This is a genomic window from Streptomyces sp. NPDC037401 (genome assembly GCF_055602345.1).
Genome location: NZ_JBVJWO010000009.1, coordinates 135,764 through 191,542, shown reverse-complemented (window position 1 = coordinate 191,542; position 55,779 = coordinate 135,764). Strand labels below are relative to the sequence as shown.

Below are 55,779 nucleotides of genomic sequence, written 5' to 3'. Positions count from 1 at the left end.
GACCGGGAGGGCGTTGACGAACGCGACCTTGGCGTCGATGGCGCACTGCGCGTAGAACTTCGCAGCTTCCTCGGAACCGACGGGCAGGTAGCAGACGAGGACGTCGACCTCGCGGTCCTTGAGGACCTGGACGATGTCGACGGGAGCCTCGGCGGACTCCTCGATGGTCATGCGGTAGTACTTGCCGAGACCGTCGAGGGTGTGACCACGCTGGACCGTGACACCCGCGCTCGGGACGTCGCAGATCTTGATGGTGTTGTTCTCGCTGGCACCGATGGCGTCCGAGAGGTCGAGGCCGACCTTCTTCGCGTCGACGTCGAACGCGGCAACGAACTCGACGTCACCGACGTGGTAGTCGCCGAACTGGACGTGCATCAGCCCCGGGACCTTGGCGGCCGGGTCGGCGTCCTTGTAGTACTCGACGCCCTGCACCAGCGAGGCGGCGCAGTTGCCCACGCCGACGATGGCTACGCGAACCGAACCCATTCCGGTTGCTCCCTGTCAGTTTTCAGTGTTCCGGTTGAGCACCTGCTTGCGCAGGTGCTCACTTTGCAGTGTCGTCGGACGGTCCGGATCGTCGCCGATCCCGACCCGCCCGCTCGCTCTCGATGAGCTCGTTCAGCCAGCGCACTTCGCGCTCCACGGACTCCATTCCGTGCCGCTGCAGCTCAAGCGTGTAGTCGTCGAGGCGCTCCCGGGTGCGGGCCAGTGAGGCCCGCATCTTCTCCAGGCGTTCCTCGAGCCGGCTCCGGCGGCCTTCGAGCACTCGCATCCGCACGTCGCGTTCGGTCTGGCCGAAGAAGGCGAAGCGGGCGGCGAAGGACTCGTCTTCCCAGGTGTCGGGACCGGTGTGGGACAGGAGCTCTTCGAAGTGCTCCTTGCCTGCTTCCGTCAACCGGTAGACGATCTTGGCACGGCGCCCCGCGAGTGATGCGGCGAGGGCGTCCTCCGGGGCGTTTCCCGGTTCCTCGATCAACCAGCCGTTGGCCACGAGCGTCTTGAGGCAGGGGTAGAGGGTTCCGTAGCTGAACGCCCGGAACACCCCCAGCGAGGTGTTGAGGCGTTTCCGCAGCTCATAGCCGTGCATGGGGGATTCGCGAAGCAGGCCGAGGACGGCGAACTCGAGGATGCCGGAGCGTCTGCTCATTTCCGCCTCCTCTTCCGCCCTGGTCCCGTATGCCGAGCTGATGTATCGACTCGATACATCCAGACGATAGAACGGGCAGGTTCCCGCGACAAGGGCAGACATGGTGACCGGCGTCACATCACCAATTCGTAGGAGGTAAGTTGCCTGATTTGGGGTGAACTTCGGCACTGCGAGGGTTTTGACCGTGCGTAGTCTGTGCGCCAGGACACCGGGGGGACCGGAATTCAACTGCCGCTTCAGGCGAACTCGCCTGCCCGAGGAGTAGTCGTTCGATGAGCGAGCACCGTCGTAAACCGCCGCAGTCGCAGGGTGGTGGACGCGCTGCGGCCCGCCGGGCTGCCCAGCAGCGTCCCGGTCGCAGAGAAGCGGCCGGACGGGATGTCCCCACCGGGTCGCCCTCTGCCCCGTACGGCCAGCCCTACGGGCAGGACCCGTACGGCCAGCAGCCGCACGGCCAGGATCCCTACGGCCGTGACGCCTACGGCCAGGAAACCGTCCACGGCAGCCGTGCCGAGGCCCGCAGGGCCGCGCAGCGCGGCGCGGGCGGCCGCAGGCGCGGTGCCGAGCCGCAGGCCCGGGGCGCCCAGGACAAGCGGATGATCAACTATCCGCGTTCGGACAAGCACGGCTGGAAGCGCTTCGTGCCCAGCTGGAAGCTGGTCGGAGGCACCTCGCTGGGCTTCCTCGCCGTCGTCACCGCGGGCGCCGGCATCGCCCTGGCCATGGTCGGGACCCCGAGCGAGAACGAGGCCGCGTACGCCCAGAACAACGTCTTCTACTGGGCGAACGGTGAGCAGATGGCCGCGGTGGGCGGCGAGCGCAACCGGCAGATCGTCCCCATCGACAAGATCCCGCTGTCCCTCCAGAACGCCGTGATCGCCGCGGAGAACGCCTCGTTCGACACGGACAAGGGCGTCGACCCGATGGGCATCGGCCGTGCCGTCTTCAACATGGCGACCGGCGGGGAGACCCAGGGCGGCTCCACGATCACCCAGCAGTTCGTGAAGAACACCTATCTGGACTCCGACCAGACCCTCAAGCGCAAGGTCACCGAGCTCTTCATCTCGATAAAGGTCGGGGCGACCAAGAAGAAGCCCGAGATCATGCAGGGGTACCTGAACACTGCATATTTCGGCCGCAACGCGTACGGCTGCCAGGCAGCCTCGCAGGCGTACTTCAAGAAGGACTGCCAGGAGCTGGACCCCTCGCAGAGCGCCTTCCTGGCCCAGCTGCTCAAGGGCCCCAACCTCTACAACCCGGACGGCGGCATCGGCTCCGCGGCCACCCCCGAGGCGAACACCGACCGTGCCAAGAAGCGCTGGAAGTGGGTGCTCGACCGCGAGGTCGAGGTCGGCCGCATGACCCAGGCGGAGCGGGACAAGTTCCAGATCTTCCCGACGCTCCAGCCGTCCGCGCAGGCCCTCTCGCTCGCCGGCCAGACCGGCTACCTGGTCGAGACGGCCAAGCAGTACGTGATGAAGAAACTGGATCTGAGCGTCGAGGAGCTCGACCGCGGCGGCTACCAGATCTACACCACGTTCCAGAAGCCGAAGGTCGACGCCCTCGCCAAGGCCGTGGACAAGACCCGCAAGGAGTTCCTGGACGAGAAGGCCCGGCCCAAGACGGACAAGTTCGTCCAGTTCGGCGCCGCGTCCGTGGACCCGGCCAACGGCCAGATCGTCGCCCTGTACGGCGGCGCGGGCTTCGACAAGAACCACTTCTCCAACAACGCCAACACCACCGGTGTCCCGGTCGGCTCGACCTGGAAGCCGTACGTGCTGGCCGCCGCGATGGAGTACGGCACCCACAACTCCGACGGCGTGGGCCTGTCCGTCGACAGCAAGTACAACGGCAACGACCTCACCGTCATCAGGAACCGCGACGGAGAGCCGCTGCGCTACGCCGACGGCAGGCCCTTCCGGCAGAAGAACGAGAGCCCCAAGCGCTACGGCTACGTGGACCTCAACGAGGCGATGGAGAAGTCCATCAACACGCCGTTCGCCCAGCTCGTCTTCGACGTCGGCCACCAGAAGGTGCGCGACGTGGCCAAGGCCACCGGCATCCTCGAGGAGTCGATGAACCCGAACAACGACGCGTCGTTCGCCCTCGGCACCTCGACCCCCAGCGCCATCCGCATGGCCGACTCCTACGCCACCTTCGCGGCCTCCGGCACGCACTACGAGCCGTACTCCGTCACCAAGGTGCTCAAGGACGGAAACCCGCAGCCCGGCTTCGAGGCCCCCGCGGCCGAGAAGGCGATGGACAACTCCATCGCGGACAACATCACCAAGGTGCTGCAGAACGTCGTCAAGAACGGCACCGGCAAGAAGGTCAAGGAACTCGGCCGCCCGGCCGCCGGCAAGACCGGCACCACCGACAAGAACAAGTCGGCCTGGTTCGTCGGCTACACCCCGCAGCTCTCCACCGCCGTGACGCTCTTCCGCACCGACCCCACGTCGGAGAAGAAGGAACTCATCTCCATGAACGGCACGGGCGACGTCCCGTCCATCCACGGTGGTGACATCCCGGCCGAGATCTGGCTCGACTACATGCGCGAGGCGGTCAAGGGCACCCCGGAGAAGGACTTCCCCGAGCCCGAGGAAATCGGCGTCAAGGCCGACGCCGACGGCGCCCCCACGCCCAAGCCCACGCCCACGGCGACCAAGACCAAGGACCCGACGCAGGAGCCGACCCCCACGCCGACCCCGACCCCCACGCCGACCAAGGGCGGCAAGCCCACCTGCAAGCCCTGGCAGCGGGACTGCGACAACACCGACGCCGGTACCACCACGGGCGCCGACGGCGGCGGTACGACCGACGGCGGCACGGACGGCGGACTGATCGGCGGGACCACGCCGACACCCACGCCGACCAGCACCGGCAGGCCCGGCGGCGGCCGCGGGGGCAGCACCAACAGCGGGCTGCTCGGCGGAACCGGCGACGACGGTTCCTGATTCCGGCCCCCACCCCGGGCCCGCTCGCCACGAGGGCCGCCGCACTCCGGTGCGGCGGCCTTCGCCGCGTCCGGCGCCCCGTACGGCAGGATGAGCGCATGACGAAGGTGCACGAGGACCACCCCGTACTGCCCACGCAGCAGGACGAGGTCGCCGCCGCGGGCAGCGCACTGCTCGGCGGTCCGATGGGCAGGCGCGCACGGCTCGGCGGCCACCGACTCACCCCGGTGCGCGTCGTGGTGCTCGTTGCCCTCGGCATGTTCGCGCTGGGCATGGTGCAGAAGCTGCCCTGCTACGACTGGGCGTGGTTCCGCGGCGCCGGATCGCAGTACACCCACGCCTGCTACTCCGACATCCCGCACCTGTACGTCGGACGCGGCTTCGCGGAAGGCCTCACCCCGTACTTCGACCGGCTTCCCGGTGACATGCAGTACCTCGAGTACCCCGTACTCACCGGGCTGTTCATGGAGCTCGCCTCCTGGGTCACCCCGCAGGGCGGCAGCCTCCAGCACCGCGAACAGATCTACTGGATGGTCAACGCGGGCATGCTGATGGTCTGCGCCGCCGTCATCGCCGTCTGCGTGGCCCGCACCCACCGCCGCCGCCCCTGGGACGCCCTGCTCGTCGCCCTGGCGCCCGCCTTCGCCCTCACCGCGACCATCAACTGGGACCTGCTCGCCGTCGCCCTCACCGCGGCCGCCCTGCTCATGTGGTCCCGCGGCCGCGCCCTGGCCTTCGGCATCCTCATCGGCCTGGCCACCGCAGCGAAGCTCTACCCCGTACTGATCCTCGGACCGCTGCTCGTCCTGTGCTGGCGCGCCGGGAAGTGGCGGGCGTACGGCACCGCCCTCGGCGGCGCCGCGGCGGCCTGGCTCGCGGTCAACGTGCCGGTCATGCTGCGCGCACCGGAAGGGTGGAAGAAGTTCTACACCTTCAGCCAGGAGCGCCCGGTCGACTTCGGATCCTTCTGGCTGATCATCTCCCAGCGCTCCGGGAACCCCCTGGATAACGCCAATCTCTACGCGACCGCACTCACCCTGCTGCTGTGCGCCGGCATCGGCCTGCTCGCCCTCACCGCACCGCGCCGCCCCCGCCTGGCCCAGCTGGCCTTCCTCGTCGTGGCCGTCTTCATCCTGACCAACAAGGTCTACTCGCCGCAGTACGTGCTCTGGCTGATCCCGCTGGCCGCCCTCGCCCGGCCGCGCTGGCGCGACTTCCTGATCTGGCAGGCCGGCGAGTTCGTGTACTTCGTCGGCATCTGGATGCACCTCGCCTACACGACCAGCGGCGACAAGCACCAGGGGCTGCCCGTCGAGGGCTACCAGCTCGCCATCGCCGCCCACCTGCTGGCGACCCTGTACCTGTGCGCGATGGTCGTCCGGGACGTCCTGCAGCCCCACCACGACCCGGTACGCCGCGACGGCTCGGACGACCCCTCAGGCGGCGTGCTCGACGGTGCCCCCGACGTGTTCGTCCTCGGAGACGCGGCGAGGGCGCCGCAGGACGCGGCGCCCTCGGGCGTACAACGGGTCGGCTGGGGCCGCTAGGCCCCCTCGTACGGCCTAGCGCTCCACGACGCGGTCGAACTGCGTCGTGGTGTGGCGCAGGTGCGCCACCAGCTCGTCGCCGACCGTCGGCTCCGTGGCGTCCGACGGCACGAACAGGATCGACACCTGCATGTGCGGGGGCTCCGCGAACCAGCGCTGCTTGCCCGCCCACACGAACGGCGACAGGTTGCGGTTGACCGTGGCCAGCCCTGCCCGCGCCACGCCCTTGGCCCGCGGCATCACGCCGTGCAGCGCCTTCGGCGCCTCCAGGCCCACACCGTGCGACGTGCCGCCCGCGACCACGACCAGCCAGCCGTCCGAAGCGGCCTTCTGCTGGCGGTAGCCGAACCGGTCGCCCTTCGCCACCCGCGTGACGTCCAGCACCGAACCCCGGTACTCCGTCGCATCGTGGTCGCCCAGCCACAGCCGGGTGCCGATCCGCGCCCGGAACCGGGTCTGCGGGAACTGCTGCTGGAGCCGGACCTGCTCCTCCGCCCGCAGGTGGCTGACGAACATCGTGTGCAGCGGCAGCCGCGCCGCGCGCAGCCGGTCCATCCAGCCGATGACCTCCTCCACGGCGTCGGAGCCGTCCGGGCGGTCCAGCGGCAGGTGCAGGGCGAAGCCTTCCAGCCGCACGTCCTCGATGGCACCGGCCAGCAGTCCGAGGTCCTGCTCGGAGACGCCGTGCCGCTTCATCGAGCTCATGCACTCGACGACGACCCGCGCGCCGACCAGGGCGCGGACCCCGTCGACGGAGGACACCGAGCGGATCACCCGGTCCGGCAGCGGCACGGGCTCCTCGCCCCGCCGGAACGGCGTGAGGACCAGCAGGTCCCCGCTGAACATGTCCTTGATCCGCGCGGCCTCGTACGTGGTGCCGACGGCCAGGACGTCGGCACCGAGCCGGGTGGCCTCGTCGGCCAGCCGGTCGTGGCCGAAGCCGTAGCCGTTGCCCTTGCAGACCGGGATCATCCCCGGGAACTGGTCCAGCACCTGCTTCTGGTGCGCACGCCAGCGCGCGGTGTCGACGTAGAGCGTGAGCGCCATGACCGGTACGGAACCTTTCTCGAAAACGGTGGGGGTAGGGGTGACGCCGGGCGTCAGCGGCGCGACATGTAGATGTCGAGCGCCTTGTGCAGCAGCTTGTTGAGCGGGAAGTCCCACTCGCCGACGTACTCGACGGCCTCGCCACCGGTACCGACCTTGAACTGGATCAGGCCGAACAGGTGGTCGTTCTCGTCCAGGGTGTCACTGATACCGCGCAGGTCGTACACGCTCGCGCCCAGCGCGTACGCGTCGCGCAGCATGCGCCACTGCATCGCGTTCGACGGGCGGACCTCGCGCTTGTGGTTCGCGGAGGCGCCGTACGAGTACCAGACGTGCTGGCCCACGGTCAGCATCGTGGCGGCCGCCAGCGGTTCGCCCTCGTGCTTCGCGATGTACAGGCGCATCCGGTTGGGGTCCTCGGAGTTGAGGGCCGTCCACTGGCGCTGGAAGTAGCTGAGCGGGCGCGGGCGGAACTTGTCGCGCTCGGCCGTGATCTCGTACAGGTGCTGCCAGGTCGGCAGGTCCTCGTAGCCGCCCTGGACGACCTCGACGCCGGCCTTCTCGGCCTTTTTGATGTTGCGGCGCCACAGCTGGTTGAAGCCCTTGAGGACGTCGTCCAGGGAGCGGTTGGCCAGCGGCACCTGGAAGACGTAGCGCGGCTGCACGTCGCCGAAACCTGCGCCGCCGTCCTCGCCCTGCTGCCAGCCCATCCGGCGCAGCTTGTCGGACACCTCGAAGGCGCGCGGCTCGATGTGCGACGCCTCGACGTCACGCAGGCGCTTGACCTCGGGATCCTGGATGCCGGCCTTGATGGCGGCGGAGTTCCAGCGGCGGATGACCACCGGCGGACCCATCTTCACGGTGAACGCGCCCTGCTGCTTGAGGTGCGCCAGCATCGGCTGGAGCCACTCGTCGAGATTGGGGGCGTACCAGTTGATGGTGGGGCCCTCGGGCAGGTACGCGAGGTACCGCTTGACCTTGGGCAGCTGGCGGTACAACACGAGTGCGGCGCCGACGAGTTCGCCGGACTTGTCGAACCATCCGAGGTTCTCGGAACGCCACTCGTTCTTCACGTCGGCCCACGCCGGGACCTGGCAGTGGCTCGCCGAGGACAGGCTCTGGATATAGGCCAGATGCTGTTCTCGGCTGATGGTCCTCAGGGACAGGCTCATGCGGGGCGTCTCCTCCGGCGGCTTCGCTGGTATGGCGCGAAGCCTACTGCGGCAAGGGCGCCACCCATCCGGGGGACGGGCCGCGCGAGGAATCGCAGCCCGTCCGGCGCCCTGCTGCAGAGGTGCCCCGGTCAGCCCAGAACGCCGCCGAAGAGGCCGCCGTGCGCCATCCCGAGGAAGAAGCCGATGGCCGAGGCACCGAGCCCGATGATCAGTGCGAAGCGCTCGCGTGTCGTCTCGGAGATGAACTGCCCGTACGCCCCGGTCAGGATTCCGATCAGGCCGGTCCAGGAGCTGAGCAGGTGCAGGTGGTGGAAGAACGCCGTGACGAACGCCACGGCGCCGAGCACCAGGGTCACGGCGAGCAGGGTGTCCTGGAGGGGGTGGGGCTTGCCGTCGGTGGACAGCAGCGAGATCGACGGCTGGGGTCGCATTGCCTGTGCCATGGGGGGCACCTCCCGGCGATGGAGCGTCGTGCCGTGGAGCCGTCCGGCCAGCTGCGCCGGGCATAGCACCACGCACACCCGATGTGTACAGATTGTGGCCCTTCGCTGCCGGATTTCAACCGGAAGGACGTGAGCAGGTACTCTGTACGGTCTGCGCGGTGTCTGCTCTGAGCACTCCGCGCAGCACGCATCACGACCCTCCTGCCACGGAACGACCGTGGCCGCTGAGTCCAAAGGAGGTGGGTTCCACATGCGTCACTACGAAGTGATGGTCATCCTCGACCCCGATCTCGAGGAGCGCGCTGTCTCCCCGCTGATCGAGAACTTCCTCTCCGTCGTCCGTGAGGGCAACGGAAAGGTCGAGAAGGTCGACACCTGGGGCCGTCGTCGTCTCGCTTACGAGATCAAGAAGAAGCCCGAGGGCATCTACTCGGTCATCGACCTTCAGGCCGAGCCTGCGGTCGTCAAGGAGCTTGACCGACAGATGAACCTGAACGAGTCGGTTCTCCGGACCAAGGTCCTTCGCCCCGAGACCCACTGAACTTCGGTTCAGCGGTAATCGGGACCGAGTAGCACAGCAGCCCAGCAGCAATCCCCGCCGAGAGGTTCATCCATGGCAGGCGAGACCGTCATCACGGTCGTCGGCAATCTCGTCGACGACCCCGAGCTGCGCTTCACCCCCTCGGGTGCGGCGGTCGCGAAGTTCCGTGTCGCGTCCACCCCCCGCACCTTCGACCGTCAGACCAATGAGTGGAAGGACGGCGAGAGCCTGTTCCTGACCTGCTCGGTGTGGCGGCAGGCGGCTGAGAACGTCGCCGAGTCCCTCCAGCGGGGCATGCGCGTCATCGTGCAGGGCCGGCTGAGGCAGCGGTCGTACGAGGACCGTGAGGGTGTCAAGCGCACGGTCTACGAGCTGGACGTCGAGGAAGTCGGCCCCAGCCTGAAGAACGCCACGGCCAAGGTCGCCAAGACCACCGGCCGCGGTGGCCAGGGTGGATACGGCGGCGGTCAGCAGCAGGGCGGCGGCGGCAACTGGGGCGGAGCCCCCAGCGGCGGCGCCCCGCAGGGCGGCGGAGCTCCCTCCGACGACCCGTGGGCGTCCAGCGCGCCGGCCGGTGGCCAGCAGCAGGGCGGCGGCGGGGGCGGCTGGGGCGGAAGCTCCGGCGGCTCCGGCGGTGGCTACTCGGACGAGCCGCCCTTCTAGGGCAGCTCCACCCACACTTCTTGATCACACAGGAGAGACACAATGGCGAAGCCGCCTGTGCGCAAGCCTAAGAAGAAGGTCTGCGCATTCTGCAAGGACAAGACCGCGTACGTGGACTACAAGGACACGAACATGCTGCGGAAGTTCATTTCCGACCGCGGCAAGATCCGTGCCCGCCGCGTGACCGGCAACTGCACGCAGCACCAGCGTGACGTCGCCACGGCCGTGAAGAACAGCCGTGAGATGGCGCTGCTGCCCTACACGTCCACCGCGCGATAAGGGAAGGGTGACCGAAAAATGAAGATCATCCTGACCCACGAGGTCTCTGGCCTCGGCACTGCCGGCGACGTCGTTGACGTCAAGGACGGCTACGCTCGCAACTACCTGGTCCCGCGTGGTTTCGCGATCCGCTGGACCAAGGGTGGCGAGAAGGACGTGGCGCAGATCCGCCGCGCCCGCAAGATCCACGAGATCGCCACCATCGAGCAGGCCAACGAGTTCAAGGCCAAGCTCGAGGGTCTGAAGGTTCGCCTGGCCACCCGCTCGGGTGACGCCGGCCGTCTCTTCGGTTCCGTGACCCCGGCCGACATCGCCACGGCGATCGAGGCTTCGGGTGGCCCGAAGGTCGACAAGCGTCGCGTCGAGCTGGGCTCGCCGATCAAGACCCTGGGTTCGCACCAGGTCTCCGTGCGTCTGCACGCCGAGGTCGTTGCGAAGCTCGGTGTCGAGGTCGTCGCCGCCTAAGTGCTGCGCACGAAGGGCCGCACCCCCGAGGGGGTGCGGCCCTTCGTCATGTTTCACGTGAAACAGCGCGTGTGTTTCACGTGAAACATGCCACTGCTGTTTCACGTGAAACACCAGCCGGGCGGGTCCGCTCAGCGGGTGGCGCCCGTGACCAGCCAGCGCCCGGAGCGGGCCCTGAGCTGCAGCGTCACCATGCGGACCAGCATCATCAGGGCCATGGCCCACCAGAGCGTCGTCAGCCCGCCGCCCACGACGGGCACGAGCAGCGCGGCCGGGGTGAACACGACCAGGGTCACGAGCATGGCCCGGGCCAGGTACGGGCCGTCGCCGGCGCCCATCAGGACGCCGTCCAGGATGAACACGATGCCCGAGACCGGCTGGGTGAGCGCGACCACCAGGAGGGCGGGCAGCAGTGCGTCCTGCACCGTCGGGTCGCTGGTGAAGAGCGGGATGAACAGCGGCCGCATGAGGATCACGAGGAGCCCCAGCACGACGCCGGAGGCGATCCCCCACTGCACCATGCGGCGGCAGACCGCGCGCGCTCCCTCGCTGTCCCCCGCGCCCAGGTAGCGGCCGATGATCGCCTGGCCGGCGATCGCGAGGGCGTCCAGGGCGAAGGAGAGCAGGTTCCACAGGGACAGCAGGATCTGATGGGCGGCGATGTCGACGTCGCCGAGCCGGGCCGCGACGGCGGTGGCGATCATCAGCACGGCCCGCAGGGACAGAGTGCGGACCAGCAGGGGAGCGCCTGCCTGCACGCTCGCCCGGATTCCCGCCGCGTCGGGCCGCAGCGGGACCGCGTGGCGTCGGGCGCCCCGGACGACCACGGTCAGGTAGACGGCGGCCATCGCGCACTGGGCGATCACCGTGCCCCAGGCGGACCCGGCGATGCCGAGGCCGACTCCGTAGACCAGTACGACGTTCAGCACGGCATTGGCGGCGAAGCCGCCCACGGCGACGTAGAGCGGCGTACGGGTGTCCTGGAGGCCGCGGAGCACGCCTGTGGCGGCCAGGACCACCAGCATCGCGGGGATCCCCAGGGAGGCGATCCGGAGGTAGGTGACCGCGTAGGGGGCGGCGGTATCGGAGGCGCCGAACAGGGAGACGAGGGCGGGGGCCGCGGGCAGCACCACGCCGATCACGAGGACGCCGAGCAGCAGGGCGAGCCAGATGCCGTCCATGCCCTGCCGGATGGCGGACGGGAGGTCGCCCGCTCCGACCCGGCGGGCGACGCCCGCTGTGGTCGCGTAGGCCAGGAAGACGAAGACGCTGACGAAGGTCGTGAGCAGGGCGGCCGCGATGCCGAGACCGGCCAGCTGGGGGGTGCCGAGGTGGCCGACGACGGCGCTGTCGACCATCACGAAGAGCGGTTCGGCGACGAGCGCGCCGAACGCCGGAACGGCCAATGCGACGATCTCGCGGTCGTGCTGCCGGGGGTCGGCCTTCGGTGGGGTGGTCGCCTGTCTCATGTGCTCAATCTAACCGTCCACAGGTAATAGGTCTACATGCCCTGTGGCTATTACTTCTGAGGTGATGTGCAGCTCTTTTGAGCGCCGTTCGCGATGATCTTGCGGTGTGGGGTCATTTTTTTCTCCCCCACAGGTCGTGGATGAGAAAACACCAGCTCAGATAGGGTCTGGTGGGGGTCCGTGAGATTTTGTCCACAGTGCCGTCCCCCGCTCCGTACACAGGTCTGCATGACTTACCCACAGCATTGAGGGCTTCATCCACACGCCCTGTGGATAACCAGATTGGCTGAAGGTGCCCGCAGGCCTACCGTGGACCGGCGCCCCGACGCGCCGAGAGCGGATTCGGGCGCCCCAATTGTCAGAGCCGTGTCGTAGAAAGAGTGACACGGCGAGGTCCGCGCTGCGGACGGGAGGAGGCGGCCCGGTGAGCATTCCCGAGCCCATGGACGACCCCTGGGCCGACAGCGGTCCCAGTGACCGTCTGCCCGTCTCCCGGCCCCGCCGAGCCGAGGGCGGCGGCCGCCGCGGCGAGGACAACCGCGACGGCGACGGAGGCGGCGGATCCTGGGACGGCGGCTTCGAGCGCGTCCCGCCGCAGGACCTGGACGCCGAGCAATCGGTGCTGGGCGGCATGCTGCTGTCCAAGGACGCCATCGCCGACGTCGTGGAGGTCCTCAAGGGCCCCGACTTCTACCGGCCCTCCCACGAAACGATCTACCAGGCCATCCTCGACCTGTACGCGAAGGGCGAGCCGGCCGACCCGATCACGGTGGCGGCCGAGCTGACCAAGCGCGGCGAGATCACCAAGATCGGCGGGGCGGCGTACCTGCACACGCTGGTGCAGTCCGTGCCGACGGCGGCCAACGCCGAGTACTACGCCGAGATCGTCCACGAGCGTGCAGTGCTGCGGCGCCTGGTGGCCGCCGGCACCAAGATCACGCAGATGGGCTATGCGGGCGACGGGGACGTCGACGAGATCGTCAACAGCGCCCAGGCGGAGATCTACGCCGTCACCGAGCAGCGGACGTCGGAGGACTACCTCCCGCTCGGCGACATCATGGAGGGCGCCCTCGACGAGATCGAGGCGATCGGCTCGCGCAGCGGGCAGATGTCGGGCGTGCCCACCGGGTTCACGGACCTGGACTCGCTGACCAACGGCCTGCACCCGGGCCAGATGATCGTGATCGCGGCCCGTCCCGCCATGGGTAAGTCCACGCTGGCCCTCGACTTCGCGCGGGCCTGCTCGATCAAGAGCAACCTGCCGAGCGTGATCTTCTCCCTGGAAATGGGCCGGAACGAGATCGCGATGCGTCTGCTGTCGGCGGAGGCGCGGGTCGCGCTGCACCACATGCGATCGGGGACGATGACCGACGACGACTGGACGCGCCTGGCGCGCCGCATGCCTGACGTATCGGCCGCGCCGCTGTACATCGACGACTCGCCGAACCTGTCGATGATGGAGATCCGCGCCAAGTGCCGCCGGCTCAAGCAGCGCAACGACCTCTCGCTCGTGGTGATCGACTATCTCCAGCTGATGCAGTCGGGTGGTGCCCGCCGCCCGGAGAGCCGTCAGCAAGAGGTCTCGGACATGTCCCGTAACCTCAAGCTCCTCGCAAAGGAGCTCGAGGTGCCGGTGATCGCGCTGTCGCAGCTGAACCGTGGTCCGGAGCAGCGTACGGACAAGAAACCGATGGTCTCCGACCTGCGTGAGTCGGGGTCGATCGAGCAGGACGCCGACATGGTGATCCTCCTGCACCGCGAGGACGCCTACGAGAAGGAGTCCCCGCGTGCGGGCGAGGCGGACCTGATCGTGGCGAAGCACCGTAACGGCCCCACGGCGACGATCACCGTGGCGTTCCAGGGCCACTACTCGCGTTTCGTGGACATGGCCAATACCTAGCGGGTGCGGGGCAGAGTGCGGGCGGCGCGGCCGATCGCGATGCCCGGGGCGGCGGGCTTCGTGCTGAGGCACACGCCGCCGCCGGAGAGCGTGGCCTCGGTACGGCGGGTGGCGGGCGAGCCGGTGCGTGAGCGCGATGGCGGTTGCGGTCGGGGAGGGCAAGTCGAACGCGGAGATCGCGGCGGAGTTGTTCATGAGCGTTCCGACGGTGAAGACGAACGTGTCGCGGATCCTGGCGAAGCTGGGTCTGAACATCCGGGTGCAGATTGCGCTGCTGGTGAACGATGCCGGGATTCCCGGGAGTTCTGCGGACGGTGCGTGATCTTGGCGGGGGTGGGTGCGAGGCTGCGGGTATGACGTCCATTTCCGAAGAGTTGTTGCCCGCGACGCGGCGGGCGCTGTTGCACCGGATCGCCGTTGCCCAGGCGGAGGGCCGGGCGCCGTCGCTGGTGGCTGCCGTGGTGCGGGGCGGCCGTACGGTCTGGGAGGGGTCTCGGACGTCGGTCGAGGGGCACGGTCCGGACGGTGGGGTGCAGTACCGGGTCGGGTCGATCACGAAGACGTTCACGGCGGTGCTGGTGCTCCGGCTCCGGGACGAGGGGCTGTTGAGCCTGGGTGATCCGCTGGAGAAGCACCTGCCGGGGACGGGTGCGGGGGAGGTGACCCTTGCCCAGTTGCTGTGTCACAGCGGTGGTCTGGCGGCGGAGACTCCGGGGCAGTGGTGGGAGCGTACGCCGGGTGTGATGCGGCCGGGGCTTTCGGACGTGCTGGGTGAGGAGCCGTTCCGGCACGAGCCGGGTCGGCGCCATCACTACTCCAATCCCGGTTACACGCTGCTGGGTTCGCTGGTGGAGGCGGTCCGGGGGCGGCCGTGGGCGGAGGTGCTGCGGAGCGAGGTGCTGGAGCCTCTGGGGCTGAGCCGTACGTCGGTGGAGCCGCAGGCGCCGTATGCGGGCGGCTGGGCGGTGCATCCGTGGGCGGACGTGATGATGCCGGAGCCGATGGAGGATCTCGGGCTGATGGCTCCGGCGGGGCAGTTGTGGTCGACGACTGCAGATCTGGCGCGGTTCGCGGTGTTCCTGGCGCGGGGTGACGACCGGGTGCTCAGTGCGGGGAGCGTGGCGGAGATGCGGACGGCGGCTTCGCCTCCGGAGCCGGGGTTGGCCGAGGCGGGGTACGGCCTGGGGTTGCAGCTGCAGACGGTGGGGGGCCGGCGGCTGGCCGGGCACAGCGGTTCGCTGCCGGGGTTCGTGGCGGGGCTGTGGCTGAGCGAGGCGGACGACGTGGCGGCGGTGGTGCTGGCGAACTGCACGTCGGGGCTGCCGGCGTCGACCGTGGCCGCGGATCTGGTGGGGATCGTGGCGGAAGCCGAGCCGCGGATTCCGCAGCCGTGGCGGCCGCTGTCCGAGGCGGAGGCGGATCCGGCGGTCGTGGCGCTGACGGGTTCCTGGTACTGGGGGGCCGCCGCGCAGGTGCTGCGGCTGCTGCCCGGTGGGGAGTTGGAGCTCGGTCCGGTCGGGTCCGCGGGGCGGGCGGCGCGGTTCCGGCCGGTTCCGGGTGGGGGTTGGCGGGGGGTGTCGGGGTACTACGCGGGTGAGCTGCTCCAGGTGGTGCGGCGCGAGGACGGTGTGGTGAGCCATCTGGATCTCGGCTCGTTCGTGTTCACACGGGAGCCGTACGAGGCCGGGGCTCCGGTTCCGGGCGGGGTGGATCCTGCGGGGTGGCGCGGGCTGGGCTGACGGCCCGCGCACCCTGCGCGGGGTCAGGCGGTGAGTTCGCGCTCCAGCGGGGTGCGGAAGCGCGGGGTGACGCGGGCTTCGCCGATCCACTGGCTCAGGCGGGCGGCCTCGGCCTCGACGGCGGTGGCGGCCTCGTGGCCGGGGTCGGCGAGCAGCCGCCAGACGATGGTGCCGTCGGCGCGCTGGGCCCAGCCGCCGATGATCTCGCCGTTCCACCAGACGGTGGGGCCGATGTTTCCGGCGTAGTCGAAGAGGGCGGGCCGGTGGCCGGGGGCGAGGTGGAAGCTGCGGTCGGCCCAGCCCATGGCGCTGGGGTCGAGTGCGGGGAGCAGGGCGGCCCAGGGTTCGGGGGCGGTGACGGGGGCCGCGTCGCCGGGGGCGACCAGGGCCGTGCTGCCGTCGTCGAGGCGCACGTCTTCGGGGCCGATGGCGGCGAGGGCTTTGCGGACGTCGGTGAGGGTCCAGCCGGTCCACCATTTGAGGTCGGCTTCGGTGGCCGGACCGTAGGCCTGGAGCCAGCGGTGGGCGAGTTCGGCGCGTGCCTGGGCGGGTGGGATCGCGGGCCAGGGGTCGGTGTGGGTCCAGCGGAACTGGCTGGACGTCCAGGTGCCGCGGGGGCGGTCGCGGCGGATCCGGCCGTCGGCGGCGAGGAGGCGGATGACGCGGGTGGCGACGCCGGTGACCGTCTCGTACTTCTTGCCGTGGCCGATGGTGATCTTCTGCCGGAGGAGGGGGACTGCGGCGGAGATCTGGGTGCCGGTGGAGGGGCCGTGGGCGTCGAGGGCGTCGAGGGTGGCCTGTTCTGCTTCGGCCAGCCAGCGTTCGTCGAGGCCCTGTCCGTCTTCGGCGAGGTGTTTGAGCAGGGTGCGCCGTTCTTTGGCGGCGATGGCGCGGGCAGTGGAGGAGTCGACGCAGGGCGCGAGGCCGGCGGACACCGCGAAGAGTGTGTTGCGCATGCTGAGCAGGCGGACGACAGCTCCCTGCTCGTAGAACGCGTCCTCGATGGCTGAGACGTCCGCGCCGTCGGTCCGGGCGCGGGCGGAGAGGTAGACGGTTGCGGCGTCGGTGGCGTGCAGGGCGACCACGGCGTCCGCCGCCTCGGTCACGCTTGCGGCGTGGGCCGAGGGAGCCAGGCGGTGGCGGATGCCGAGCCGGTTGCGGCGGTCGGCCGTGCTGATCCGGGGATGGCTGCTGCTCATGTCCGGATCGTAGGGCGGACCCCGGACGGTGGCGGGGAGAGCGGTGGGATCAGCCTGCGGCCAGGGTCAGCGGGGCGAAGCGGCGGGCCGGGTCGCCGGGGAGGTCCGGGATGCCGTGGACCATCACGGCGTTGAACGCGACGGTCTCCAGGCCGCGTTCCTTGAGCCAGCCGATCATGTCCTCGTGGCGGACGTCGATGTCGGTGCGCAGTGGACGGTCGGTGCGTGTGGCGAGTGCGGTCACCAGGGCCTGGGCGGTGGCGGTGTCCTTGGCGATCAGCGGGCCGATGACGTGGGTGTCCATATTGGGCCAGGCGGCGGTGTAGCCGGTGAGCTCGCCCTGTGCGTCGTGGGCGACGAGCAGGTGGTCGGCGAAGGAGGGCAGCCGTGTGATGACGTGGGTGCGGTCCTCGCCGAATACGTCGTGGTCCAGACGCAGGATGGCCGGCAGGTCGTCGGCGACGGCGGGGCGTACGGGGGTGGTGCTGTCGCCGGGGCGGGGGGTGAAGCGGCCGCGGAGCATTTCGGCCCGCCCGGTGTGCGTGAAGCCGAGTTCTTCGTAGAGCGGCTGGCCGTTCGGGGTGGCGTACAGGGTGAGGGGTGCCGGGGCGAGGGTCTGGCAGATGTGCGTCATGAGGCGGCGGCCGAGGCCCTGGCGTGCGTAGCGTTCGGCGACCAGGACCATGCCGATGGCGGCGAGTGCGGGCTTGTCGGCGGATGAGCCGTAGGTGGTGACGACGCAGCACGCGGCGAGGCCCTGTCCGTCGGGGGCGTCGATGCCGTAGCCGGTGCCTGAGCTGAGCAGATATCCCCACCGGTGTTCTTCGCGTTGCCAGCCGCGGTCCTCGGCGAGGTCGGTGCAGTGGCCGAGGTCCTGCGGGGTCAGGCGGCGGATGCTCAGGGTGGCGAGGTGTGAGGTGGGCACGGGCTCAGAGTGGATCAGTGGCCGGTGTGCCGTCCACCGATTTCCCACACAGGGGTCGATGTTTCACGTGAAACACGGTCGCCACTCCGGGCACTGTCGGGGCGCCGATGTTTCACGTGAAACATCGGCACGGAACGTCGGCTCGACCCACTAGCCTCGTCTGTCATGACGGCACTGCACCTCTTCGATCTCGACGGGACCCTGATGCACGGGACGGCCGCTCCGGTCGAGATCTCCCGACAGCTGGGTCTGGAGGCGGAGATCGCGGTGCTGGAGAGGGAGTTCAGTGCCCGCAGGATCGGCCCGCCCGAGTTCGCCGTGCGGCTGCACGCCCTGTGGACGGAGCTGACCGAGGCGCATGTCCGGGCGGCTTTCGACGGGGCGCCGTGGCTGGCGGGCATCCGGGAGGTTTGGCAGGAGATCCGTGAGCGCGGGGAATACTGCGCGGTGATCTCGCTGTCGCCGTCGTTCTTCGTGGAGCTGCTCCTGGAGTGGGGGGCCCACGCCGCGCACGGTTCGGTGTTCCCGCGGGTGCCGTTCACGCAGCCCCTCGATGTCGCCGGGATCCTCACTCCGGCGGCGAAGGTCGTGGTGGCCGACCGGCTGTGTGCACAGTTCGGCGTGACGCGGCGGGACTGTGTGGCCTACGGCGATTCGATGACCGATGCGGTGCTCTTCGAGGCGGTGCCCGTGTCCGTCGCGGTCAATGCGCGCCCGGCGCTGGCCGCTGCCGCGACGCATGTGTACGAGGGCCGCGACCTGCGCCAGGCGTATGCGCTGGCCCGGGCTTCGCGGTAGGCCGTACGGATCCGGCGGCGGGGAATCTTAACGGGAGAGTCGGTTCGAAACGCGGAATTCTCGCTATTCGCCCGGCCTCGCACCACCGAGTGCCATGCTGCGAAAACCCGGAACCACGGATTCGAGGCCGTGGCGGGCGCCGACCGACCGAGATGCTCGAAGCGAGGCACCGCATGGACGCTCCGCCCACCGAACCGGCCAGACGTCTGGCACAGATACGCCCGGTGGGCCCCGGAGCCGGCAAGTCCACCGTCCCGGCCAGTACTCCGCCCAAGCCGACCGGCACCCTGCCGAAGCCGACCCCTCCCGCGGAGGCTTCGCCCGACGCGCTGCTCGTCCGCCGGACGCTGACCGAGATCGCGCCGATAGCCGACAAGGTCACCTCGTACTTCTACGCCCTGGTCTTCACGGGCCATCCCGATCTGCGGGCCCTGTTCCCCGCGGCCATGGACGCCCAGCGTGACCGCCTCCTCAAGGCGCTGCTCACGGCTGCGGAGCACATCGACAATCCCGAGGTCCTCGCCCCGTACCTGCGGCGGCTGGGCGGCGGGCACCGCAAGTACGGCACCCGGCCCGAGCACTACCCGGCCGTCGGCGAGGCCCTGATCGGGGCTCTGGCGCGGTTCGCCACGCTGACCTGGGGGCCCGAGGCGGAGGCTGCCTGGGTGCGGGCGTACACCGCCATCTCCCAGATCATGATCGATGCGGCCGCGGAACAGGAGCCGCTGACACCGGCCTGGTGGCAGGCCGAGGTGGTCTCGCACGACCTGCGCACCCCCGACATCGCGGTGGTGACCGTCCGGCCCGACCAGCCGTACCCGTTCATCGCGGGCCAGTACACGAGTCTGGAGACGCCGTGGTGGCCGCGGGTGTGGCGGCACTACTCCTTCGCCTCGGCGCCGCGCGCCGACGGGCTGCTGTCCTTCCACGTGAAGGCCGTTCCGGCGGGCTGGGTCTCCAATGCCCTGGTACGGCACGCCCGGCCCGGTGACGTGCTGCGCCTGGGGCCTCCGGCCGGATCGATGGTCGTGGACCACAGCACGGAGAACGGCATGCTGTGCCTGGGCGGCGGAACCGGCATCGCGCCGATCAAGGCGCTGATCGAGGACGTTGCCGAGCACGGTGAGCGGCGTCCGGTGGAGGTGTTCTACGGGGCGCGCAGTGACGTGGACCTGTACGACATCGACACCCTGCTGGGGCTCCAGAAGTCGCATGCGTGGCTGTCGGTGCGGCCGGTGGTGTCGGACGGTCTGACCGGGCAGCTGCCGGAGGCCATCGGCGAGCACGGCCCGTGGAACACCTACGACGCCTATATCTCCGGCCCGCCCGCGATGATCCGCAGCGGGGTGGACGCGCTGAAGCGCATCGGGATCCCGGGCGAGCGGATCCGCCACGACGCCCTGGAGGAGCTCGTGGGGGCGACGGGCTGAACCCAGCCCGCGCTGTACGGCCTGCGGTACCGGCCTGCGGTACCGGCCCGCGGCACTGCCCGCGCCCCCGTGGAGCGGTCAGCCCAGGTCGGGGGCGTGCATGGCGCGTACGCCCTCGATGTTGCCGTCGAGGTAGTGCCGCAGGGACAGCGGTACGAGGTGGACGGCGGCGATCCCGACCCGGCTGAAGGGCACCCGGACGATCTCGTACTCGCCCGTCGGTTCGTCGATCTCGGGGCCGTGCCGCAGCGCCGGGTCCATCGACTCGAGCCGGCAGACGAAGAAGTGCTGCACCTTCACGCCCGTCACACCGCCCTCGGCGATGTGCTCGACCGTGTCGACGAAGCAGGGCACCACGCCGGTGATCTTCGCGCCGAGTTCCTCGTACACCTCGCGGTGCAGGGCGTCGACGACCGTGGCGTCTTCCGGCTCCACTCCCCCGCCGGGGGTGAGCCAGTACGGATCGACGCCTGGCTTGGTCCGTTTGATCAGGATGAGGTCTTCACCGTCGAGCAGGATGGCGCGGGCGGTGCGCTTGACCACGGGACGTTCGGTCATGGGAGAAGAGTGGCCCAGGACCGGGCTTCTGAAACGTTCACCACGCTTCCCTGCCCTGCCGGGTGCTTCACCAGGACGCGGCAGCCCGAAGCAGCAGCTCGTGGGCGCGCGCCAGATGGGGCAGGGCGAGCGTCCCGGCCCGCACCGCCAGGACGTAGGTGCGCAGCGGCGGCACCGGAGGGTCCAGCAGGGCGGCCACCCGTCCCTGCAGCAGTGCTTCCTCGCACAGGTAGCGGGGCAGCACGGCCATTCCGCCGCCTGCGGCCACGCATTCCAGGGCCGCCCGGAGGTCGGGTGTGACCGCGGAGGCGGTGACCGTCGGCGGGGTTTCGAAGACCTGGGCCCAGTAGCGGGTCAGCAGCGGCAGGGATTCGTGGACCTCGACGACCGGTACGCCGTCCAGCGCGGCGGGTCCTTTGTCGTGCAGCTCCCGGGTGTCGACGAGGGCCGCCCAGCTCGGTGCCGCGATCAGGACGTGCTCCTCGTCGCAGAGGGTGGTGGCGGAGAACAGCCCGCCGCGCGGCCGGGCGGTGGTGACGACGAGGTCGTGGTGGCCGGCGGCCAGCCCCTCGAGGGCCTCGTCGGGGTCCGCGGTCAGTGAGGTGCGCAGCATCCGGCCCTGCCCGATCAGCGGGGTGAGGGCGGGCAGGACCCGCAGGGTGAGGAATTCGGGGGGGCCGGCCAGGTGGAGGGTGCGCAGGCCCGTGCCGGAGTCGCGGCCCGATTCGGTGATGGCCAGGAGTGCGTCGAGGTGGGGTGCGGCCTTGTGGGCGAGCTCGTCGCCGACGGCGGTGGGTGTCACCCCGCGGGCGCGGCGCAGGAACAGCGGGCGGCCCAGCTGGCGTTCGAGCGTGCGGATCTGCGAGGTGACGGCGGGCTGGGAGAGGCCGAGGAGGGCGGCGGCGCGGGTGAAGGAGCCGGCGCGGTGCACGGCGACGAAGGTGCGGAGCAGGGCCAGGTCCACGGCTGCCCCTCTCGGCACGGACGGTGGGTCGGGTCTCGACCGGGCCCCCACTATAAATATGTCGATAGGTCTCTGTCGTTACCGTGATTGGACTCTGACGCAGAGTCAACTAGCCTTGTCCGCGTGGTTCTTCGCGCGCGGAACCCGGGACGGTCCGAGCCATGAGGGGGGAGGCTCGGACCGTCCGTTGCGCGTAGCCGGTCTACGCAGTGCTGCTACGCCCGCTACGACTGCGGGGACGCGGCCAGGTCGAGGGCCCGCAGTACGTCGGCGACGAGGTCGTCGGTGTCCTCCGCGCCCGCGGAGAAGCGGATGAACCCCTCGGGCACGGCGTCGCCGCCCCACCTGCCGCGCCGCTCCGCGGTGGACCGTACGCTGCCGAAGCTGGTGGCGTCCTCGACGAGCCGCAGGGCCGTCAGGAAGCGCTCGGCGTGGCCGCGATCGGGGAGCGCGAAGGAGACGACGCCGCCGAACGCCCGCATCTGGCGGGCGGCGACGTTGTGGGCGGGGTCGGTGGCCAGCCCCGGGTAGCGCAGGCCGGTCACCTCGCTGCGGCCGGTCAGCGCCTCGGCGACGGCGAGGGCGTTGGCGCACTGCCGCTGGGTGCGCAGCTGGATCGTGGCGAGGGAGCGGTGGGCGAGCCAGGCCTCCATGGGGCCGGGGATCGCGCCGACGACCTTGCGCCACTGCCGGACCCGGGCGGCGAGTTCGGGCGTGCGGCAGACCACGTAGCCGAGCAGCAGGTCGCCGTGTCCGGTCAGGCCCTTGGTGCCGCTGGCCACGGCGAAGTCCGCGCCCAGTTCCAGGGGCCGCTGGCCGAGCGGGGTGGCGAGGGTGTTGTCGACGGCGACGAGGGTGCCGCCGGCGCGGGCCGCCCCGGCGAGCCGGCGTACGTCGCAGACGTCGAGCCCGGGGTTGGACGGGGTCTCGATCCACAGCAGCCGGGCGCCTTCGAGGACGGTGAGCTGGGCGTCGTCCCCGGTCGGGGCGGTGCGGACGGTGACGCCGTAGGCCTCCAGCTGGGTGCGTACGAGCGGCAGGGCCTGGTAGCCGTCGTCGGGCAGGACGACCGTGTCGCCGGTGCGGGCGTGGGAGAGGAGCACCGCCGTGACCGCGGCCATGCCGGAGGCGAAGACGACGGCCTCGGCGCCGTCGAGGCCGGGGGCTTCCAGTTCGCCGATGGCCCGTTCCAGCAGGGTCCAGGTGGGGTTGGTGTCGCGGCCGTAGGTGTAAGGCCCCTCGACGTCGCCGGGCAGGTGGAAGTGTGCGGCGAAGACCGGTCCGGGCAGGGTCGGTTCGTTCTTGACCGGCTCGGGCAGTCCGGCGCGTACGGCACGGGTCCCGTCGCCCAGCCGCTCCCCGGACGCGTCGTGTGCGTCGTACTCGCTCATCGGGTCCCCTCGCGTATCGCTGCGCGGACGGCGGCCAGCAGGCCCGGCCCGGCCGCCTCCACCATGTCCAGTACTTCCTCGAAGCCGTCGAGGCCGCCGTAGTACGGGTCGGGTACGTCCTGGCCGTCGGCCGCGGGGTCGTACGAGCGCAGCAGCCGCACCTTCGCGGCGGCCTGCGGGTCCGGTGCCAGCCGCCGCAGGTCGCGCAGGTGACCGGCGTCGAGGGCGATGACCAGGTCGAGGCGGTCGAACCAGTCGGGCCGGAACTGGCGGGCCCGGTGGTCCTGCGGGTATCCGGCCCTTTCGAGTACGGAGACGGTCCGGGGGTCGGCGCCGTCCCCTTCGTGCCAGCCGCCGGTGCCGGCGCTGTCGACCGCTATGAGGCCGTCGAGGCCGGCGTCCGCGACCTGCGCGCGGAACACGGCCTCGGCCATCGGGGAGCGGCAGATGTTTCCCGTACAGACGAAGCACACGCGGTACATGGGGCCGCCGTTCAGTGCTTGTCCGGCAGGACCAGGTTCACGGCCCAGGACACGATGCTGATGATGAGGCCGCCGAGTACGGCGGTCCAGAAGCCCTCGACGTGGAAGTTCAGGTCGAGCTTCTCGGAGATCCACGAGGTCAGCAGCAGCATCAGCGCGTTGACGACCAGGGTGAAAAGACCCAGCGTGATGATGAACAGGGGCAGGGACAGCAGCTGCACCAGCGGCTTGACGAGGAAGTTGACCACCCCGAAGACCAGGGCGACCAGAACCAGGCTGAGGGCGCGCCGGCCGAAGCCGCCGTCTTCGTCGAGGGTGATGTCCCCGACCAGCCAGATCGCCACGGCGAGGGCCGCGGCGTTGGCGAGCGTCTTGACTACGAAATTCGTCATGTGTCTGATCGTGGCAGAGAAGATCCGTGAGTGGCATCGGCAGAACAGCGGAACCGGCAGTACGAGAGAACGCAAGGGGCTACAGCAGCGATGAAGGCATTCCGGCTGGACGAACTGGAGGCGGAGCGGGCCGCCAATGACGGCGCCTATCTCCAGTTCCTGAGGGAGCGGAACATGTCCGTCGGCCTCTATGCGCTCGACGCGGGGCAGACGGATCCGCAGCAGCCGCACCGCCAGGACGAGGTGTATTTCGTGGTGAGCGGCCGGGCCGCGATCACCGTCGGGGAGGAGACGACCACCGTGGCGCGCGGCAGCGTCGTGTACGTGCCGGCCGGGGTGCCGCACAAGTTCCACCACATCTCGGAGGACCTCAAGGTCATGGTGGTGTTCTCGCCTCCGGAGGCCTGAGCCGGTCGGTCCCTTAGGGGGCGGATCAGGGGACTCCAAGGGCTCGCAGCGGCCCATCCGGCTTCTTGAACTCCTAGCATCGAAGGCAGGAAGTAAGAGAAGAGGAAGAGGTAGAGGAAATGGACGGCATCCGGGAGACTTTCGCAGGCATGCCCTGGTGGGTGAAGTGGGTCGGCATTCCGCTGATCGCGCTCTTCGTCTTCGGCGGAGTGATCACCTCCATCCTCAGCTCGCTCATCGGGTTCGCCTTCAACGTCCTTCTGTTCGCGGCACTCGTCGGCGGCCTGGTGTACGTCGTGAAGCTGTTCGGCGGATCGAGGTCCAAGGCTTCGCGAAGCGACTGGTAGGAGCCTTGGGTAACGGGTGGTCCCCCGGATCGCCGATTAACCCGCCCGGGGGATCGCGGAACTAAACGCCCCTCACGCCGGTAATCGGCGGATAGAGTGGCAATCTGTGCCGTAACCCTGGGCACTGTGACCGGTAGTACCGCCGCTGACCTGCGGTTACATCGAAGCCACCGAGCACCGCCCCCCAGGACGCGCGGCCTGTGCGGGGGCGGACCCCGCGGGTGGGTCACCCCAATGGCCCGCCGCCATGCCAGGGGGTGAGATTTGCCTTCGGTTCACAATGCAGCTGTGCCGACCCTGATCGGCTCGGTGCAGAGGGCCCTGAGACTGCTCGAGGCGGTCGGCTCCCACAGCGAGGGCGCGCCGGCGAAACAGCTGGCGCGCGAGGCGGGGCTCCCGCTCCCCACCGCGTACCACCTGCTGCGCACGCTCACTCACGAGGACTATCTGCGCCGGGAGGGCGGGGTGTTCGTTCTCGGTGACGCCGCCGGGAGGCTGGCGGGCGGCGGACTGCAGCAGAAACGTCGCAGCATGATCCTCGACTCGCTCGCGCACTTCCGTGACGTGGTCGGCGCCCCCGTCTATTTCGCCGTCTACCGCGAAGGCGAGATCGAGGTCGTGGGCGTCAGCGACAGCCCCGGCGCCCCGGCGGTCGAGGAGTGGGCCGACTTCCGCGAGACCGGCCACGCGCACGCCATCGGCCAGTGCCTGCTCGGCCAGCTCGACGAGAAGGCCCGGCGCGACTACTACGACCGGCACCCCGTCCGGTCCGTCACCCCGTACACGGTGCGGGACATGAGGGCGATGGAACAGCGGATCGCCGCCATGGAGCGGATGCAACCGGTCTTCGAGCGCCAGGAGTACGCCCTCGGAACGGTCTGCGCCGCCATCCCGATCACAGCCGGTGACACCGCCGCTACCATGGCGATTTCCCTCCCCCTGCACCAGCAGGACCGATTGCTCTATGCGGTCGGTCGACTACGGAGTGAAGTAGGCGCGCTGTTGAGCACCCTCTCGTTCTCTATCAGTATCTGAAAACTCACTCCTTGTGATCTGCTAGCGCTTCCACCACGATTGTCAAGAGGGCCCTGGGGGATCAATCCTGGCCACTTCCACTTACAGCGGGGTAGGCAATGCGCGAGTCGGTACAGGCAGAGGTCATGATGAGCTTCCTCGTCTCGGAGGAGCTCTCGTTCCGGATCCCGGTGGAACTCCGGTACGACGCACGTGACCCCTACGCAGTCCGTCTGACCTTCCACCTCCCCGGCGATGCGCCCGTGACCTGGGCGTTCGGCCGGGAACTGCTCCTCGACGGCATCAACAAGCCATGCGGTGACGGCGATGTGCACATCGCGCCCACCGACTCGGAGGAGCTCTCCGACGTCCACATCCGACTCCAGGTCGGCAGCGACCGGGCCCTGTTCCGGGCCGGTGCGGCCCCCCTGGTCGCGTTCCTCGACCGGACCGACCGGCTGGTTCCGCTCGGCCAGGAGCGCAACCTCGGCGACTTCGAGCAGGACCTCGAAGCCACCCTCGACAAGATCCTGGCCGAGACCAAGCAGAACGAGCAGAACGCGGGCTGACGCCCCGGCAGCCGCACCCGGGCCGCCATCGCACCCGGGCCACCACAACACCCCGGCCGCCACTCTCGGTAACCGGACCACGGCAGAAGGCAGTTCCGCTCAGCGAGCCGACGCGCTGAGCCCCACCGCCCTCCGTCCCCTCCCCCCGGCCGACCACCGGAGCGGGATCAGCGCTTGCGGCGACGACGGCCCCGGCCGCCGCGGACCGGCCCCGCCGGCCCGCCTCCCGGGGCCCCCGGCCGGTCGGCGGACACGACCAGTGCGGCCAGCGCCGTCGTCACCGGAACCGACGCCACCAGACCGATCGACCCCACCAGGGTCCGTACGATTTCCTCCGCGATCAGCTCGCTGTTGGCCACGCTCCCCACGCTGCTCTGAGCGATCGAGAACAGCAGGAGCAGCGGCAGCGCCGCACCCGCGTACGCCAGCACCAGTGTGTTCACCACCGAGGCGATGTGGTCCCGGCCGATGCGGATCCCCGCCCGGTACAGCGCGCGCGGCCCCATCGACGGGTCGGCCTGGCGCAGTTCCCACACCGCCGACGTCTGAGTGACCGTCACGTCGTCGAGCACGCCCAGCGAACCGATGATCACACCCGCGAGCAGCAGGCCGCTCATGTCGATCTCCGGGTACAGCCCGTGGATCAGCCCGGTGTAGTCGTCCGTGTTCCCGGTCAGGAACGCCCAGTCGATGAAGAGCGAACCGAGCACGCCGATCAGCACCAGCGACACCAGCGTGCCGAGCACCGCCACCGACGTACGGGCCGACAGGCCGTGGCACATGTAGAGCGAGATCAGCATGATGGCGCTGGCCCCGACCACTGCGACGACCAGCGGATTCGAGCCCTGCAGGATCGCCGGCAGGATGAACAGCGTCAGCACCGCGAAGCTCACCGCCAGCGCGATCAGCGCCAGCACCCCGCGCATCCGCCCCACCAGCACCACCGCCAGCGCGAAGATGCCCGCCAGGAGCGCCATCGGGAGCGAGCGGTCCACGTCGATCACCGAGTACTGCAGGTCCCGCGGCGCGTCGGGCGCGTAGGCGACGATGACGCCCTGCCCCTGCTCCAACTGCCGGGGCGCGCCTGGCTGGACGATCTCCGTGAAGGTGCGGCCCGCGTCCGGACCGGTCGTGACCTCGATGGTCGCCTTCCCGCACTTGCCCTGCTGCTGCCGCGCCGCCTCGCGCCCCTCGGGGGTGTTCACGTCCCCGGTGACCGGCACCTGGGCCGCGTTGACCTCCTTGCAGTCGACCAGCACGAGCGCGGCGACCGTGCCCTCCTGGGTCTGGCGGTCGAAGCCGACGCCGGTGCGCTCGTGGTCGGGGGCGCCGCCCGGCCACAGCACCACCAGTCCGACGAGGACGGCCGTCGCGAACGGGATCAGCACCGCCGCGATCACCTTGCGCAGGTGCTGGGAGACGGGGGCGGCCGGGCCGTGACTGTGCGTGTGCCCGTGTCCGTGCCCGTGTCCGTGTCCGTTCCCCTGTCCGTGCCCGTTGCCATGACCGGTGTGCCCGGCGTGATCGGGGTCGTGCGGGGGCTCTGCGGGGGGCTGCGGCGAGGTCGTCACGGGCCGATCATCGCAAGAGATGAGGGGGCCCACTGTTCAGCACGCCACAGATGACGCTAGCGTGGGGGCACCTTTGCACAACGCGGGAGCTCGGAGCACCGGGCTGAGAGGGCGCTGATCACCGTACGCGCGTCGAAAGATGCGTACGGGAAGAGGCTGCGCCGACCGCCGAACCTGTTACCGGGTAATGCCGGCGTAGGGAGATAGGTCTCATGACCATTCAGGACGCACGCACGCCTGCCGTCAGCCAGAGCAGCGACGGCGAAGAGCGCAAGCCGGGCTGGCACAAGGGGTATGTCACGGGTTCCCGCCCCGACATCCAGGTGCCCGTCCGCCAGGTCCACCTCACCAACGGCAAGGACGTGACGCTCTACGACACGTCCGGTCCGTACACCGACCCGCAGATCGACACGGACGTCCGCCGCGGCCTCGCGCCGCTGCGCGAGAACTGGATCATCGGCCGCGGCGACACCGAGGAGTACGCGGGCCGCCCCGTGCGCCCCGAGGACGACGGCATCAAGCACACCTCGCCGCGCGGTGGCCTCAAGAACCTCGACGCCGTGTTCCCCGGCCGCCCGCGGCTGCCCCGCCGCGGCCGCGACGGCCAGGCGGTCACCCAGCTCGCGTACGCCCGCCGCGGTGAGATCACCCCGGAGATGGAGTACGTCGCGATCCGCGAGAACGTCTCCCCCGAGGTCGTCCGCGAGGAGATCGCCGCAGGTCGCGCGGTACTTCCGGCGAACGTGAACCACCCGGAGATCGAGCCGATGATCATCGGCAAGAAGTTCCTGGTGAAGGTCAACGCGAACATCGGCAACTCCGCCGTCACCTCCTCCATCGAGGAGGAGGTGGAGAAGATGACCTGGGCGACCCGCTGGGGCGCCGACACGGTCATGGACCTCTCCACCGGCCGCAACATCCACACCACCCGCGAGTGGGTGCTGCGCAACTCGCCCGTCCCGATCGGCACCGTGCCCCTGTACCAGGCGCTGGAGAAGGTCGACGGCCGTGCCGAGGACCTGACCTGGGAGATCTACAAGGACACGGTCATCGAGCAGGCCGAGCAGGGCGTCGACTACATGACGGTCCACGCTGGCGTGCTGCTGCCGTACGTCCCGCTGACCGCCCGCCGCAAGACCGGCATCGTCTCCCGCGGCGGCTCGATCATGGCCGCCTGGTGCCTGGCGCACCACAAGGAGAACTTCCTCTACACGAACTTCGAGGAGCTCTGCGAGATCCTCGCGGCGTACGACGTCACGTACTCGCTGGGCGACGGGCTGCGCCCCGGCTCGATCGCGGACGCCAACGACGCCGCGCAGTTCGCCGAGCTGAAGACCCTGGGCGAGCTCAACACCATCGCCAAGCGCCACAACGTCCAGACCATGATCGAGGGCCCGGGCCACGTCCCGATGCACAAGATCAAGGAGAACATCGACCTCCAGCAGGAGATCTGCGAGGAGGCGCCGTTCTACACGCTCGGCCCGCTGACCACGGACGTCGCCCCGGCGTACGACCACATCACCTCGGGCATCGGCGCCGCGATGATCGCCTGGTGGGGCACCGCGATGCTCTGCTACGTCACGCCCAAGGAGCACCTGGGCCTGCCCAACCGCGACGACGTGAAGACGGGCGTGATCACGTACAAGATCTCGGCGCACGCGGCGGACCTGGCCAAGGGCCACCCGGGCGCGCAGGAGTGGGACGACGCACTGTCGGACGCGCGCTTCGAGTTCCGCTGGGAGGACCAGTTCAACCTGGCCCTCGACCCGGACACGGCCCGCGAGTTCCACGACGAGACCCTCCCGGCCGAGCCCGCCAAGACCGCGCACTTCTGCTCCATGTGCGGGCCGAAGTTCTGCTCGATGAAGATCTCGCAGGACATCCGCCGCGAGCACGGCGGGGACCTGAAGGCCGAGGAGATCCAAGCCGGTATGGCCGAGAAGTCGGCGGAGTTCGCAGCCGCCGGCAACCGGGTGTACCTCCCGCTCGCCGACTGAGCGGGCCGGGTAGCCGTCCGCTGCCCGACCCGCGTCCCATGGGGGGAGTCGCGGGTCGGGCCGGTCGGCCCCTGGCCGAGCGGCACCCGGGCTCGGCACACTGAGGGGCGTGACTCCGACATCCATGCGCAAGGGTGCCAATCTGCCCGTCGCCGCCACCGTCGTGCACGCAGAACTCAGCTGGACGGAGCGGCCGGGGATACCCGATGCCGATGCCTCCGCCCTGCTCCTGACGGGAGCCGGGCGGGTACGCGACGACGGCGACTTCGTCTTCTACAACCAGGCGCGGCACTCCTCCGGAGCCGTACGTCACCTGGGCAAGCAGCGCGGCGCCGGCAGCCGGCGGGACACCGTCGAGGTGGACCTCGGGCGCCTGGAACCGGGCGTGGAGCGGGTCGTGCTGTGCGCGTCCGCCGACGGCGGGACCTTCGGCGAGGTGCCGGGTCTGATGCTGCGGCTGCTGGACGCGGGTACGGGCGGTGAGCTCGCGCGCTTCGAGATGGAGGCCGCGACGGAGACCGCGTTCATCGGCGGGGAGCTGTACCGGCGGGCCGGGCAGTGGAAGTTCCGTGCGGTGGGACAGGGGTACGCGTCGGGGCTGGCCGGGCTGGCCACGGACTTCGGGATCACGGTGGACGACGCCCCGGCGCCCGCTCCCGTACGGACCCCGGCTCCGGCACCGGCCCCGGCTCCCGTACGGCCTCCGGTCGCGCCGCCCGTACGCCCCGCGAGACCTGCGCCGGTGACGCCCGCACCCGTGAACCGCCCTGCGGTCACCGTGCCGCCGGTGACTCCTGCGCCCCGCCTCACCAAGGGGGAGGAGCGGCTGCCCGTGGACATGCGCAAGCGCCTGTCCCTGCGCAAGGAGCAGGTGGCCGTCAGCCTCAGCAAGCACGGCGCCGCAGGGATCCGGGCCCGGGTGATCCTGGTCCTGGACGCCTCCGGGTCGATGTCCGTGCTGTACGCGAAGGGCATCGTGGCCGATGTGGTCGAGCGGATGGCGGCCGTGGCCGCGCAGCTCGACGACGACGGCGAGATGCAGGCGTGGACCTTCGCCTCGAACCCTGCCCGGCTGCCCGACCTGCGGCTGGGCGAGCTGCCGGAGTGGCTCGGACTGCACGTGCGGATCGGCGAGTTCTCCCTGTTCGGCCGCCGGAAGCCGCCGCGCGGCCTGCGCCCCGGCCAGGTCGACATGCGTGCCGTCGGCATCCAGAACGAAGAGCAGAAGGTCATCCGGGAGGTGCGGGACTACGTCCGTTCCCACCCGGCCGCCGACCCCACGCTGGTGCTGTTCTTCTCCGACGGAGGGGTCTACCGCAACGCGGAGATCGAGCGGGAGCTGCGCGAGGCGGTGGAGGAGCCGGTCTTCTGGCAGTTCGTCGGCCTGGGGCGCTCGAACTACGGGGTGCTGGAGCGGTTCGACACGATGCCCGGCCGCCGGGTGGACAACGTGGGGTTCTTCGCGGTGGACGACATCCGGTCGGTGCCCGATGCGGAGCTGTACGACCGGCTGCTGTCGGAGTTCCCGTCCTGGATCCAGGCCGCACGGCGCGCCGGGATCCTCTGAGTCGCGCCGCTCCTCCCGGACTCAGTCCGGCCGGTCCGACCGGTCCTGCCGGTCCGGGTCGTCGAGCCGCTCCGCCAGGTCGGGGCGGCTCTCGGGCCCGCCGAAGTCCGGGCTGGTGAAGTCCGGGCTGCTGTATCCGGGGCGCGGGCCCTCTCCGGAGCTCCCGGGGCTGGTGAAGTCCGGCCGGTCGTATCCCAGCTGGGGGATCCGGCCGACGGGCCGCCGCGGGGTGCCGGCCGCCGGGTCCGCGCTCGGGTCGGCGAGCGCCTCGCGGAGGAACGGCACGATGCCGCGCTCCAGCAGGGCGTGCCGCCAGGCCTCGCGGGCTCGCGAGACCTCGTCGGGTATGGCCGCCGCCTCGTCGGCGCCGACCTCGGTGGCGCTGTTGCGGACGGCGGTCACGAGGAGCCCGATGGCGGCGAAGAGTATGGCCGCGGCGGTGAGCGCGCCGAAGAACCAGCCCACCGTCAGCATGGTGTGCGCGAAGGCGGGTTCGGGGTCGATCATCTTCAGGATGTAGCCCACCAGCAGGAAGATCAGCATGGCGGTGCCGGCCAGGACCGGCGCGAGGACGGCGACGACGGCGCTCGCACCGGCGCCCGCGCCGGTGTCCTGTTCGGCGGGTCTGCCCGTGGAGGGTGAGGACGCGGCCTCGTCGCGCAGTTCTTCTCGTACTTTCACATAGTGCTCGTATTCGGCGGCTGCGGCGGCCGTCAGCAGCACGCGGGCGTTCAGTGCCATGGTGCGCAGTTGTTCGGCGTTGAGCCGCTCGCCGACGGCGGACAGTTCCGGTCGCTCGTGCGCGGTGCGCAATGCCTCGTCGAGGAGGCGTCCGAACTCCGGCCGGTCCTCGCTCAGCAGGTACGGAACGCTGGTCATGTGCATCCCCCGATGCTCCGTCGGGCCGGTATGCCCGCGTAGATCCGGACAAACGGCGGAAACGGAGGAGAGCCTGCTACGGATAGAGCGATGGTAGAGCGCCCCCGCCATACGGTGACAGGGGCTTTCCGGAAATACCCCGGACGGTGAACGCTCAGTCGCTCAGTGGCAGTTGTACGACCAGGAGTTTTCCGGCCATGGTGACGCCGCCGTCCATGGCGATGGCGAGGCCGTCGGCGTAGACGTGCGGGCCTTCTACGACGGGGCCGCTCTCGCCGTCGGCGTCCTCGGTGCCGACCTCGCCGAGCAGGTACGGGATCGGGCTGTGGCCGTGGACGATGCGCCGGCCGCCGTAGGTGTCGAGCAGTTCGCGGACGGCGACGGGCCCCGATTCCTCGTCGCGGAAGGCGAAGCGCTTGGTGAACTTGCGGAACAGGTCCCAGGTTTCGTTGGCGTCGTTGCGGTTCAGCAGCTCGTGAACCTTGTCGTTGACGTCCTCGATGGAGGTGCCGTAGTCGAGGTAGGCGGTGGTGTCGGAGTGCAGGAGCAGGTGCCCGTCCTCCAGTGCGGCCGCGTCCAGCCGGGACATCCACTGGAGGTGGACGTCCTCCAGGCGCTCCATGTCGGTGCGCTGGCCGCCGTTGAGGAGCCAGGCGGCCTGGAAGGTGGCGGTCCCGGCGCCGGACTGGACGGGTGTGTCGCCGAAGCGCTTGGCGCCGATCAGCAGCAGTTCGTGGTTGCCCATGAGGGCCTTGCAGTAGCCGCCGGAGGCGGCGGCTTCGGCGGACAGGCGCATCACGAGGTCGATGACGCCGATGCCGTCGGGGCCGCGGTCGGTGAAGTCGCCGAGGAACCACAGCCGGGCGTTGCCCGCGGACCAGTGGCCGTCGGCGTCGATGAGGGCTTGCGCGCGGAGCTCGGTGACGAGCTCGTCGAGGTAGCCGTGGACGTCGCCGACGACGTAGAGGGGCCCGGTGCCGGGCCGCTCCTCGGGGACGTACTGGACCTGGACGGTGTCCCCGGCGCGCGCTCCTATGACGGGGAGGTCGCGCCGGGTGGGCGTGTAGCCGTCGGGCTCGTCGTCGTACGGGGTCTCGCGCGGCGCCTCGCGCGGGCTTTCGAGAGGGCTCTCGTGCGAGGCCTCGCGCGGGTCGGCGTGCGGAGGGGGGTCGTACGGGGTGTCGTGCGGGGCGGAGCCCTGGTACGGGACCCGGCGCTCGGAGCCGTACGCGGCCTCGCCGAACTGGCCGGCGGCCGGCTCCGGGTACGGCGCGGTTTCGGCGTACGCCACGGCCTCGGGGACGCGGAAGTCCCGCAGCGTCTCCGTCCGCACCGCGGGTCCCTGACCGGCCCCCTGAGTCATTGACCCCTCCACCACCGTCGCGCTGCCGTACACCTGCGGACCCTCCTGGCCGGAGGGTCCGTGATGTCGTGCGCCCATCATAGGAATGCGGCTCGCGCTCTGTGACGCACCAGGGGTGGTGAATCCTGGACGGAACCGTGGAGCGCAGGCCTGTTCTCGTGCTTTTCTCCCGAATTGTTCGGTCTCAGTCCTGGGACGGCGAGCGTGGCGGGCTGACCGTGGTGCGGGGCTGCCTGCGCTGCGAGGAGGTCCGGACGATCAGTTCCGTCGGTATCACCTGCTCGACCGGCCGCCCGGTGTCCACTCCTTCGATGGCGTCGATGAGGAGCTGGACGACGGCCGTGCCGATGCGCCGGGGCTTGAGCGAGAGCGTGGTGATGGGCGGTTCGGTGTTGGCGTAGACGGTGGACTCGCTGCAGCAGACCAGCAGCAGGTCCTCGGGGACCCGCAGTCCGTACCGGCGGGCGGCGGCGAGGAGGTCGGTGCCGTTGGGGTCGAAGAGTCCGTAGACGGCGTCCGGGCGGTCGGGGCGGGCGAGCAGCCGGTCGGCGGCGACCGCTCCGGCGCACGGGTCGTGCGCGGGGTAGGACTCGTAGACGGGGTCCTGGCCGACGCGTTTGCACCAGTTGAGGTAGGCGGTGGTGGAGAGCCGGGTGTAGGTGTCGGTGGTGGTGCCGGTGAGCAGGCCGATCCGGCGGGCGCCGGCTGCGGCCAGGTGGTCGAGCAGCTCGAGTACGGCCGCCTCGTGGTCGTTGTCGACCCAGGCGGTGACGGGGAGGGAGCCTGCCGGGCGGCCGTCGGAGACGACGGGGAGGCCCTGGCGGACGAGTTCGGTCACGACGGGGTCGTGGTCGGAGGGGTCGATGACGACGGTGCCGTCCAGCGCGACATTGGACCAGACGTCGTGGCGCGAGGTCGCGGGGAGGATGACGAGGGCATAGCCGCGCGCGAGCGCGGCGGAGGTGGCGGCTCGGGCCATCTCGGCGAAGTACGCGAATTCGGTGAAGGTGAAAGGTTCATCCCCGTACGTGGTCACGGTCAGGCCGATGAGGCCCGATTTCCCGGTACGGAGGGTCCGGGCCGCGGCGGAGGGGCGGTAACCCAGCCGGTCGGCCACCTCGCGGACGTGGCGGCGGGTGGCGTCCGGCAGCCTGCCCTTGCCATTGAGCGCGTCCGACACGGTCGTGATGGAGACGCCGGCCGCCGCGGCCACGTCTCTGATGCCCGCCCGTCCTTGCCGGCCGGCCCGCCGGGGGGTCTCCGTCCGGCTCACCTGATGCTTCCCTGCTGCTGTCATGGCGTGCCGATAGTAGGGCGCCGGGGGGTGGGTGGTCCGTATGCATATGCAGTCGTTGACAGGCACGTTTCTGCAAGGTTCGCCACCCCCAATGACCTTGCAATGAAAGGCAGTTACTGGGGTCAGGGCCTGGGTGCCGCTTGTCGATCGGTACGGGCATGCCAAGGTGCTGATGTTTCGAAGTGGTCTCAACTCACCTTCACGGGTGATGCGCGCCACGGCGCGAGCCACCGGCGCGTGCATATATGCATGCGCCCCCCGGTTTCCTTCGGTCGCCCATTCTCGGCGCGGCGGAATCCTCATAAGGTGAGCAGTATTGAAGTTGTACGGGACGGTCGAGGAGGACCTGCGGTGAGCGAGAAGAGCCCGAAGCTGCGCGCTGAGCTGGACGGCATCCCCACGTACAAGCCGGGGAAGCCCGCCGCTGCGGGCGGTCCGGTGGCGTACAAGCTGTCCTCGAACGAAAACCCGTACCCGCCCCTGCCGGGGGTCCTGGAGAGCGCCCTCGCGGCGGCGGGCAGCTTCAACCGGTACCCCGACATGGCGTGCACCGGGCTGATGAACGAGCTCTCGAACCGCTTCGGCGTACCGGTGGAGCACCTGGCCACCGGCACCGGCTCGGTGGGCGTGGCGCAGTCGCTGATCCAGTCCACGGCGGGTCCGGGCGACGAGGTCATGTACGCCTGGCGGTCCTTCGAGGCGTACCCGATCATCACGAGGATCTCCGGCGCGACGCCGGTAGAGGTGCCGCTGACCTCGGGCGACGTGCACGACCTGGACGCGATGGCCGACGCGATCACGGACCGCACGCGGCTGATCTTCGTCTGCAACCCGAACAACCCGACCGGCACCGTGGTGCGCCGGGCGGAGCTGGAGCGGTTCCTCGACCGGGTGCCCTCGGACGTTCTCGTGGTGCTGGACGAGGCGTACCGCGAGTTCATCCGCGACGCCGAGGTGCCGGACGGCATCGAGCTCTACCGCAGCCGGCCGAACGTCGCCGTGTTGCGCACGTTCTCCAAGGCGTACGGCCTGGCCGGTCTGCGGGTCGGCTTCGCGGTGGCGCACGAGCCGGTGGCGGCCGCGCTGCGCAAGACCGCGGTGCCCTTCGGCGTCAGCCAGCTCGCGCAGGACGCGGCGGTGGCCTCGCTGCGGGCCGAGGACGAGCTGCTGGGGCGGGTGGGCTCCCTGATCGGTGAGCGTGCCCGGGTGTACGAGACGCTGGTCCGGCAGGGCTGGACGGTTCCCGAGACCCAGGCGAACTTCGTGTGGATGCGGCTGGGGGAGCGGACCGCCGACTTCGCGGCGGCCTGCGAGAAGGCCGGTGTGGTGGTCCGGCCGTTCCCGGGGGAGGGCCTGCGGGTCACGATCGGTGAGACCGAGGCGAACGACCTGTTCCTGCACGCGGCGGAAACGTTCCGCAAGGAGCTGTAGCCCCGGGGGCGCGCCCGTACGCCCGTATTTCGTACGCCCGTACGCAGCCGCGTACGTCCTGCTTCAGACCGCTTCGACGCGGATCGGGTCGCCGTCCCGGACGGTGGCGAGGAGGCGGGGGTCGCCGTCGATCGAGCCGAGCACGTTGCACGGACTCGCGAGGCGGCTCTCGCCTCCTCGCGATATCGGGGTGGGGCCGTAGGGCAGGGCGAGGGCGTCGCCCTCGGTCCAGAACGCGACCGTGCCGGGCTCGACGACCTGGCGGGCGTCGCCTTCGAGGGCGACCGAGACGCCGGTGTCGAAGTACACCTCCTCGCCCCAGGTGTGGGCGCTGGCGGCGATCGGCAGGGCCTCGGCGAGCGCCTTGGCGGTCGGGGTGTCGTCGAGGGTCGCGGTGAGCTGGCCCGCAGGCCAGGAGAGTCGTATCTGCATGCGCCGAATTCAACAAGATGTTGAATTTCTTGGCTAGGGGCGACTCAAAGGGGGACCCCCCTTCAGAGATCGACAAACCGGTACGACATAATGCTTGTGAATGTGAACGCGTTCACAAGCGCGCCTGCTTTCTCCCCTATTCGGGCGTATTGGGCGGGCGCACTGCCGAGTGGCAACGGCGACGTGAAGGAGAAGACGACGTGGACGTAGCTTCGGAAGCTTTGGCCCTTGCGCCGGAGACCCTGGCGCGATGGCAGTTCGGCATCACCACCGTCTACCACTTCCTCTTCGTCCCACTGACGATCTCCCTCGCCGCGCTCACCGCCGGCCTGCAGACCGCCTGGGTGCGAACCGAGAAGGAGAAGTACCTCAGGGCCACGAAGTTCTGGGGGAAGCTGTTCCTGATCAACATCGCGATGGGTGTGGTCACCGGCATCGTCCAGGAGTTCCAGTTCGGCATGAACTGGTCCGACTACTCGCGGTTCGTCGGTGACGTCTTCGGGGCGCCGCTCGCGTTCGAGGCGCTGATCGCCTTCTTCTTCGAGTCCACGTTCATCGGCCTGTGGATCTTCGGCTGGGACAAGCTGCCGCAGAAGATCCACCTCGCCTGCATCTGGATGGTCTCCATCGGAACCGTCCTGTCCGCGTACTTCATCCTCGCGGCCAACTCGTGGATGCAGCACCCGGTCGGCTACCGGATCAACGAGGAGCGGGGGCGGGCCGAGCTCACCGACTTCTGGCTGGTGCTCACCCAGAACACCGCCCTCACCCAGTTCTTCCACACCATCACGGCGGCGTTCCTCGTCGGCGGCGCGTTCATGGTCGGCATCTCGGCCTTCCACCTGGCGCGCAAGAAGCACATCCCCGTGATGCGGACCTCGCTGCGCCTCGGCCTGATCACCCTGATCATCGCCGGCATGGGCACCGCCATCAGCGGCGACCTGCTCGGCAAGGTCATGTTCAAGCAGCAGCCGATGAAGATGGCCGCCGCCGAGGCGCTCTGGGACGGCGAGGCGCCCGCGCCCTTCTCGATCTTCGCGTACGGAGACGTCGACGAGGGCCACAACAAGGTCGCGATCGAGATCCCGGGACTCCTGTCCTTCCTGGCCAACGACGACTTCAGCTCGTTCGTCCCGGGCATCAACGACGTCAACAAGTCCGAGCAGGAGAAGTTCGGCCCCGGGGACTACCGCCCCAACATCCCGGTCGCCTACTGGGGCTTCCGCTGGATGATCGGGTTCGGCATGGCCTCGCTCGCCCTCGGCGTGCTCGGGCTCTGGCTGACCCGCCGGAAGTTCCTGCTCCCGCCGGCGATGCGGACCGGTGAGGACGAGGTCCCGCACCTGGTCCTGTTCCGGAACAAGGCGCTGAGCCCCAAGTTCACCCGCTGGTACTGGATCGTCGCCCTCTGGACCATGGGCTTCCCGCTGATCGCCAACTCCTGGGGCTGGATCTTCACCGAGATGGGCCGGCAGCCCTGGGTGGTCTACGGCGTGCTGCGCACCCGGGACGCGGTCTCCCCGCACGTCTCCCAGGGAGAGGTGCTCGCCTCGATGATCGGCTTCACCCTCCTCTACGCCGTGCTCGCGGTCATCGAGGTGCGGCTGATGGTCAAGTACGTCAAGGCCGGCCCGCCCGAGCTCACCGAGTCCGACCTCAACCCGCCCACCAGGATCGGCGGCGACGACAAGAACGCCGACCGGCCGATGGCCTTCTCGTACTGAGGCTCAGGAGAGCGAGACATGGAACTCCACAACGTCTGGTTCGTGCTCATCGCGGTCCTGTGGATCGGCTACTTCTTCCTGGAGGGCTTCGATTTCGGGATCGGCGTACTGACCAAGCTGCTGGCCCGGGACCGCAAGGAGAAGCGGGTCCTGATCAACACCATCGGACCCGTCTGGGACGGCAACGAGGTCTGGCTGCTCACCGCGGGCGGCGCGACCTTCGCCGCCTTCCCCGAGTGGTACGCCACCCTCTTCTCCGGCTTCTACCTGCCGCTGCTGCTCATCCTGATCTGCCTGATCATCCGCGGTGTCGCCTTCGAGTACCGGGCCAAGCGGCCCGAGGAGAAGTGGCAGACGAACTGGGAGCACGCGATCTTCTGGACCTCGCTGATCCCCGCGTTCCTGTGGGGCGTGGCCTTCGCCAACATCGTGCGCGGCGTGAAGATCGACCAGGACATGGAGTACGTGGGCACCGTCCTGGACCTGCTGAACGTCTACTCGGTCCTCGGCGGCCTGGTCACCCTCACCCTGTTCACCTTCCACGGCGCGGTGTTCGCCTCGCTCAAGACGGTCGGCGACATCCGGGACCGCTCCCGTGCGCTGGCGCTGCGGCTGGGCGCCCTGACCGCCGTACTCGCCCTGGCGTTCCTGGTCTGGACGCAGGTCTCGCGCGGTGACGGCAAGAGCCTGGTCGCGATGGCCGTGGCGGTCCTCGCCCTGGTGGCGGCGCTCGGCTTCACCTTCAGGGGCCGCGAGGGCTGGGCGTTCGCACTCTCCGGCGTCACCATCGCCGCCGCGGTCGCGATGCTCTTCCTGACGCTCTTCCCGAACGTCATGCCGTCCTCGCTGAACGACGCCTGGAACCTCACGGTCTCCAACGCCTCGTCCAGCCCGTACACCCTGAAGATCATGACCTGGTGTGCGGCCGTGGCCACCCCGATCGTCATGCTCTACCAGGGCTGGACGTACTGGGTGTTCCGCAAGCGCATCGGCACGCAGCACATCGCCGAAGCGCACTGACCGCGCACCGACCGCGTGGCGCGGCCCTTCGCCGGACCGCGCCGCCCGACCTGCCCGACCCTGACTAGGGGGCATGTTTCACGTGAAACCGATCGACCCGCGCCTGCTCCGGTACGCCCGCACCACCCGCCGCTTCCTGGCGGCGGTGGTGGTCCTCGGCCTCGCCGGGGCGGGGTTGGTCGTCGGCCAGGCCATGCTGATCGCCGAGATCGTGGTCGGAGCCTTCCAGCAGGACCTGGACGCCGGCGCGCTCCGGACACCGCTGCTGCTGCTCGCGGCGGTGGCGCTGGGGCGCGGCCTGGTCTCGTGGCTCACCGAGCTCGCCGCGCACCGGGCCAGTGCGGCGGTCAAGTCGGAACTGCGGGGGCGGCTGCTGGAGCACGCCACCGCCCTCGGCCCCTCGTGGCTGAGCGGGCAGCGGACCGGGTCGCTGGTCGCGCTCGCCACCCGCGGGGTGGACGCGCTGGACGACTACTTCTCGCGCTATCTGCCCCAGCTGGGTCTGGCGGCGGTGGTCCCGGTGGCGGTGCTCGCCCGGATCGTCACCGAGGACTGGGTGTCCGCGGCCGTCATCGTGGTCACCCTGCCCCTGATCCCGATGTTCATGGTCCTCATCGGCTGGGCCACCCAGGCCCGGATGGACCGCCAGTGGCGGCTGCTGTCCCGGCTCTCGGGCCACTTCCTCGACGTCGTCGCCGGTCTGCCGACGCTCAAGGTCTTCGGCCGGGCCAAGGCCCAGGCCGAGTCGATCCGGGCGATCACCGCCGACTACCGGCGGGCCACGGTACGCACCCTGCGCATCGCGTTCCTGTCGTCGTTCGCCCTGGAGCTGCTCGCCACGCTCTCGGTGGCGCTGGTCGCCGTCACGATCGGCATGCGGCTGGTCCACGGGGAGCTCGACCTGTACACGGGCCTGGTCATCCTGATCCTCGCGCCGGAGGCGTATCTGCCGCTGCGGCAGGTGGGGGCGCAGTACCACGCGGCCGCGGAAGGCCTGGCGGCCGCGGAGGAGATCTTCGAGGTCCTGCAGACCCCGGCGGCCGCGGTCCCGGGGACCCGGCCCGTTCCGGCCGGCCCGCTGCGCGTGGTGGCCGAGGAGGTGTCGGTCCGCTACCCGGGCCGGGAGCAGGACGCCCTGGCCCCCGTGTCGCTGGCGCTGGAGCCCGGCGAGTGCGTGGCCCTCACCGGCCCGAGCGGGGCCGGGAAGTCCACGCTGCTGAACGTGCTGCTGGGCTTCGTGCCGGCCACGGGCGGACGGATCCTGGTCGGGGGGACCGACCTGGCGGAGGTCTCCCCGGAGGCGTGGCGGGAGCAGATCGCGTGGGTTCCGCAGCGCCCCCACCTGTTCGCCGGGACCATCGCCGAGAACGTACGCCTGGCCCGGCCCGGGGCGACCGACGAGGAGCTGGCGACCGCCCTGCGGGACGCGGGCGCCGCGGAGTTCGTCACCGCACTGCCCCGGGGCGCCGGGACCCTGCTCGGCGAGGGCGGCCTCGGCCTGTCCGCCGGGCAGCGGCAGCGCCTCGCGCTGGCCCGGGCCTTCCTGGCGGACCGGCCGGTGCTGCTGCTGGACGAGCCGACCGCCGCGCTCGACGGGGAGACCGAGGCGGGCATCGTGGCCGCCGTACGGCGGCTGGCGGTCGGGCGCACGGTGCTGCTCGTCGTCCACCGGCCCGCGCTGCTCGGCGTCGCGGACCGGGTGGTCCGGCTGGAGCCCGGCCCGGTGGGCGTGCAGGCATCCGCGGCGCACTCCCCCGCACCGGCCGCCGGCCCGGGTTTCGCCCACGGCCCGGCGCAGGCACCGGCTGTCGCAACCCTCGCCGACGAGGGCGGGCGTAGTGCCGGGGCCGGCGGGGTGCTGGCGCGGGTGCGGGCGGCGGCGGCCGCCCGGCAGGGACGGTTCGCGCTCGGCCTGTTCCTCGGCACGCTCGCCGTCGGAAGCGGCGTCGGTCTCATGGCCGTGTCCGGATGGCTGATCTCCCGGGCCTCCGAACAGCCGCCCGTCCTCTATCTGATGATGGCCGTCACGGCCACCCGCGCCTTCGGCATCGGACGGGCCGTCTTCCGCTACGCCGAGCGGCTCGTCTCGCACGACGCGGTCCTGCGGATGCTCGCCGACCTGCGGGTCTCGGTGTACCGCCGGCTGGAGCGCATCGCACCCGCCGGACTGCGCCACACCAGGCGCGGCGACCTGCTCTCCCGGCTCGTCACCGACGTCGACGCCCTCCAGGACTACTGGCTGCGCTGGCTGCTGCCGCTGGGCACCGGGGTGCTCGTGTCCGCCGGAGCCGTCGGGTTCACCGCCTGGCTGCTGCCCGAGGCGGGCGCGGTGCTCGCGGCCGGGCTGCTGCTCGCCGGGGCCGGCGTACCGTCGCTGACCGGGGCCGTGGCCCGGCGGGCGGAACGCCGGCTGGCTCCGGCGCGGGGCGAACTGGCCACCCGCACGGCCGATCTGCTCTCCGGCACCGCGGAACTGACCGTCGCCGGAGCAATCACGGACCGCAGGGCCAAGGCCCGTGACGCCGACCGGGCGCTGACCGCCATCGCCTCCCGCGGCGCTGCCGCCACCGGCCTCGGCAGCGGCTTGTCCGCCCTGGTCTGCGGCCTGACCGTGGTGCTGGCCGCCGCCGCGGGCGCGGCCGCCGTCCACGACGGGCGGCTCTCCGGGGTCGCGCTGGCCGTGGTCGTCCTCACCCCGCTCGCGGCCTTCGAGGCGGTGACCGGGCTGCCGCTGGCCGTCCAGTACCGCCAGCGCGTCAAGCGCAGCGCCGAGCGGGTGTACGAGGTGCTCGACGCGCCCCTTCCGGTCGCTGATCCGGCCGAGCCGGCCGCACTGCCCGCGACCCCGTTCCCGCTGGAGCTGCGGGGCGTCACCGCCCGCCACCCCGGACAGGAGCAGCCGGCGCTGGCCGGCGTCGACCTCACCCTCGAAGCGGGCCGGCGGATCGCCGTGGTCGGCCCCTCGGGCTCCGGCAAGACCACCCTGGCGCAGGTGCTGCTGCGCTTCCTCGACCCCGGCGCCGGCACGTACCGGATCGGCGGCACCGAGGCCGGCGCGCTCGACGGGGACGACGTACGCCGCCTCGTCGGCCTGTGTGCGCAGGACGCGCACCTCTTCGACAGCTCGGTGCGCGAGAACCTGCGGCTGGCCCGCACCGGTGCGACCGAGCAGGAACTGCGGTCCGTGCTGGCCGCGGCCCGGCTGCTGGACTGGGCGGACGGGCTGCCCGACGGCCTGGACACGCTGGTCGGCGAGCACGGGGAGCGGATCTCCGGCGGGCAGCGCCAGCGCCTGGCACTGGCCCGGGCGCTGCTCGCGGACTTCCCCGTCCTCGTGCTGGACGAGCCCGCCGAGCACCTGGACCTGGAGACCGCGGACGCGCTCACGGCCGACCTGCTCGCCGCCACCGAGGGCCGCACCACCGTGCTGATCACGCACCGGCTGGCGGGCCTCGAAGCAGTCGACGAGGTGGTCGTGCTGGACGGCGGGCGGGTGGTCCAGCGCGGTGCGTACGGGGAGCTGGCGGCCGTGGACGGTCCGCTGCGGCGGATGCGGGAGCGGGAACAGGAAGCCGAGCCGCCGACCGGGCGGAACGCTGCCGACCCGGCCCGTCCCGCCGGCTTTCCCCGATAAAAGGGACTAACTAGTCTCAAGGGCATGTCAGTGCAGGAGTCGCAGGAATCCCCCGACCCGCTGGACGCCGCCACCCAGGCGACACGGAGTCTGCAGGGCCTGTCCACCGAGCTCACCGCCCGCGTGCCGCAACTGCTGGAGGCGATGCGTTCGGTCGGCACCGGTCTGGAACTGCACTCCACGCTCGACCGGATCTGCGAGACCGCCGCGGAGCTGGCCGGCGCCCGCTACGCCGCCATCGGCGTCGTCGACACCGAGGGCCGCGGGCTGTCCGACTTCGTCACGTACGGCATCGACGAGGACCGGGCCCGGCTGATCGGGCACCGTCCCGACGGGCACAAGGGCCTGCTCGGCGCATTGATCCGCGATCCCGAGCCGGTCCGGCTCGCGGACCTCACCGGCGATCCGCGCTCGGCCGGATTCCCGCCGCACCACCCGCCGATGAAGACCTTCCTCGGTGTCCCGATCCGGGTGCAGGGCGAGATCTTCGGAAATCTGTACCTCGCGGAGAAGCACGGCGGAGTCGAGTTCAACGACTACGACCTCCACATGGTCCGGGTCCTGGCCACGGAAGCCGGGATCGCGATCGGCAACGCCCGCCTTTACGAGGCCGCGACGCAGCGCGAACGCTGGATCGACGGGTCCGTGGCCGTGACCACCGCACTGCTGTCCGGCGGCGACGCGGACGACGCGCTGGCCGTGGTGGCCGAACAGGCCCGCCACCTGGCGGACTCGGCCGCGGGCATCGTGATGCTCCCGGCCGAGGAGGGCGGGATGGAGATCGTCGCGGTCTCCTCCGACAACCCCGCGACCTCCCTCGGCGTGATGATCCCGGCCGAGAGCCCGGTCGTGGGCAAGCTGATGAACGGCGAGCCGGTCTTCGTGGACGACGCGTCCGGCGACCCGCGCATGATCAGCAGGCTGACCAGCCAGTACGGGCCGTGCATGATGCTGCCGCTGCACAGCGGGGGCCGGGTGCTCGGCGCCCTGGTCACGCCCCGGGGCCGGGGACAGCGGCCGTTCAGCGAGGCCGAGCGGACCCTGGCCACCCAGTTCGCCTCGCAGGCGGCCCTCGCGCTGATGATGGCCGAGGCGCAAAGGGACCGGGAGCGGCTGGCGGTGTTCGAGGACCGCGACCGGATCGCCCGCGATCTGCACGACCTGGTGATCCAGCGGCTGTTCGCCACCGGGATGATGCTGGAGGGGGCCCAGCGCCGGTCGATCGTGCCCGAGGTCCGCGACGGCGTCGGCAAGGCGGTCGACGAACTCGACGTGACGATCCAGGAGATCCGCACAGCGATCTTCGCGCTCCAGCAGGGCCCGGCGGAGGCCCCTTCGGGGCTGCGCACCCGGGTGCTCCGGGAGATCAACATGGCGGCGGTGCCCCTGGGCTTCAAGCCCGCGCACCGCTTCCTGGGCGCGGTGGACACGGTGGTGGGGGAGCTCGTCGGCAAGAACCTCATCGCGGCCCTGCGAGAGGCCCTGTCCAACGCCTTCCGGCACGCCGACGCCTCACGGATCGAGGTGGTGCTCGACGCGACCGCCCGGCTCGCGGACGGGCGTCCCGCAGTCCGGCTGGAGGTCGCCGACGACGGCGTGGGCATCCCGGAGGGCGGGAGGCGCAGCGGCCTGCGCAACCTGCGGCGGCGGGCCGAGTCCCTGGGCGGCGCCAGCTGGTACGGCCCGGGGCTCGGGGACGGCGGCGGCGGGACCACCCTGGTGTGGGAGGCCCCGCTCTAGAAGGTGCCGCGCCGTGCCGCGCCGTGCCGGCCGGGCTTCCGGCGCGGTCCGGCGGAAGGTGTCAGGCGCGGCCTTCGGCGAGGATGCGCTCGATGACCACCGCGACGCCGTCCTCGTTGTTCGCGACGGTGTGGCCCGACGCCGCCGCGATCACGTCCGGATGCGCGTTGGCCATCGCGTACGACGTGCCGGCCCAGGTCAGCATCTCCACGTCGTTCGGCATGTCCCCGAAGGCGACGACCTCGTCGGAGGAGATGCCGCGCTCCGCACAGCACAGGGCGAGCGTGCTTGCCTTGGAGACGCCGAGGCCGCTGATCTCCAGCAGTGCGGTGGGGCTGGAGCGCGTGATGGAGGCGTGCTCGCCGGCCGCGGTGCGGGCCAGCACCAGGAAGTCGTCGGGGGAGAGCTCCGGGTGGTGGGCGAGGAGCTTGAGCACCGGTGCGCCGCTGTCGGCGGGCTGCTCGCGCAGCAGCTTCTCGGCCGGGGCGACCGTGGCACCCGGGTCCTGGTAGAAGGGCGGGTACGTGGGCTCGTAGTTGATCCCGGTGGTCAGCTCGACGGCGAAGGACGTGCCGGGAGCCTGCGCGCGCAGGGCGTGTACGACGGTGAGGGCCACGGAGCGCTCCAGCGGCCGCACCTCGACGATCCTCCGGCCGGCGTGCAGGTCGACGACCGCGGCGCCGTTCGCGCAGATGGCCAGCCCGTGGCCGTGGACGTGGTCGCTGACCACGTCCATCCAGCGGGCCGGCCTGCCCGTCACGAAGAAGACCTCGATCCCGGCCGCCTCGGCGGCGGCAAGTGCCGCCACCGTGCGTTCCGAGACCGATTTGTCGTCACGCAGCAGCGTTCCGTCGAGGTCGGTGGCGATCAGCCGGGGGGCGGGGCGGTCCTGAGGAGCTGCTGTCACAGGGCCATCTTCGCCCATGGGGCCGCCGGGACGGACGTGCGCGTCCGCGCACGGATCCCGCCGACGGTTTCCCTGCTGGATTCCTGCCGTTTTCCGGCCACCTGCCGACGGCCGTGCGTCACCCGCTGGCGGTCCTGTGCCGCCCTGCGGATTCCGTCCACGCTCAGCGTCCACGCTCAGCGTCCACGCTCAGCGGCCGGGCTCAGCGGCCGAGCTCAGCGGCCGAGCTGTGCGAGGCCCTCGGTCGCGATCCGCTCGAAGACCTTCTGGTCGGCGGCGAAGTCCGAGTCGGGGATGGGCCAGTGGACGACGATCTCCGTGAAGCCGAGCTCCGCGTGCCGCCCCGCGAAGTCCACGAACGCGTCGACCGACTCCAGGGGACGCCCGCGGTCCGGGGTGAACCCGGTCAGCAGGATCTTGTCCAGTTCGGCGACGTCCCGGCCCGCGTCCGCGCACGCCTTGCCGAGCTTCTCGATCTGGCCGCGGATCGCCGCCACGGACTGCTCCGGGGTGCCCTCCTCGAACAGCTTCGGGTCTCCGGTGGTCACCCACGCCTGGCCGTGGCGGGCCGCGAGGGCCAGCCCGCGCGGTCCGGTGGCGGCCACGGCGAACGGCAGCCGCGGGCGCTGGACGCAGCCGGGAACGTTCCGGGCCTCCTCCGCCGCGTAGAACGTGCCGTGCCGGGTCACGGCTCCCTCCGTGAGGAGCTGGTCCAGCATCGGCACGAACTCGCCGAAGCGGTCCGCACGCTCCCGTGGGGTCCATGCCTCCTGGCCAAGCGCCGTCGCGTCGAAGCCGTTGCCGCCCGCGCCGATGCCCAGGGTGATCCGGCCGCCCGAGACGTCGTCGAGGGAGATCAGTTCCTTGGCGAGGGTCACCGGGTGGCGGAAGTTCGGCGAGGTGACCAGCGTGCCCAGCCGCAGCCGGGTGGTGGCCGTGGCCGCCGCGGTCAGCGTCGGGATCGCACCGAACCACGGCCCGTCCCGGAAGGAGCGCCAGGAGAGGTGGTCGTACGTGTACGCGGTGTGGAAGCCGAGCTCCTCGGCCCGCTGCCACTTCGCACGGCCCCCCTCGTGCCAGCGGTCGACGGGAAGGATCACGGTACTCAGGCGCAGGGAGGTGTTCATGGGGAAGAGCCTACGTCCGGCGACAGGAGGTACGCCCGGTACAGGCCTGACGCCCGGGGCGGAGCGGAGTCCGCCGATGCCGCCTCCGCGGCCGCTTCGTACACGCGATCGGGGCGCATGGATGGCGTGTGAACAGCACGCGGACGGGCGGGGGTTGGGGAGGTGACAGCGTACGAACATCGCTGCGCGGACCTTGGGCGGGTACCGCGCACTCACTAGCGTCGTTTCACGTGAAACGGTCCGCATCCAGGAGAACTCCATGACCGATGTGCCCCTCCGTGCCCACCCTGCGCGGCGTCTGCTCCAGCCGGTGGTCGACCGGATCGACCGGCGCATCGACCGCCGGCTCCGCGCCGCCGACCGGCAGATCGAGAACCTGCGCCAGGAACTGCGCCGGACGCAGGAGCAACTGGCCGAGCACCACACCCGGCCCTTCTCGTACGACCTGCTGTACGGCAAGGACGGCAGGCTGAACGACCGGATGCCCAGCCGGGAGGCGTTCAAGAAGCTCTCGGACGAGATCGCGGTCGTCGCGGGCCGTCCGGGAGCGTGGACCGAGACCGCGCAGGCGTTCCGGACCCTCGTGGAGCTCGAATCGCGGGGCGTCGGCCGGATCGCCGGATCGACGGCCAACATCCTCGGGAAGCTCACCACCACCCCGCTGCTGGATCCGCCCAACGGGGAGATCTTGGAGATCGGCACCCTCTACGGCCTGTTCGCGGGCGGCATGGCCCGCCAGATCCTGCGCCGCGGCCTCGCGTACCACCTGACCATCGTCGACCCGATCGCCCCCGTGCAGCTCCAGCCGGGGGTGGAGATCAGCCGGGACCCGTCGGGCACGCCCATCAACGAGGACATCGTGCGGGCGAACCTCCGCTACGCCGGGGTCGACCCGGAGCGGTTGCGGCTGCACCGCGGCTTTTCCCAGGACCCGGGGGTGCGCGAGGCGCTCTCCGACCGGCGGTACGGCGTGATCGTGATCGACGGGGACCACTCGGCCGAGGGCGTGGCCCGGGACCTGGAGTGGGCCGAGGAGATCGCGGCTACCGGTGCGATCGTGGTCCTCGACGACTACGGGGACGGCCGCTGGCCGGGGGTCCAGGAGGCGACCGATGCGCACCTCGCGGGCAAGACCCGGATGAAGCTGGTGGGCAGGGTGTCCACGAGCGCGTTCCTCCGCGCGGGCTGAGCTCCCGGCAGATCCAGGGCAGACCGCGGGTAGACCCAGGCCAGACCGCGGGCCCACCGCGGGCAGGGCCGGGGCTGGCCCGGGGCAGCTCCGGGGCAGGCCCGCGTGCGCGCGTCAGGAGAAGCGCAGGAACTCCGGCGGCACTGCGTCCACGAGCCACACGCCGTTGGCGCTGACGTGGAACACGTGGCCGGCGCGGTGCATGGCCCCGGCGTCCACACCGAGGACGACCGGGCGCCCGCGCCGCGCCCCCACCCGGGTCGCCGTCTCGCGGTCCGGCGACAGGTGGACGTGGTGGCGCCGCATCGGCCGGAGCCCCTCGGCGCGGATCGCGTCGAGGACGGCCGCGACGGTGCCGTGGTAGAGGTACGCGGGCGGCTCGGCCGCCGCCAGGCCCAGGTCCACCGCCACGGTGTGGCCCTGGCTGGCCCGGATGCGCGTGCCCTCGACGGCGAAGCGCTTCTTGTCGTTCGAGGCGACGACGTGGTCGAGCTCGGCCCGGGTGAAGGTGAAGCCGTGGGCCGTGGCCGCCGCGAGCAGGGCGTCGATCTCCACCCAGCCCTGGGGGTCGAGCACCAGTCCGATCCGTTCCGGCTGGTGCCGCAGGTGCTTCGAGACATATTTCGACACCTTCACGGTGCGCCGTTCGTCCATGACGCCAGCGTGCCCGCCCGGAGGGGCCGATCACCACGCCTTTTCCCGGGTGTACGACGGTGGACACCCTCTATCGCGCTTCCGAGATGCGGAATATATTTTCCGTTGGCCGTTCGCGCCGTCTCCAGGACCTGCCCGAAGGGGGAACCCATGCCCGCTCACGCCTCGCTGCGACGCCGGGCCGCCGCCGAGTTCATCGGCACCGCGGCCCTCCTCGTGGTCGTCGTCGGATCCGGCCTCCAGGCCGCCGCGCTCACCCGCGACACGGCCGTTGCCCTCCTCGCCAACACCGCCGCCTCCGCCATCGGCCTCGGGCTGATCATCACGCTCTTCGGCCCGCTCTCCGGCGCCCACCTCAACCCCGTGGTCACGCTCGCCGACTGGTGGCTCCGCCGCACCGGCGGCACCGGCCTCACCGGCCGCGAAGCCCTCGCCTACACCGGCGCCCAGACGGCCGGCGCGATCGGCGGAGCCCTCCTCGCCGACGCCATGTTCGGCCGCACCCCCGGCACCCTCGCCACCCAGGCCCGCGACGGCGGCCACCTCCTGATCGGCGAGATCGTCGCCACCGCCGGACTCGTCCTGGTCATCCAGGCGCTCGGCCGGATCGGCCGGCCCCGGCTCATCCCCGCAGCCGTCGCCACCTACATCGCCGCGGCGATCTGGTTCACCTCGTCGGGCTCCTTCGCCAACCCCGCCGGCACCGTCGGACGCAGCTTCAGCGACTCCTTCACCGGCATCGCGCCCGGCTCTCTGCCGGGCTTCGTCGCAGCCCAGCTCGCCGGCGGCGCCCTCGGCCTCGCCCTGTCCGTACTCCTCTACGGACGGGAGCGCGCCCGCCCCGTCGCGACGGAAGCTGCGGCTCCGCTCAACGCGGCATACAAGACCGCCAGTTGATTTCATCCACAGGCCGGGCATCTCATCCACAGCCGATTTGGAGGAGATTGTCGGCGAATGCGCGACCCTTCGCACACCGGCCTGTGGGTAAGTCGGGATCAGCCGTCGCGGCGGCGCGCCAGTTCGTTCATGGTCCGCGCCTGGACCTCCCGCTCCGTCGCGGCCCGTACGAACGCCGCCACGTGCTCCGCGCCCACCAGCTCCTGCACGGCCCGTACCGTCTCCGCCGGCAGCGCCACCGGCGCCGGACCCTGCGGCGCGGGCGGCTGGCCCTGCGCCCCCAGGTGCCGCTGCAGGTGCCGGGTCGCGAACAGCCGCATCGCCCGCGCCAGCTCCGCGTCCACCGTCTGCTGGGCCAGCGGCCGCAGCCGCCGCACCATCGCCGCCGCCTCGGTCGCGGCCGCATCCGTCAGCGGAAGCTCCCCCTCGAAGCCCGCCGGGCCGTGCACACCCAGGTACCGGGCGAAGACGTGCTCGGTCGTGAACTCCAGGAACCGCGAGGCGATGTTCTCCACCTGGCCGCGCAACTCCCGCAGATGGCCCGTGATCGCATGCAGCGGAACGCCCGCCGCATACAGCTCCGCCGCCACCGCCAGCTCCTGTGGACTGGGCACCAGGAACTCGTCCACCCGCCCGGGGATCCGCTCCAGCACCCCCAGCTCCACGGCCTCGTCGACGGCCCGGTCGTCCGGTATTCCGCCGAACAGCTCGTCCAGCTCGTCCCGGGTGATCCGGGCAGCCTCCTCGTCCGTCCACGGCCCGTGCACCTCGGCGACCAGCCCCAGCACCCCGCCCAGCCCGCGGCCCGCGTCCCAGGCCTCCAGCAACTCCTTGATGGAGGCCAGGGTGTACCCGCGGTCCAGCAGGTCGGCGATCTGGCGCAGCCGCGCCAGATGCGTGTCCCCGTACACGTTGGAGCGGCCCCGGCGCTCCGGCCTGGGCAGCAGCCCCCGGTCCTGGTACGCCCGGATCGTCCGCACGGTCGCACCGCTGTGGTGCGCCAGATCCTCGATCCGGTACTCGGCCACTGCCACTGCCTGATCGGACAATCCCACTCCCTAGCCAGAGGCCTTACGACATCGCGGCGCGGGCCACCGCGCCCGCCGCGGCCCGGGCGGCGGGCGACGCCGCCGGGTACGCGACGGCCCTGCGCAGCGAGCCCTCCTGCGAGGGATGGTACGACCGCCGGAAGTGGCGGGGTATGGCTGCGCCGAGCTCGAAGCCCACCCGGCGCGGAGCGATCGCGTGCGCGTTCACAGCTTCGGTTCCAGCCGGGCCAGGGCGCGCAGGGCGCGCGGTGTGAAGCGCGACATCCACAGGGCGCCCCGGGACTCGGGGGTCACCGGCACCACGGCCTGGTTCTTCACGACGGCCTGGAGGATCGCCTCGGCGACCTTCTCCGGCGGGAAGTTGCGCAGGCCGTACAGCCGCGAGGACTTCTGCCGACGGCGCTTCTCCTCGGCTTCGTCGACGCCGGCGAACCGGGTGGTGGCCGTGATGTTGGTGTTCACGATGCCGGGGCAGATCGCGGACACCCCGATCGACTTGCCCGCGAGCTCGGCCCGCAGGCATGCGCTGAGCATCAGGACGGCGGCCTTCGAGGTGCTGTACGCGGGCAGGGCGCGGGAGGGGAGGTAGGCGGCGGCGGAGGCGGTGTTGACGATGTGGCCGCCCTGGCCGCGGTCGGCCATCTGCTTGCCGAAGATCCGGCAGCCGTGGATGACCCCCCACAAGTTGACGTCGAGGACCTTCTTCCAGTCCTCGGCGGTGGTGTCGAAGAAGGAGCCGGACAGCCCGATGCCGGCGTTGTTGACCAGTACGTCGACGATCCCGTACTCGGCGGCGACCTTCGCTGCGAGCTTCTCCATGGCCTGCTCGTCGCTGACGTCGGCCACCTCGCCCCAGGCCTGCGGGGCGCCGATCAGGCGGGCCATCTCCGCGGTCCTGGCCGCGCCCTCCGCGTCCCGGTCCACGGCCACCACCCGGGCGCCCGCCTCGGCGAAGGCGAAGGCGGTGGCCCGCCCGATGCCGCTCGCGGCGCCGGTGACCAGCACGAGCTGTCCGCCGAACCGCTCGGCGTAGCGGGCACCCGCCGTCGCCGCGCGGCCGGCCGTCCCGGTCACGGCGACCGCCGCCCCGGTCACCCCGGGGGTCGCGCCGTCCTCGTGGGCGTCGGCGAAGTCACCGATCCACGCGGCGAGCTGGTCGGGGCGGGTGCGCGGCACCCAGTGCTTGGCGGGCATCGTCCGGCGGAGCAGGTTCGGCGCCCACTGCTCCAGGTCGTCGTAGAGCCGCTCGGAGAGGAAGGCGTCGCCGGTCGGGGTGATCAGCTGGACCGGGATGTGGGCGTACGCGTCCGGGCGCGGGCGGCGCAGCCGGGCGCGGACGTTGTCGCGGTACAGCCAGGCGCCGTGCGCGGCGTCCGAGGGCAGCGAGGCGGTCGGGTAGCCGTCCGCCGGGAGCTTCTCGACGCGCTGCATGATCTTGGGCCACTGCTTGCCGAGGGGGCCGCGCCAGGCGAGCTCGGGCAGCACCGGGGTGTGCAGCATGTAGACGTACCAGGACTTGGCGCCCTGGCCGACGAGCTGGGCGGTCCGGCGCGGGGTGGGCCGCGCCATCCGCTTCTTGATCCAGTGGCCGAAGTGGTCCAGGGACGGCCCGGACACCGAGGTGAAGGAGGCGATCCGGCCCTCGGTGCGCTTGACCGTGGCGAACTCCCAGCCCTGTACGGATCCCCAGTCGTGGCCCACGAGGTGCACGGGCCGGTCCGGGCTGACCGCGTCGGCCACGGCGAGGAAGTCGTCGGTGAGCTTCTCCAGCGTGAAGCCGCCGCGCAGCGGCTGCGGAACGCCGGACCTGCCGTGCCCGCGGACGTCGTACAGCACCACGTGGAAGCGTCCGGCGAGCCGCTCGGCGACCTCCGACCAGACCTCCTTGCTGTCCGGGTATCCGTGGACGAGCAGCACGGTCGGCCGGGACGCGTCCCCGAGCTCCGCGACGCACAGCTCGATCCCGCCGGTCCGTACCCAACGCTCCCGGGCGTTCTCCAGAGCCGCCATGCTCACGCTGCCTTCCCCTCTGCCCAGCGCCGCACGTGCGGCAGGTCGTCGTCCAGCCAGAATGCGCTCTCCTGCGGGTCCCGTGAATCGGTGACCACGAGGAGCTCCTCGAATTTGGCGCCCGTCCCCCGGAAGCCGAGGTGCGGTTCGACCGCCCACAGACCGGGCTGCGGGGGATGGTCGGAGAAGCGGTACGGGCTCCACAGCGGGGACCAGCCCTCACGGTGCCCGTGCAGTGCGTCGCTCGCCAGCCCCTTGAGGGACTGGGTGCCGAAGCCGAACAGGCGCGGGGACCAGCGGCGCTCCCTGACCCGGTCCACCTTGTGCGCGATCACGCCGAAGGGATAGGCGCGGTGCCGGTTGGCGTACCCCTGCCGGGTCATGAGCCGCTCGACGTCCTCGTAGATCCCGCGCAGCGGGCGGCGTTCCCGCACCTCGGCCAGGATCAGGTCGCGGTGCTCCTGGAGGTCGTCCATCAGCCGGTCCTGGACGGGGTTGAGCCCCAGGCTGCCGGAGTACCCGATGTCCGCGGCGTACCCCTTGTGCACGGGGGCCATGTCGAGGATGAAGGGCATCCCCGGCTCCAGCCGCCGGCCGGTCGGGAAGAACTGGAGGGGGATCCGGAAGTCCACGAACGCCGTGCGGTCGCCGAACCAGGCGAAGGGCAGGTGGAACCAGTCCCGCACACCGCGCTCGTACAGCCACTCGCGCTGCATCCGCGCCGCCTCGCGCTCGGTCACCCCCGGCTTGAGGCGGGCCGCGACCGCCTCGGCGCACTCGTACGAAAGCCGCTGTACTTCCCTGAACCCCCGCAGCTCCGCGGAGAGTTCCCTCGTGTCCCCTGCCATGCCAGCCGTCCGTCCGTAGAGCCGTACGCGCCCGTAACTTGACACTGATGAATGTGACAATGCCTGGAGATCACGTCAAGGGCCCTGCACGCACCTGTGGACAAACATGGAGTGCGTAGTTCTCCCGTACGGGTCCGTCAGCCTCAAGGCGTACACCGGACCAGGCACCAGGTCTGACGAATCGGAGCGGTTCCGGCCACTACCTTCGAACCGTGACTGTCATCGCGACCGAAAGCCTGAGCAAGCGGTACACCAAGGTGACCGCCCTCGACCGGCTCTCCCTCGACATCGGCCCCGGCGTGACCGGGCTGGTGGGCGCAAACGGAGCCGGCAAGTCCACGCTGATCAAGATCCTGCTGGGACTGTCCCCCGCCACCGAGGGCCGCGCCGCCGTGCTCGGACTCGACGTCGCCACCCATGGCAGTGCCATCCGGGAGCGCGTCGGCTACATGCCCGAACACGACTGCCTGCCCCCCGACGTCTCGGCCACCGAGTTCGTCGTCCACATGGCCCGCATGTCCGGGCTGCCCCCCACCGCCGCCCGTGAACGCACCGCCGACACCCTGCGCCACGTCGGCCTCTACGAAGAGCGCTACCGCCCCATCGGCGGCTACTCGACCGGCATGAAACAGCGGGTCAAGCTGGCACAGGCACTCGTCCACGACCCCCAGCTCGTCCTCCTCGACGAGCCGACCAACGGCCTCGATCCCGTCGGCCGCGACGAGATGCTCGGACTGATCCGCCGCATCTACACCGACTTCGGCATCTCCGTCCTGGTCACCTCGCACCTGCTCGGCGAGCTGGAGCGCACCTGCGACCACGTCGTGGTCGTCGACGGCGGCAAGCTGCTGCGCTCCAGCTCCACCAGCGACTTCACCCAGACCACCGCCACCCTCGCGGTCGAGGTCACCGACTCCGACACGCACCCGGACGGCACCCGCGCCCTGCGCGACGCGCTGACCGCCGCGGGAGTCACCCTCCACGAGGGCGAGGAACAGGGCCTGCCCGGCGCCGGCCACATCCTCCTCGTCGAGGCCGTGGGCGAGGAGACGTACGACATCGTCCGCGACACCGTCGCCGGCCTGGGCCTCGGCCTGGTCCGCATGGAACAGCGCCGCCACCACATCGCGGAGGTCTTCCGCGACCACGACCAGCAGCAGCTCGCGCAGAAGGGAGCCGGTACCCATGGCGCCTGAGGCCTCCACGCAGATCCACAACATCGGGTACCGGTCTTACGAAGGCGCCCGCCTCGGCCGGGCCTACGCCCGCCGCTCCCTCTACTCGCAGTCCCTGCGCGGTGCCTACGGCCTGGGCCGCTCGGCCAAGTCCAAAGTGCTGCCCATGCTGCTCTTCGCCGTGATGGTGCTGCCCGCAGCGATCATGGTCGCCGTCGCCATCGCGGTGCCCGGCTCCAAGGACCTGCCGCTCAAGTACACGTCGTACGCCCTCTACCTCCAGATGGTCATCGGCCTGTACCTCGCCTCGCAGGCCCCGCAGTCGGTCTCCCGCGACCTGCGCTTCAAGACCGTGCCGCTGTACTTCTCGCGGCCCATCGAGCGCGTCGACTACGTGGTCGCGAAGTACGCGGCCATGGTGTCCGCGCTCTTCATCCTCACCGCGGCGCCCCTGGTGGTCCTGTACCTCGGTGCGCTGCTGGCCAAATTCGACTTCGCGGACCAGACCAAGGGGTTCGCCCAGGGACTGGTCTCGGTGCTCCTGCTCTCGCTCCTCTTCGGCGGCATCGGCCTGGTCATGGCCGCCCTCACGCCCCGGCGCGGCTTCGGCGTCGCCGCCGTGATCGCCCTGCTGGTGATCCCCTACGGCGCCGTCTCGGCCGTCCAGGGCGTCGCCTACGAAACCGGCAACGCGGGCTCCATCGAGTGGATGGGCCTCTTCTCGCCGATCACCCTCATCGACGGCGTGCAGACGGCGTTCCTCGGTGCCACCTCCGCCTTCCCCGGCGGCGACGGCCCCTCCGCCGGAGTCGGCGTCGTCTACCTGCTGGTTGTCTTCGCCCTCATCGCCGGCTCGTACGCCGCCCTGATGAGCCGCTACCGGAAGGCCGGGCTGTGACCATCATCGACATCGACCACGCCTCCCGCTGGTTCGGCAACGTCGTCGCCGTCAACGACGTCACGATGCGGATCGGCCCCGGAGTCACCGGCCTGCTCGGCCCCAACGGCGCCGGCAAGTCCACCCTCATCAACATGATGGGCGGCTTCCTCGCCCCCTCCACCGGCAGCGTCACCCTCGACGGCGCCCCGATCTGGCGCAACGAGGAGGTCTACAAGCACATCGGCGTCGTGCCCGAGCGCGAGGCGATGTACGACTTCCTCACCGGCCGCGAGTTCGTCGTCGCCAACGCCGAACTCCACGGGCTCGACGAGCGCGATGCCCGCCGGGCCCTCGCGACCGTCGAGATGGAGTACGCCCAGGACCGCAAGATCGCCACGTACTCCAAGGGCATGCGGCAGCGCGTGAAGATGGCCTCCGCCCTGGTCCACGAGCCGTCCGTGCTCCTCCTCGACGAGCCGTTCAACGGCATGGACCCGCGCCAGCGCATGCAGCTGATGGAGCTCCTGCGCCGGATGGGCGAC

At 70.8% G+C, this 55,779-nt stretch carries 50 protein-coding genes and 2 pseudogenes (2 of these 52 only partly in view); 27 read left to right on the top strand and 25 right to left on the bottom strand.

All coding sequences use genetic code 11. The annotated features are described in order from the left end of the window. Window positions 1–486: the beginning of an inositol-3-phosphate synthase gene (locus tag ACZ7H1_RS11965; RefSeq protein ID WP_470785833.1), read on the bottom strand. Its footprint begins 597 nt before the window's first position; only the first 486 of its 1,083 coding nucleotides appear in the window; the start codon lies at window positions 484–486; its stop codon lies off the left edge, out of view. A gap of 58 nt (window positions 487–544) precedes the next feature. Continuing rightward, complete coding sequence (locus ACZ7H1_RS11960; protein WP_470785831.1) at window positions 545–1,147, bottom strand: PadR family transcriptional regulator; 603 nt, start codon at window positions 1,145–1,147, stop codon at window positions 545–547. A 272-nt stretch (window positions 1,148–1,419) separates the two neighbouring features. Here ACZ7H1_RS11960 and ACZ7H1_RS11955 point away from each other — a divergent pair, with 272 nt between their 5' ends. Together ACZ7H1_RS11955 and ACZ7H1_RS11950 are read left to right on the top strand one after the other, a co-directional pair. Continuing rightward, window positions 1,420–4,101, top strand: a complete 2,682-nt coding sequence (locus ACZ7H1_RS11955) for a transglycosylase domain-containing protein (protein WP_470785829.1) — start codon at window positions 1,420–1,422, stop codon at window positions 4,099–4,101. A 98-nt stretch (window positions 4,102–4,199) separates the two neighbouring features. Further along, complete coding sequence (locus ACZ7H1_RS11950) at window positions 4,200–5,648, top strand: glycosyltransferase family 87 protein (protein WP_470785828.1); 1,449 nt, start codon at window positions 4,200–4,202, stop codon at window positions 5,646–5,648. A 15-nt stretch (window positions 5,649–5,663) separates the two neighbouring features. Here the strand turns inward: ACZ7H1_RS11950 and ACZ7H1_RS11945 are convergent, their stop codons facing one another. The 3 genes from ACZ7H1_RS11945 to ACZ7H1_RS11935 all read right to left on the bottom strand — a co-directional run bounded on the left by ACZ7H1_RS11945 (window position 5,664) and on the right by ACZ7H1_RS11935 (window position 8,313). Beyond that, complete coding sequence (locus tag ACZ7H1_RS11945; RefSeq protein ID WP_470785826.1) at window positions 5,664–6,695, bottom strand: alanine racemase; 1,032 nt, start codon at window positions 6,693–6,695, stop codon at window positions 5,664–5,666. Window positions 6,696–6,748: 53 nt separating this feature from the next. Next, window positions 6,749–7,867, bottom strand: coding sequence for a lipid II:glycine glycyltransferase FemX (locus tag ACZ7H1_RS11940; RefSeq protein WP_470785824.1), 1,119 nt, complete (start codon window positions 7,865–7,867; stop codon window positions 6,749–6,751). 131 nt (window positions 7,868–7,998) lie between these two features. After that, window positions 7,999–8,313 carry a hypothetical protein gene (locus ACZ7H1_RS11935; protein WP_470785822.1) on the bottom strand — a complete coding sequence of 105 codons (315 nt, stop codon included), beginning with the start codon at window positions 8,311–8,313 and terminating at the stop codon, window positions 7,999–8,001. 250 nt (window positions 8,314–8,563) lie between these two features. On the opposite strand from ACZ7H1_RS11935, the gene rpsF reads away from it, so the two are divergent. The 4 genes from rpsF (at window position 8,564) to rplI (ending at window position 10,261) form a co-directional block, all read left to right on the top strand. Continuing rightward, the gene (gene rpsF / locus ACZ7H1_RS11930) at window positions 8,564–8,854 is read left to right on the top strand and encodes a 30S ribosomal protein S6 (RefSeq protein ID WP_004950685.1); all 291 of its coding nucleotides are present in this window, start codon (window positions 8,564–8,566) and stop codon (window positions 8,852–8,854) included. A gap of 72 nt (window positions 8,855–8,926) precedes the next feature. Next, the gene (locus ACZ7H1_RS11925) at window positions 8,927–9,517 is read left to right on the top strand and encodes a single-stranded DNA-binding protein (protein ID WP_470785821.1); all 591 of its coding nucleotides are present in this window, start codon (window positions 8,927–8,929) and stop codon (window positions 9,515–9,517) included. 42 nt (window positions 9,518–9,559) lie between these two features. Then, window positions 9,560–9,796: a 30S ribosomal protein S18 gene (gene rpsR, locus ACZ7H1_RS11920; RefSeq protein ID WP_005315025.1), complete on the top strand. Its 237-nt coding sequence runs from the start codon at window positions 9,560–9,562 to the stop codon at window positions 9,794–9,796. Between the two features lie 18 nt (window positions 9,797–9,814). After that, window positions 9,815–10,261 carry a 50S ribosomal protein L9 gene (gene rplI, locus ACZ7H1_RS11915; protein WP_470785820.1) on the top strand — a complete coding sequence of 149 codons (447 nt, stop codon included), beginning with the start codon at window positions 9,815–9,817 and terminating at the stop codon, window positions 10,259–10,261. 131 nt (window positions 10,262–10,392) lie between these two features. Here rplI and ACZ7H1_RS11910 read toward each other — a convergent pair whose 3' ends face one another. Further along, window positions 10,393–11,730: an MATE family efflux transporter gene (locus ACZ7H1_RS11910; RefSeq protein WP_470785819.1), complete on the bottom strand. Its 1,338-nt coding sequence runs from the start codon at window positions 11,728–11,730 to the stop codon at window positions 10,393–10,395. 442 nt (window positions 11,731–12,172) lie between these two features. Here ACZ7H1_RS11910 and dnaB point away from each other — a divergent pair, with 442 nt between their 5' ends. The 3 genes and pseudogenes from dnaB to ACZ7H1_RS11895 all read left to right on the top strand — a co-directional run bounded on the left by dnaB (window position 12,173) and on the right by ACZ7H1_RS11895 (window position 15,369). Next, window positions 12,173–13,630 carry a replicative DNA helicase gene (gene dnaB / locus ACZ7H1_RS11905; protein ID WP_470785961.1) on the top strand — a complete coding sequence of 486 codons (1,458 nt, stop codon included), beginning with the start codon at window positions 12,173–12,175 and terminating at the stop codon, window positions 13,628–13,630. A gap of 45 nt (window positions 13,631–13,675) precedes the next feature. Continuing rightward, window positions 13,676–13,952, top strand: a pseudogene (locus tag ACZ7H1_RS11900) (response regulator transcription factor); the annotation flags it as partial. A 31-nt stretch (window positions 13,953–13,983) separates the two neighbouring features. Continuing rightward, on the top strand, window positions 13,984–15,369 hold the full coding sequence (locus ACZ7H1_RS11895) for a serine hydrolase domain-containing protein (protein WP_470785817.1): 1,386 nt from the start codon (window positions 13,984–13,986) through the stop codon (window positions 15,367–15,369). Between the two features lie 23 nt (window positions 15,370–15,392). Here the strand turns inward: ACZ7H1_RS11895 and ACZ7H1_RS11890 are convergent, their stop codons facing one another. Together ACZ7H1_RS11890 and ACZ7H1_RS11885 are read right to left on the bottom strand one after the other, a co-directional pair. Continuing rightward, complete coding sequence (locus ACZ7H1_RS11890) at window positions 15,393–16,568, bottom strand: winged helix DNA-binding domain-containing protein (protein ID WP_470785816.1); 1,176 nt, start codon at window positions 16,566–16,568, stop codon at window positions 15,393–15,395. Between the two features lie 49 nt (window positions 16,569–16,617). Then, window positions 16,618–17,493: a GNAT family N-acetyltransferase gene (locus ACZ7H1_RS11885; protein ID WP_470785815.1), complete on the bottom strand. Its 876-nt coding sequence runs from the start codon at window positions 17,491–17,493 to the stop codon at window positions 16,618–16,620. Window positions 17,494–17,658: 165 nt separating this feature from the next. On the opposite strand from ACZ7H1_RS11885, the gene ACZ7H1_RS11880 reads away from it, so the two are divergent. Further along, window positions 17,659–18,291, top strand: a complete 633-nt coding sequence (locus tag ACZ7H1_RS11880; RefSeq protein ID WP_470785814.1) for an HAD family hydrolase — start codon at window positions 17,659–17,661, stop codon at window positions 18,289–18,291. An 89-nt stretch (window positions 18,292–18,380) separates the two neighbouring features. Further along, complete coding sequence (locus tag ACZ7H1_RS11875; protein WP_470785813.1) at window positions 18,381–19,721, top strand: globin domain-containing protein; 1,341 nt, start codon at window positions 18,381–18,383, stop codon at window positions 19,719–19,721. A 78-nt stretch (window positions 19,722–19,799) separates the two neighbouring features. Here ACZ7H1_RS11875 and ACZ7H1_RS11870 read toward each other — a convergent pair whose 3' ends face one another. The 5 genes from ACZ7H1_RS11870 to ACZ7H1_RS11850 all read right to left on the bottom strand — a co-directional run bounded on the left by ACZ7H1_RS11870 (window position 19,800) and on the right by ACZ7H1_RS11850 (window position 23,508). Continuing rightward, complete coding sequence (locus tag ACZ7H1_RS11870; protein ID WP_470785811.1) at window positions 19,800–20,279, bottom strand: NUDIX domain-containing protein; 480 nt, start codon at window positions 20,277–20,279, stop codon at window positions 19,800–19,802. A 67-nt stretch (window positions 20,280–20,346) separates the two neighbouring features. Beyond that, window positions 20,347–21,243, bottom strand: a complete 897-nt coding sequence (locus ACZ7H1_RS11865; RefSeq protein ID WP_470785959.1) for a LysR family transcriptional regulator — start codon at window positions 21,241–21,243, stop codon at window positions 20,347–20,349. Window positions 21,244–21,467: 224 nt separating this feature from the next. Beyond that, window positions 21,468–22,634 (bottom strand): cystathionine gamma-lyase, encoded by a 1,167-nt coding sequence (locus ACZ7H1_RS11860; RefSeq protein WP_470785810.1) that lies wholly within the window; start codon window positions 22,632–22,634, stop codon window positions 21,468–21,470. After that, window positions 22,631–23,116 (bottom strand): low molecular weight protein-tyrosine-phosphatase, encoded by a 486-nt coding sequence (locus ACZ7H1_RS11855; RefSeq protein WP_470785809.1) that lies wholly within the window; start codon window positions 23,114–23,116, stop codon window positions 22,631–22,633. The genes ACZ7H1_RS11860 and ACZ7H1_RS11855 overlap by 4 nt, the downstream gene beginning before the upstream one ends. A gap of 11 nt (window positions 23,117–23,127) precedes the next feature. After that, window positions 23,128–23,508 (bottom strand): phage holin family protein, encoded by a 381-nt coding sequence (locus ACZ7H1_RS11850; protein WP_470785807.1) that lies wholly within the window; start codon window positions 23,506–23,508, stop codon window positions 23,128–23,130. 90 nt (window positions 23,509–23,598) lie between these two features. On the opposite strand from ACZ7H1_RS11850, the gene ACZ7H1_RS11845 reads away from it, so the two are divergent. From ACZ7H1_RS11845 to ACZ7H1_RS11830, 4 genes are all read left to right on the top strand, one after another. Then, window positions 23,599–23,916: a cupin domain-containing protein gene (locus tag ACZ7H1_RS11845; protein ID WP_470785806.1), complete on the top strand. Its 318-nt coding sequence runs from the start codon at window positions 23,599–23,601 to the stop codon at window positions 23,914–23,916. Window positions 23,917–24,044: 128 nt separating this feature from the next. After that, window positions 24,045–24,263, top strand: a complete 219-nt coding sequence (locus ACZ7H1_RS11840; RefSeq protein ID WP_470785957.1) for a DUF5326 family protein — start codon at window positions 24,045–24,047, stop codon at window positions 24,261–24,263. Between the two features lie 297 nt (window positions 24,264–24,560). Then, window positions 24,561–25,298, top strand: coding sequence for an IclR family transcriptional regulator (locus ACZ7H1_RS11835; RefSeq protein ID WP_470785955.1), 738 nt, complete (start codon window positions 24,561–24,563; stop codon window positions 25,296–25,298). Window positions 25,299–25,396: 98 nt separating this feature from the next. Then, window positions 25,397–25,846: an SsgA family sporulation/cell division regulator gene (locus ACZ7H1_RS11830; protein WP_470785805.1), complete on the top strand. Its 450-nt coding sequence runs from the start codon at window positions 25,397–25,399 to the stop codon at window positions 25,844–25,846. Window positions 25,847–26,013: 167 nt separating this feature from the next. Here the strand turns inward: ACZ7H1_RS11830 and ACZ7H1_RS11825 are convergent, their stop codons facing one another. After that, the gene (locus ACZ7H1_RS11825; protein ID WP_470785803.1) at window positions 26,014–27,417 is read right to left on the bottom strand and encodes a YibE/F family protein; all 1,404 of its coding nucleotides are present in this window, start codon (window positions 27,415–27,417) and stop codon (window positions 26,014–26,016) included. 212 nt (window positions 27,418–27,629) lie between these two features. Between ACZ7H1_RS11825 and thiC the strand changes: the two genes are divergently transcribed. Beyond that, window positions 27,630–29,414, top strand: coding sequence for a phosphomethylpyrimidine synthase ThiC (gene thiC / locus ACZ7H1_RS11820; protein WP_470785801.1), 1,785 nt, complete (start codon window positions 27,630–27,632; stop codon window positions 29,412–29,414). 124 nt (window positions 29,415–29,538) lie between these two features. Next, complete coding sequence (locus ACZ7H1_RS11815; protein ID WP_470785953.1) at window positions 29,539–30,981, top strand: VWA domain-containing protein; 1,443 nt, start codon at window positions 29,539–29,541, stop codon at window positions 30,979–30,981. Between the two features lie 21 nt (window positions 30,982–31,002). Here the strand turns inward: ACZ7H1_RS11815 and ACZ7H1_RS11810 are convergent, their stop codons facing one another. The 3 genes from ACZ7H1_RS11810 to ACZ7H1_RS11800 all read right to left on the bottom strand — a co-directional run bounded on the left by ACZ7H1_RS11810 (window position 31,003) and on the right by ACZ7H1_RS11800 (window position 34,520). Beyond that, entirely contained in the window at window positions 31,003–31,866 is an 864-nt protein-coding gene (locus tag ACZ7H1_RS11810; RefSeq protein ID WP_470785799.1) for a hypothetical protein, read from the bottom strand. A 148-nt stretch (window positions 31,867–32,014) separates the two neighbouring features. Next, window positions 32,015–33,223, bottom strand: coding sequence for a metallophosphoesterase (locus tag ACZ7H1_RS11805; RefSeq protein ID WP_470785796.1), 1,209 nt, complete (start codon window positions 33,221–33,223; stop codon window positions 32,015–32,017). Window positions 33,224–33,407: 184 nt separating this feature from the next. After that, complete coding sequence (locus ACZ7H1_RS11800) at window positions 33,408–34,520, bottom strand: LacI family DNA-binding transcriptional regulator (protein ID WP_470785793.1); 1,113 nt, start codon at window positions 34,518–34,520, stop codon at window positions 33,408–33,410. A 351-nt stretch (window positions 34,521–34,871) separates the two neighbouring features. Between ACZ7H1_RS11800 and hisC the strand changes: the two genes are divergently transcribed. Next, window positions 34,872–35,951, top strand: coding sequence for a histidinol-phosphate transaminase (gene hisC, locus ACZ7H1_RS11795; protein ID WP_470785791.1), 1,080 nt, complete (start codon window positions 34,872–34,874; stop codon window positions 35,949–35,951). A gap of 63 nt (window positions 35,952–36,014) precedes the next feature. Here hisC and ACZ7H1_RS11790 read toward each other — a convergent pair whose 3' ends face one another. Continuing rightward, complete coding sequence (locus ACZ7H1_RS11790; protein ID WP_470785790.1) at window positions 36,015–36,383, bottom strand: cyclophilin-like fold protein; 369 nt, start codon at window positions 36,381–36,383, stop codon at window positions 36,015–36,017. A gap of 200 nt (window positions 36,384–36,583) precedes the next feature. On the opposite strand from ACZ7H1_RS11790, the gene ACZ7H1_RS11785 reads away from it, so the two are divergent. The 4 genes from ACZ7H1_RS11785 (at window position 36,584) to ACZ7H1_RS11770 (ending at window position 44,501) form a co-directional block, all read left to right on the top strand. After that, window positions 36,584–38,107: a cytochrome ubiquinol oxidase subunit I gene (locus ACZ7H1_RS11785; protein ID WP_470785787.1), complete on the top strand. Its 1,524-nt coding sequence runs from the start codon at window positions 36,584–36,586 to the stop codon at window positions 38,105–38,107. A gap of 18 nt (window positions 38,108–38,125) precedes the next feature. After that, window positions 38,126–39,127 (top strand): cytochrome d ubiquinol oxidase subunit II, encoded by a 1,002-nt coding sequence (gene cydB, locus ACZ7H1_RS11780; protein ID WP_470785785.1) that lies wholly within the window; start codon window positions 38,126–38,128, stop codon window positions 39,125–39,127. A 73-nt stretch (window positions 39,128–39,200) separates the two neighbouring features. Continuing rightward, window positions 39,201–42,761, top strand: coding sequence for a thiol reductant ABC exporter subunit CydD (gene cydD, locus ACZ7H1_RS11775; RefSeq protein WP_470785784.1), 3,561 nt, complete (start codon window positions 39,201–39,203; stop codon window positions 42,759–42,761). Between the two features lie 24 nt (window positions 42,762–42,785). After that, on the top strand, window positions 42,786–44,501 hold the full coding sequence (locus tag ACZ7H1_RS11770; protein WP_470785782.1) for a GAF domain-containing sensor histidine kinase: 1,716 nt from the start codon (window positions 42,786–42,788) through the stop codon (window positions 44,499–44,501). Window positions 44,502–44,562: 61 nt separating this feature from the next. Here the strand turns inward: ACZ7H1_RS11770 and ACZ7H1_RS11765 are convergent, their stop codons facing one another. Next, window positions 44,563–45,426 (bottom strand): Cof-type HAD-IIB family hydrolase, encoded by an 864-nt coding sequence (locus tag ACZ7H1_RS11765; protein WP_470785780.1) that lies wholly within the window; start codon window positions 45,424–45,426, stop codon window positions 44,563–44,565. A gap of 197 nt (window positions 45,427–45,623) precedes the next feature. After that, complete coding sequence (locus tag ACZ7H1_RS11760; RefSeq protein ID WP_470785778.1) at window positions 45,624–46,535, bottom strand: LLM class flavin-dependent oxidoreductase; 912 nt, start codon at window positions 46,533–46,535, stop codon at window positions 45,624–45,626. A gap of 259 nt (window positions 46,536–46,794) precedes the next feature. On the opposite strand from ACZ7H1_RS11760, the gene ACZ7H1_RS11755 reads away from it, so the two are divergent. Continuing rightward, window positions 46,795–47,724 (top strand): class I SAM-dependent methyltransferase, encoded by a 930-nt coding sequence (locus ACZ7H1_RS11755; RefSeq protein ID WP_470785776.1) that lies wholly within the window; start codon window positions 46,795–46,797, stop codon window positions 47,722–47,724. Window positions 47,725–47,838: 114 nt separating this feature from the next. On the opposite strand, the gene ACZ7H1_RS11750 is transcribed toward ACZ7H1_RS11755, so the two are convergent. Next, a complete protein-coding gene (locus ACZ7H1_RS11750; RefSeq protein ID WP_470785775.1) occupies window positions 47,839–48,378 on the bottom strand; it encodes an RNA 2'-phosphotransferase in 540 nt (179 codons plus the stop codon). A 150-nt stretch (window positions 48,379–48,528) separates the two neighbouring features. On the opposite strand from ACZ7H1_RS11750, the gene ACZ7H1_RS11745 reads away from it, so the two are divergent. Continuing rightward, a complete protein-coding gene (locus ACZ7H1_RS11745; RefSeq protein ID WP_470785773.1) occupies window positions 48,529–49,275 on the top strand; it encodes an aquaporin in 747 nt (248 codons plus the stop codon). A gap of 98 nt (window positions 49,276–49,373) precedes the next feature. Here the strand turns inward: ACZ7H1_RS11745 and ACZ7H1_RS11740 are convergent, their stop codons facing one another. The 4 genes and pseudogenes from ACZ7H1_RS11740 to ACZ7H1_RS11725 form a co-directional block, all read right to left on the bottom strand. Next, window positions 49,374–50,324, bottom strand: coding sequence for a MerR family transcriptional regulator (locus ACZ7H1_RS11740; RefSeq protein ID WP_470785771.1), 951 nt, complete (start codon window positions 50,322–50,324; stop codon window positions 49,374–49,376). 22 nt (window positions 50,325–50,346) lie between these two features. Next, window positions 50,347–50,493 (bottom strand): annotated as a pseudogene (locus ACZ7H1_RS11735) (metal-dependent hydrolase); the annotation flags it as partial. Window positions 50,494–50,528: 35 nt separating this feature from the next. Next, window positions 50,529–52,334 carry an SDR family oxidoreductase gene (locus tag ACZ7H1_RS11730; protein ID WP_470785952.1) on the bottom strand — a complete coding sequence of 602 codons (1,806 nt, stop codon included), beginning with the start codon at window positions 52,332–52,334 and terminating at the stop codon, window positions 50,529–50,531. A 2-nt stretch (window positions 52,335–52,336) separates the two neighbouring features. Beyond that, window positions 52,337–53,182 carry a M24 family metallopeptidase gene (locus ACZ7H1_RS11725; protein WP_470785770.1) on the bottom strand — a complete coding sequence of 282 codons (846 nt, stop codon included), beginning with the start codon at window positions 53,180–53,182 and terminating at the stop codon, window positions 52,337–52,339. A 212-nt stretch (window positions 53,183–53,394) separates the two neighbouring features. On the opposite strand from ACZ7H1_RS11725, the gene ACZ7H1_RS11720 reads away from it, so the two are divergent. The 3 genes in view from ACZ7H1_RS11720 to ACZ7H1_RS11710 are tightly spaced (each overlapping or abutting the next) and all read left to right on the top strand, a layout consistent with a single transcriptional unit that may run on beyond the window. Beyond that, window positions 53,395–54,378, top strand: a complete 984-nt coding sequence (locus tag ACZ7H1_RS11720; protein ID WP_470785768.1) for an ABC transporter ATP-binding protein — start codon at window positions 53,395–53,397, stop codon at window positions 54,376–54,378. Further along, a complete protein-coding gene (locus tag ACZ7H1_RS11715) occupies window positions 54,368–55,255 on the top strand; it encodes an ABC transporter permease (RefSeq protein WP_470785767.1) in 888 nt (295 codons plus the stop codon). Before ACZ7H1_RS11720 ends, ACZ7H1_RS11715 begins: the two co-directional genes overlap by 11 nt. After that, on the top strand, window positions 55,252–55,779 hold the 5' portion of the coding sequence (locus ACZ7H1_RS11710) for an ABC transporter ATP-binding protein (protein ID WP_470785765.1). The gene runs 384 nt beyond the window's last position; 528 of the gene's 912 nt are visible here — the first part of the coding sequence; it begins with the start codon at window positions 55,252–55,254; its stop codon lies beyond the right edge, outside the window. Before ACZ7H1_RS11715 ends, ACZ7H1_RS11710 begins: the two co-directional genes overlap by 4 nt.

Excerpts from the sequence above, each read along its gene's own strand:
- ACZ7H1_RS11960 (WP_470785831.1), bottom strand. The coding sequence starts at position 1,147 with ATGAGCAGACGCTCCGGCATCCTCGAGTTCGCCGTCCTCGGCCTGCTT.
- ACZ7H1_RS11955 (WP_470785829.1), top strand. The coding sequence starts at position 1,420 with ATGAGCGAGCACCGTCGTAAACCGCCGCAGTCGCAGGGTGGTGGACGC.
- ACZ7H1_RS11950 (WP_470785828.1), top strand. The coding sequence starts at position 4,200 with ATGACGAAGGTGCACGAGGACCACCCCGTACTGCCCACGCAGCAGGAC.
- ACZ7H1_RS11945 (WP_470785826.1), bottom strand. The coding sequence starts at position 6,695 with ATGGCGCTCACGCTCTACGTCGACACCGCGCGCTGGCGTGCGCACCAG.
- ACZ7H1_RS11940 (WP_470785824.1), bottom strand. The coding sequence starts at position 7,867 with ATGAGCCTGTCCCTGAGGACCATCAGCCGAGAACAGCATCTGGCCTAT.
- ACZ7H1_RS11935 (WP_470785822.1), bottom strand. The coding sequence starts at position 8,313 with ATGGCACAGGCAATGCGACCCCAGCCGTCGATCTCGCTGCTGTCCACC.
- rpsF (WP_004950685.1), top strand. The coding sequence starts at position 8,564 with ATGCGTCACTACGAAGTGATGGTCATCCTCGACCCCGATCTCGAGGAG.
- ACZ7H1_RS11925 (WP_470785821.1), top strand. The coding sequence starts at position 8,927 with ATGGCAGGCGAGACCGTCATCACGGTCGTCGGCAATCTCGTCGACGAC.
- rpsR (WP_005315025.1), top strand. The coding sequence starts at position 9,560 with ATGGCGAAGCCGCCTGTGCGCAAGCCTAAGAAGAAGGTCTGCGCATTC.
- rplI (WP_470785820.1), top strand. The coding sequence starts at position 9,815 with ATGAAGATCATCCTGACCCACGAGGTCTCTGGCCTCGGCACTGCCGGC.
- ACZ7H1_RS11910 (WP_470785819.1), bottom strand. The coding sequence starts at position 11,730 with ATGAGACAGGCGACCACCCCACCGAAGGCCGACCCCCGGCAGCACGAC.
- dnaB (WP_470785961.1), top strand. The coding sequence starts at position 12,173 with ATGGACGACCCCTGGGCCGACAGCGGTCCCAGTGACCGTCTGCCCGTC.
- ACZ7H1_RS11895 (WP_470785817.1), top strand. The coding sequence starts at position 13,984 with ATGACGTCCATTTCCGAAGAGTTGTTGCCCGCGACGCGGCGGGCGCTG.
- ACZ7H1_RS11890 (WP_470785816.1), bottom strand. The coding sequence starts at position 16,568 with ATGAGCAGCAGCCATCCCCGGATCAGCACGGCCGACCGCCGCAACCGG.
- ACZ7H1_RS11880 (WP_470785814.1), top strand. The coding sequence starts at position 17,659 with ATGACGGCACTGCACCTCTTCGATCTCGACGGGACCCTGATGCACGGG.
- ACZ7H1_RS11870 (WP_470785811.1), bottom strand. The coding sequence starts at position 20,279 with ATGACCGAACGTCCCGTGGTCAAGCGCACCGCCCGCGCCATCCTGCTC.
- ACZ7H1_RS11860 (WP_470785810.1), bottom strand. The coding sequence starts at position 22,634 with ATGAGCGAGTACGACGCACACGACGCGTCCGGGGAGCGGCTGGGCGAC.
- ACZ7H1_RS11855 (WP_470785809.1), bottom strand. The coding sequence starts at position 23,116 with ATGTACCGCGTGTGCTTCGTCTGTACGGGAAACATCTGCCGCTCCCCG.
- ACZ7H1_RS11850 (WP_470785807.1), bottom strand. The coding sequence starts at position 23,508 with ATGACGAATTTCGTAGTCAAGACGCTCGCCAACGCCGCGGCCCTCGCC.
- ACZ7H1_RS11845 (WP_470785806.1), top strand. The coding sequence starts at position 23,599 with ATGAAGGCATTCCGGCTGGACGAACTGGAGGCGGAGCGGGCCGCCAAT.
- ACZ7H1_RS11830 (WP_470785805.1), top strand. The coding sequence starts at position 25,397 with ATGCGCGAGTCGGTACAGGCAGAGGTCATGATGAGCTTCCTCGTCTCG.
- thiC (WP_470785801.1), top strand. The coding sequence starts at position 27,630 with ATGACCATTCAGGACGCACGCACGCCTGCCGTCAGCCAGAGCAGCGAC.
- ACZ7H1_RS11815 (WP_470785953.1), top strand. The coding sequence starts at position 29,539 with ATGCGCAAGGGTGCCAATCTGCCCGTCGCCGCCACCGTCGTGCACGCA.
- ACZ7H1_RS11810 (WP_470785799.1), bottom strand. The coding sequence starts at position 31,866 with ATGCACATGACCAGCGTTCCGTACCTGCTGAGCGAGGACCGGCCGGAG.
- ACZ7H1_RS11805 (WP_470785796.1), bottom strand. The coding sequence starts at position 33,223 with ATGACTCAGGGGGCCGGTCAGGGACCCGCGGTGCGGACGGAGACGCTG.
- ACZ7H1_RS11800 (WP_470785793.1), bottom strand. The coding sequence starts at position 34,520 with ATGACAGCAGCAGGGAAGCATCAGGTGAGCCGGACGGAGACCCCCCGG.
- ACZ7H1_RS11790 (WP_470785790.1), bottom strand. The coding sequence starts at position 36,383 with ATGCAGATACGACTCTCCTGGCCTGCGGGCCAGCTCACCGCGACCCTC.
- cydB (WP_470785785.1), top strand. The coding sequence starts at position 38,126 with ATGGAACTCCACAACGTCTGGTTCGTGCTCATCGCGGTCCTGTGGATC.
- cydD (WP_470785784.1), top strand. The coding sequence starts at position 39,201 with ATGTTTCACGTGAAACCGATCGACCCGCGCCTGCTCCGGTACGCCCGC.
- ACZ7H1_RS11770 (WP_470785782.1), top strand. The coding sequence starts at position 42,786 with ATGTCAGTGCAGGAGTCGCAGGAATCCCCCGACCCGCTGGACGCCGCC.
- ACZ7H1_RS11765 (WP_470785780.1), bottom strand. The coding sequence starts at position 45,426 with ATGGGCGAAGATGGCCCTGTGACAGCAGCTCCTCAGGACCGCCCCGCC.
- ACZ7H1_RS11760 (WP_470785778.1), bottom strand. The coding sequence starts at position 46,535 with ATGAACACCTCCCTGCGCCTGAGTACCGTGATCCTTCCCGTCGACCGC.
- ACZ7H1_RS11755 (WP_470785776.1), top strand. The coding sequence starts at position 46,795 with ATGACCGATGTGCCCCTCCGTGCCCACCCTGCGCGGCGTCTGCTCCAG.
- ACZ7H1_RS11750 (WP_470785775.1), bottom strand. The coding sequence starts at position 48,378 with ATGGACGAACGGCGCACCGTGAAGGTGTCGAAATATGTCTCGAAGCAC.
- ACZ7H1_RS11745 (WP_470785773.1), top strand. The coding sequence starts at position 48,529 with ATGCCCGCTCACGCCTCGCTGCGACGCCGGGCCGCCGCCGAGTTCATC.
- ACZ7H1_RS11730 (WP_470785952.1), bottom strand. The coding sequence starts at position 52,334 with ATGGCGGCTCTGGAGAACGCCCGGGAGCGTTGGGTACGGACCGGCGGG.
- ACZ7H1_RS11725 (WP_470785770.1), bottom strand. The coding sequence starts at position 53,182 with ATGGCAGGGGACACGAGGGAACTCTCCGCGGAGCTGCGGGGGTTCAGG.
- ACZ7H1_RS11715 (WP_470785767.1), top strand. The coding sequence starts at position 54,368 with ATGGCGCCTGAGGCCTCCACGCAGATCCACAACATCGGGTACCGGTCT.